The following is a 56,457-nucleotide window of genomic DNA, read 5'->3' as shown; positions in this document are numbered from 1 at the left end:
GATGACGTTCGACGACTTCGAGTCGCACGAGGATCCCTACGTCCGCTGGGACGCCGCATACGTGCTCGGCGCGATGTCCCCGAGCGATCGGCGCGAATACGAGGCCCACCTCGCCCACTGCGCACAGTGCTCGCAGGCCGTGTCCGAACTGGCGGGCATGCCCGGGTTGCTGGCCCTGATCACACCGGACGAGGCGTTCGGCACGTTGCCCGGGAACGCTGCGCCCGAGGACGAGGAGTCGCCCGCACCGCGTGTGCTGACCCAGTTGGTGGGCACGGTGCAGCGGAGCAGACGCTACCGGCGAGCGGCGACGGCCCTCGCAGCGGCGGCCGCCGTGGTCGCCGTCGCCGTCCCCGTCGGGGTGCTGGTGACGCAGGACCACCCACCGGCCGCCCCGGTGACGGCCATGCCCGTCCCGGACCGCGCGAACACCACCGAGACGGTGTTCACGCCCGTGGTCCCGACGACGATCACCGCGAGCGCATCCGTCGCGTCGACGTCCTGGGGCACGGTCATCTTCGTCGAGTGCTCCTACGAGGACACGTGGCCCGGCGACGGTCGCTACGGCGCCGACACCGAGGGGTACGCGCTGACCGTCACCGACCGCTCCGGAGTGGTCACCACACTGGCCACCTGGACCGGTGAGGCCGGCAGGACGGTGCGGCCCACAGCCACCACCAGCCTGCCCGTCGACGCGATCGCGAGCATCGACGTCCGATCCGACGACGACCATCAGGTATTGCTGACCACGGCGTTGTGAGCGGGCCGCCAGGGAGCCGGGTCGGTTTTCATACCTCCTGCTCGCTCCACCGCCGTGTTTCGTTCATCACGAACGTTTTCCGGAAAAATGTTCTGCCACCGGTGAACCCGACCGGTTCGTGGTTCGTGTGTACATCCAGTGGGTGACCGCAGGTCGCCCCGTCCGATCCACGACACGGGGGTCTGCCGATGAATCTCACGGATCACGAGCCACGGAAAACCGGTCGCACCATGCGCGTCGCCGACTACATCGTCGCGGTGCTGGCCGCGGAGGGGGTCGAGCACGTCTTCGGTGTGGGAGGCGCGAACATCGAGGACCTGTACGACGCGCTGCATCGCTCCCGCGACGTCGAGGGCGTCGTCGCCAAACACGAGTTCTCGGCGACGACGATGGCCGACGGGTATGCCCGGACCTCGAACCGGATCGGGGTGGTCGCGGCGACGTCGGGCGGGGGCGCGCTCAATGTGATCGCCGGGCTCGGTGAAGCATTCGCGTCCCGTATACCGCTTCTGGCGTTGGTCGGGCAACCGCCGACGACGCTCGAAGGGATGGGCGCATTCCAGGACACGAGTGGACTGGCGGGGTCGATCGATGCGACCCGGTTGTTCGGCGAGGTGTCCGTGTACTGTGCGCGTGTCGAGTCGCCGCTCGACCTCGAACGCCAGCTCGCCGAGGCGCTGGCCGCCGCGCGCCGCGGCGGACCGGCGGTTCTCCTGCTGCCGAAGGACATTCAGCAAGCGATCGGCGAGTTCCCGGAACCGCCTCGAACGGTCTCGACGGCACCCCGCACCACCACGACGGACGTCGCGCGGCTCGCCGAAGCCCTGCGCGACGACTACGGACGGATCACCGTCATCGCCGGCGACGAGGTCGCGCGAGCCGGCGCGCGAACGGAACTCGCGGAACTCGCGCACGTGCTCGGTGCCCGGGTCGCCGTCACGCCCGACGCGAGGGACGTGCTCGATCCCGGGGCGCCCGGGCGGCTCGGGGTCACCGGCGCGATGGGGAATCCGGATGTGGTCGACGCACTACAGGCTTCCGATGTCTGCCTCCTCGTCGGCACACGACTGCCGGTGATGGCACGGGGAGGTCTGGATGCCGTGCTCGAGAAGACGCTGGTGTACAGCGTCGGCTCGGCGAAGCCGTATCTGCAGGCCTGTCACGTGCCGACGCGGGATCTGCGGGCGACACTGCGTGGGCTCGTCACCGAAATCGGACCGGCGGCCTCGCGCGCGCCTGTCGCCCAGTGCGATCCGACCCCGATCGACGTGCCGTCGTCCGGCACGTCGGGCCTGCGCTACACGGACGCGGTGAAGGCGCTCTCCGCGGTGATGCCTGCCGGTGCCGACGTGTTCGCGGACGCCGGAAACACGGGTGCCGCTGTGGTGCATCACCTTCCGGTTACTGCCGGAGGCCGGTTCGTGGTGGCGCTGGGAATGGGCGGGATGGGCTACACGTTCGGCGCCGCGATCGGTTCGGCGTTCTCGCGCGGCCGACGCACGTTCGTGATCGCCGGCGACGGTGCGTTCTACGCGCACGGGCTCGAGATCCACACGGCGGTCGAGTACGACGTGCCGGTGACGTTCGTCGTGTTCAACAACAACGCCCACGCGATGTGCCTGACCCGCGAGCAGGTGTACTTCGAGGGCGCATACACCTACAGCCGGTTTCGTCCCGCCCGCATTGCGGCGGGAGTCGGCGCACTGTTCCCCGGCTTGCCGTCCCACACGGTCGACACGCCCGTCGGCCTGGCCGACTCTCTCCGCGCCACGACCGACTCGGCGGGGCCCGCTGTCATCGAAGTCGCCTGCGACGCCGACGAGTTGCCGCCGTTCCTGCCGTTCCTGCCCGCCCGACAGCCGACCGAGAGATCCGAATCCCGAGAAGGAGTACGCCGATGACCGCCCGAGAGATTGCCCCGCTGCCCGACCTTCCCGCCGACCTGCCCGGCCTCGTCCGCATCGAGACCTCCGACCGTCAGGCGACGACACCGCTCATCATGGACATGCTGAGGTCGGTGTATCCGCACGACCAGGTGTTCGGAAAGTACTGCACTGTCAACGAATACATCGACTGCCCGCCGGACGAGGTGTTCCGCTACCTCTCCCACACCCGCAGCCTCGAGGAATGGACGTACAGCCTCCGGGGATTCACCCCGGCCGGGGAACCCGGGCTGTGGCTCGCGTACGACCGCCTGGGCGACACCACCGAGATCTACACGCGCACCGTGGCACACCCGGCCGCGATGACCGTCGACTATCACTGCGCCTGGGACCAGGGCAAACACCTGTGGATGGTGTATCTGATGCGGGTGGTGGACGCGCGCACGGTCCTGGACGTCGACGGATCCGTCGTGTTGTGGACCAACTGCCACCATCCGTTCTACGACGACAATCCCTACCCCGAGACCGCCCCCGCGGACCGGGTTCCGTGGGTGGGCGACTTCTGGGACATGTTCGCCGCCGGACACCAACTGGAGATGAGCAATCTCAAGGCGATCTGCGAATACCGGTGGGCGAACGACCTGCCCGTGACCCCGACCTGGATGAGTGAGTGAGACATGGACACCGTCAGCCTGATCGACATTGCCGGCTACCTACCCGAGAACCGGGTGGGAGCAGACTATTTCGCCCAGTTCGCCGCCTCCGACCGGCTCGCCGAGAACATCATGTTCCGGGCGCCGAAATTCCGCCACCACATCGCGAGCGACGAGAACGCCGTCGACATGGCGGAACGTGCGATCGCCCCGCTGGTCGAGCGGAACGGCTCCGAACTCGTCGCCAACGTGGACATTCTCATCACCCACACCCAGCTGCCCGACGTCCCGATCCTGGGCACCGGCGGAGAACTCGCGCGCCGGATGGGAATCACCCCGGACTGGGTGGTGGACCTGCACAACGGCGGCTGCGCGTCGTTCGTGTACATGATCAAACTGGCCCGTCAGATCATGCAGACCGGCGACGCGTCGACCGCCCTGATCGTGTCGGTGCAGAACAGCGCCGGCCAGATCTTCACGCAATCGGACGTGCGCGCGCTGGCACAGTCGGCGGTGCCCGGTGACGGCGCGGGCGCATGCCTGCTGGTGAAGTCGGAGGCCGCGCCGGTGCTCGGGCTCGAGTGCCGGACCTACCCCGAGTTCGCCGGGGACATGACGGCCGCCGTCGATCCGCCCCGCAGGTACTGGGAGGCGGGCACCGGCCAACTGCACATCGGGTTCACCGAATCGAGGATCGCAAAGGTTTTCGCCCGCGGGAACCGGCTCGTCCCCGAGGTGGCGCTCGCGGTGTGCAAGCAGATCGGCATCACCCCGGACGCGATCGACACCCTGGTCACCAACCAGCCCAACCGGCTGTTCCTCCGCAACTGGCGGGACGCACTCGAGCTACCGGCGGAACGACACCCCGACACGTTCGACGAATGCGGGAACCTGTTCGGCGCCGCGATCCCCGTCACCCTCGACATCGAGAACCGGGCAGGCCGCATCCCCAACGGTTCGCTGGTGATGATGTCCGCGTTCGCGCACGCGGGCGACTTCGCCGGGGCCGGGGCGATTCGATGGGGCGCCGCCCCGGCGGGGGTGTGAGATGACGACGCCGACCGTCGCGGGACCCGGTGTGAAATTCGATCTCGCGCTGAGCGAGAACCCGTTCGCCCCGTTGCCCTCCGTGCTCGACGCGCTCGACGGTGTGATGCGCCGGGCGCATCGGTATCCGGAGTTCCTGCCCGACCGGCTGATCGAGATCATCGCGGATCACGAAGGGCTCGACGCCGATCAGGTGGTGGTGGGCGCCGGTGCCACCGGCGTCGCACTGCAGATCATGCGCTCGGTCGCCGGGCCGGGGGAGCGGATCGTGTTCACCGCCCCGACGTTCGACGGGTACCCGATCATGGCGCGCATCGCGGCACTCGACGCGGTGCCGGTACCGATTCTCCCGGACGGCGGGCAGGATCTGGCCGCGATGGCGGCCGCGATCGACGACCGCACCCGGCTCGTCGTCGTCTGCCGCCCGCACAACCCCACCGGGACGCTCGTCGACACCGCCGAGCTGGCGCAATTCCTCCGTCGTGTGCCGGACCGGGTGATAGTCGTCCTCGACGAGGCCTACGTGGAGTTCGTCGACCGCCGACTGGTCCTGGACGTGCATCGCATCATCGCCGAACACCAGAACGTCGTGTTCCTGCGAACGTTCTCCAAGGCGTACGGTCTGGCCGGGTTGCGTATCGGATTCGGCTTCGCGAATGCGGCTCTGGCGCGGACGATTCGAACGCTGCAATTGCCGTTCGGGATGGGCAGCGCCGCCGTTCCCGCGGTCACGGCGTCGTACGCCGCCGAGCACGAGCTCCGTGCCCGGGTGGCTGCCATCGTCGCCGAACGGGAGGAACTGTGGCGCACGGTGCGGGCGATGGGAATTCCCGTCCCGCGCAGTCGGGCCAACTTCCTGTACATCCCCGGAGAGGAAGTCGGTGACGCACTCGCCCGTGCCGGCATCCACGCGCGCACCTACCCCAATGGCGACGCGCGGATAGCGGTCGGGAGCCGGGACGCCGGGCGTGCGGTGATCGACGCGCTCAGGCCGACAGTGCCCGGTACCGCTGCAGCTCCGTGTGTGTCTGCGAGTACCGGTCGAGCATGACGTCGAGCAGTAGGGGGTGCGGTCCGATGGTGGCCGCGTAGGTGATGCCGGATCCGCAGGATTCCGCCGCACGGCTCAACCGGTCCGTGAGCAGTCCCGGAGCCAGGAACCACGGAGCGATCACGATGCGCGCGGCACCGGCCTGCCGCAGCGTCGAGATCGCCTGCTGCACCGTCGGTTCCGCCGACGTCGCGAAACACGTCACCGCCCCCGACCATCGGGTGCCCGCGGCGACCGATTCGGCCAGCTCGCGGGTTCGGTCGTTCGCGGCCGGGTCGGACGAACCGACCGCGGCGAGGACGATCCCGAGACCGGACTCGTCGACGGAACCGCCGGCCTCGCCGATGCGATGACGGACCGCCTCGACCAGCCGCGCATCGTGCCCGAGAACGTCCGCCTGCCGGACGTGCAGGTGGCGGTGACGGAGGCGGGCGGCGTCCAGGAGCGCCGGAAGGTCGACGCGTGCGTGGAACGCGCTACCCAGAAGCATCGGCACGACCACGGCGGAGGAATGCCCCTCGGCGGCGACCGCGTCGAGCACCTGGTCCACGGACGGCGCGTTGAGGTCGAGGAAGCACAACCGCACGTCGAGGTCCGGTCGCACCGCCCGGAGCGCCGACACGGCAGCCGCCACCACCCGCGCACTGCGGGGGTCGCGACTGCCGTGGGCGACAGCGATCAGCGGGGTCATCGCACTAGACGCGCTCGCCGAGCTCCACCGCTGCGATGGCATCTCCGACGAGGCCGGCCGCGAGCGTGTTGCCGCCGGCCGGGTCGATCAGCAGGAAGCTGCCGGTGTGGCGGTTCACGGTGTAGTCGTCCGCCACGATCGGCTCGGCGACCCGCACCGAGATCTTGCCGATCTCGTTGAGTTCCAACGACTCCGGGCTGGGCTCCGAGGTGAGCTCCTGCTCGTTGAAACGCTCGACGAGTGTGCCGACGATGGCCTGCGTGGTGCGGGTGCCGTGCTTGAGCAGCAGGCGCGCGCCGGGACGCAGTGGCTTCTCGGCCAGCCAGCAGACGGTCGCGTCGAACTCGCCGAGCGGTTCCGGGGCGTCGGCGGGGGAGGCAATGACGTCGCCGCGGGAGACGTCGACGTCGTCGGCCAGCACGAGAGTGACGCTGCGGCCGGCGTGGGCGCTGTCGAGTTCGCCGTCCGCGGTGTCGATGCGGGTGACCGTGGTGCGGACACCGGACGGCAGGATCACCACCTCGTCGCCCGGGGTCACCTCACCCGCGGCGACCTGCCCGGCGTACCCGCGGTAGTCCGGGAACTCCGCCGTTCGCGGACGGATCACGTACTGGACGGGGAAACGGAGACCGACCCGGTGGGGTTCGGCGTCGACGGGCACCGACTCGAGGTGCTCGATGAGCGTGGGGCCGTCGTAGTACGGGGTGTTCTCCGAACGCACCGCGACGTTGTCGCCGTGCAGAGCAGACACCGGGATCTCGACGACGTCCTCGGACGCCCAGCCGAGCGAACTGGTCAGCGAGTTGAACTCCGCCGAGATGTTCGCGAACACGGTGGCCGGATCCTCGACGAGGTCGATCTTGTTGACGGCCAGCACCAGCTTGGGGACGCCGAGCAGCGCGAGAACGGCGGCGTGCTTGCGGGTCTGCGAAATGACACCCTTTCGGGCGTCGACCAGCAGGATGACCATCTGCGCGGTGGACGCGCCCGACACCGTGTTCCGGGTGTACTGCACGTGCCCGGGAGTGTCGGCGAGGACGAACGACCGGCGGGGTGTCGCGAAGTACCGGTACGCCACGTCGATCGTGATGCCCTGTTCACGCTCCGCGCGCAGGCCGTCGACCAGCAGGGACAGGTCGGGAGTGGACAGCCCCTTGTCGACCGACGCCCGGGTGACGGCGTCGATCTGGTCTGCGAGAACCGATTTCGTGTCGTACAGCAGACGGCCGACGAGGGTCGACTTGCCGTCGTCCACGCTGCCGGCGGTGGCAAGCCTCAGAAGGTCGCTCATGATCAGAAATAGCCCTCTCGCTTGCGGTCTTCCATAGCCGCTTCGGAAACTCGGTCGTCGCCGCGGGTTGCGCCGCGCTCGGTCAGCCGGGACGCTGCGACCTCGGCGAGGATCGCCTCGTTGTCGCCGGCCTCGGAAAGAACTGCGCCGGTGGTGGACCCGTCGCCGACGGTGCGGTACCGCACCGACAGCGTCTGCAGGTCCTCACCCTCGGACGGTCCGCCCCACACACCGGGCGTCATCCACATGCCGTCGCGCTGGTACACCTCGCGCTGGTGCGCGTAGTAGATGCTGGCCAGTTCGACGTTGTCACGGGCGATGTACCGCCAGATGTCGAGTTCGGTGAAGTTGCTGAGCGGGAAGACGCGGACCTGCTCACCGGGGGAGTGCTTGCCGTTGTACAGGTTCCACAGTTCGGGGCGCTGCTTCTTCGGGTCCCACTGGCCGAAACTGTTGCGCAGCGAGAAGATGCGCTCCTTGGCCCGGGCACGCTCCTCGTCGCGCCGGGCGCCACCGAAGACCGCGTCGAAACGGTTCTCGGCGATGGCGTCGAGCAGGGGAACGGTCTGGAGGGGGTTGCGAATCCCGTCGGGGCGTTCGGTGAGCCGGCCGTCGGCCAGGTAGTCCTCGACCTTCGCCACGTGCAGGCGCAGGTTGTACTTGGACACGACGTGATCGCGGAAGTCGAGGACCTCCTGCAGGTTGTGTCCGGTGTCGACGTGCAGCAGCGCGAACGGCAGCGGTGCAGGCCAGAACGCCTTGATCGCCAGGTGCAGCAGCACCGTGGAGTCCTTGCCGCCCGAGAACAGGATCACCGGGCGTTCGAACTCGCCCGCGACCTCACGGAAGATGTGGATGGCTTCCGACTCGAGCGCGTCGAGCGTGTCGAACTGCGACCCGTCCAACTGCGGCCGGACGGCGGATTCGGCGAGGGAAGTGGAGATGTCGATGGTCATGAGGCGTGCAACCCGCATTCTGTCTTGGCCTGACCGGCCCAGCGGCCGCTGCGCGGATCGCTGCCGGGGGCTGGCTTGCTGGTGCACGGAGCGCACCCGATGGACGGATATCCCTCGTCGACGAGCGGATTCACCAGAATCGAGTGCTCGTCGATGTAGGACTGCATGTCTTCGTCGGACCACGCGGCGATCGGGTTGATCTTCACCAGACCGAACGCGTCGTCGAACGAGATCAGGGGGGCGTTCGCGCGGGTGGGCGCCTCGACGCGCCGGATGCCGGTCACCCACGCCTTGTAGCCGGAGAGGGTCTTTTTCAACGGGGCGACCTTCCGCAGTGCGCAGCACCGGTTGGGTTCGCGGGCGAACAGGTCTTTGCCCTCCGCCGCATCCTGTTCGGCGACACTCGCCTCGGCCCGCGCGTTGATCACGTTGACGCCGTACACCTGCTCGACGGCGTCGCGGGTGCCGATGGTCTCCGCGAAGTGGTAACCGGTGTCGAGGAACAGCACGTCCACACCGGGATGGACCTGGGCGGCGAGGTGGACCAGAACGCCGTCCTGCATGTTCGACGCGACGATGTAGCTGTTCCGATACCCCGTCGCTTCGCTCGCCCCGGCCCCGAACGTCTCTTCGGTCCACCGCAGCAGTTCGTGCGCGGAGGCACCCTCGAGACTTGCCGCCCCCTGCGCGGCAAGGAGCCGAAGGTCGTCCTGTGTGGCTGTGGCGAGATTCAACGCAAGTCTCCTTCGTCTGCGCGCACGACCCATTCCGCGAAGCGTTCACCCTCGTTGCGGTGCTTCACGAACTGGCGGACGACGCGATCGATGTAGTCACCGAGTTCGGTGCTGGTGACCTTGTGCTGGCGAAGCTTCCGGCCGAAGGCCGAATCGAATCCGAGGCTGCCGCCGAGGTGGACCTGGAAGCCCTCCACCTGGTTGCCCTCGCCGTCGTCGACGAGCATCCCCTTGAACCCGATGTCGGCGACCTGTGAGCGGGCGCAGGAGTTCGGGCAGCCGTTGATGTTGATCGTGATCGGCACGTCGAGCTGCGCGTTGATGTCGGCGAGCCGCTGCTCGAGTTCGGGGACGAGCACCTGCGAGCGCTTCCGCGTCTCCGCGAACGACAGCTTGCAGAACTCGATGCCCGAGCACGCCATCAGGTTCTTGCGCCAGTGCGACGGACGCGCGGGCAGGCCCACCTCGTCCAGGTCGGCGATCAGCTGCTCGAGCTTGTCGTCGGCGACGTCGAGAATGATCAGCTTCTGGTACGGCGTGAAGCGGATCTTGTCGCTGCCCGCCCGCTCCGCGGCGTCCGCGACCTTGGCCAGGATCGTGCCCGACACGCGACCCGCGATGGGGGCGACGCCGACGGCATTGAGACCGTTGCGGGTCTTCTGCACACCGACGTGGTCGATCGGCCGGGTGGGCTTCTCCGGCGCGGGGCCGTCGATGAGCTTGCGCTTCAGGTACTCGGTTTCGAGGACCTCGCGGAACCGCTCGATGCCCCAGTCCTTGACCAGGAACTTCAGGCGGGCCTTGTTCCGCAGCCGGCGGTAGCCGTAGTCGCGGAAGATCGACACGACGGCCTCCCACACGTCGGGAACCTCGTCGAGCGGCACCCAGACTCCGACCCGCTGCGCCAGCATCGGGTTGGTGGACAGCCCGCCGCCGACCCACAGGTCGAGGCCGGGACCGTGCTCGGGATGGTTGACCCCGACGAACGCGACGTCGTTGATCTCGTGCACCACGTCCTGCTGACCGGAGATCGCGGTCTTGAACTTGCGCGGCAGGTTCGAGTACTCGGGCTTGCCGATGTAGCGGCGGACGATCTCGTCGATCGCGGGAGTGGGGTCGAGGACCTCGGTCAGCGACTCGCCTGCCAGCGGTGAACCCAGGACGACGCGGGGGCAGTCACCGCACGCCTCGGTGGTCTTGAGGCCGACGCCTTCGAGGCGCTTCCAGATCTCGGGGACGTTCTCGACCTCGATCCAGTGGTACTGGACGTTTTCGCGGTCCGACAGGTCGGCGGTGTCACGCGCGAACTCGGTGGAGATGCCGGCGATGGTGCGCAGCTGCTCGACGTTGAGGGCGCCGGCGTCGCAGCGGACCCGCATCATGAAGTACCTGGCCTCGAGCAGGTCGATGTTCTCGTCACCGGTGAAGGTGCCGTCGTAACCCTGCTCGCGCTGGGTGTAGAGACCCCACCAGCGCATGCGGCCACGCAGGTCGCCCTTGTCGATGCTGTCGAAGCCCTGCTTCGAGTAGATGTTCTCGATGCGGGCCCGGACGTTGAGCGGGTTGTCGTCCTTCTTGGCCTGCTCGTTGGCGTTGAGGGGCTCGCGGTAGCCGAGGGCCCACTGGCCTTCGGCGCGTCGCCGGGCCGGCTTCGCCGTGCGCGTACGCGCGGGTGCTGCATCGACGGCAGCGGGGGAGGCGTCGGTGGTCGACGTCATGGAGCACTCCTGAATCTCAAGATGCACCGGCTGAGGCCGAGGAGGAGGGCTGGTCCTCGCTCGGGGCATTCGAATCCGGCCGGAAGTCGAGAAGAATGATGAACGGGCTGACAGGCTGAATTACTGCGCGATACAGGGCAGACAACAACAGCTGCAGACACGCTTGAGATCGACGTGACGACGCGCCACAAGTCGCACTCCGGGTCCGGTCATGCCGACCATTGTGCCACGTCAGATCGTTCACGCAGAGCCGGGCACCGATTTCCACCATTCTTGCGGGAAATATCACGAGGAGGGGCCCGCGACGGTCGGGTGGACACCGGAGGTGAGCCGACCATGGACACTGTAAGGGTGAACGGAACGAGCACTCCCACGGTCGGACGCGACGAGGCGGCGGCATTCGCGCTGCCCGGGAGTGCGCTGGCGGGGGTGGGGAGCCGCCCGTTCGGGATCTACGTGCACGTGCCTTTCTGCGCCACACGCTGCGGATACTGCGATTTCAACACCTACACGGCAGGCGAGCTGGGGACGTCGGCGTCGCCGCAGTCGTGGATGGAGGGGTTGCGCCGCGAACTCGACCTCGCCGCGCAGATGACGGGCGCCCCGGCCGTCGACACGGTGTTCGTCGGCGGTGGCACACCGTCACTCCTCGGCGGCGACGGACTGGCGGACGTTCTCGGTGCGGTCCGCTCGAGCTTCGGCCTCGCGAAGGGCGCCGAAGTGACCACCGAGTCGAACCCGGAGTCCACGTCGCCGGAGTTCTTCGAGCGGTTGCTCGCCGGCGGATTCACGCGGATCTCGCTGGGCATGCAGTCGGCGGCCCAGCACGTGCTGAAGGTGCTCGACCGCACCCACACACCCGGACGTGCGGTGGCGGCGGCGCAGGAGGCCCGGGCCGCCGGATTCGAGCACGTCAATCTCGACCTCATCTACGGAACGCCGGGGGAGCGCGACGAGGACCTCGACCTCTCGCTGGACGCCGTGCTGTCCGCCGGGGTGGACCACGTATCCGCCTACGCGCTGATCGTCGAGGACGGCACCGCGCTGGCGAGGAAGGTGCGCCGCGGGGAACTGCCCGCGCCCGACGACGACGTCCTGGCGTCGCGGTACGAGCGCATCGACGCGCGGCTCGCCGACGCGGGCCTGACCTGGTACGAGGTGTCGAACTGGGCATCGGCGGACGCCGCGACGGGGGAATCACGCTGCCGGCACAACCTGGGGTACTGGGACGGCGGGGACTGGTGGGGCGCCGGGCCGGGCGCGCACAGCCACGTCGGCGGTGTTCGCTGGTGGAACGTCAAGCACCCGGCGCGCTACGCGGACCAGCTGGCGGCGGGAAGTCTGCCCGTCGGTGGGAGCGAAAAGCTGACCACGGAGGACGTCCACGTCGAGCGGGTGATGCTCACCGCGCGGCTGCGGACGGGACTCCCGGTGGCGGAGCTGGATGCCGCGGAGCAGCGCGCGGCCGAGACCGTGGTGGCCGACGGACTGCTGGTGCGCGAGGGCGAGCACCTGGTGCTGACCGACCGTGGGCGGCTCCTCGCCGACGCCGTGGTCCGGACGGTGCTGCGCTGACGCTCAGCCCTCGACCGCTCAGCCCTCGACCGCTCAGCCCTCGAATCCTCAGGCCGTGACGATGCCGGGCATCTCGTCGTAGTCGAAGACGCGGGCGTGCAGCACGACGCGGTTTCGCAGTGCCGAGCGCACGGCCCGATGCAGTCCGTCCTCGAGGTAGAGCACCCCGTGCCACTGGACCGCGTGCGGGAACAGGTCGCCGTAGAACGTCGAGTCCTCCGACAGCAGCCGGTCGAGCTCGAGAACCTTCGTCGTGGTGACGATCTCGTCCAGCCGCACCTGCCGGGGTGGGATCTTGGACCAGTCGCGCAGCGACAACCCGTGGTCCGGGTACGGCTTGCCGTCCATGACACCTTTGAAAATCATCGCCTCGTCATCCGCCCGTGGTCGTTGCCTCTGCTCGTCTCCGGTCACCACAGTAAGGCCTGAACCGGTATCGGCGGCGCGGCGATTAGACTGGACCGAGCCGAGATGCACGTGCATCTGCACGTAGCTCAGGGGATGTGGCGGCCGATCCGAACGAAGGTTCGGTGACGCCGCTGCTCGTGATGATCGAGAACTGGAGGTGGACGGCGATGTCGAGTACGGACGACAGACGGTTCGAGGTTCTCCGCGCCATCGTCGCCGACTACGTCTCGACCCAGGAGCCGGTGGGATCGAAGGCGCTGGTCGAGCGGCACAACCTGGGTGTGTCCAGTGCGACGGTCCGCAACGACATGGCGTTCCTCGAGAGCGAGGGCTACATCGCCCAGCCGCACACGAGTTCCGGCCGTGTTCCCACGGACAAGGGCTACCGGCAGTTCGTCGACCGCATCGCCGACGTGAAGCCGCTGTCGACGGCGGAGCGGCGCGCGATCCTCGGTTTCCTCGAGTCCGGGGTCGACCTGGACGACGTTCTCCGGCGCGGTGTGCGCCTGCTCGCGCAACTCACACGCCAGGTCGCGGTTGTGCAATATCCCACACTCTCGGCGTCGTCGGTCCGGCACCTCGAGGTGGTCGCGCTGACGCCTGCCCGCCTGCTGCTGGTGCTCATCACCGATTCGGGTCGAGTGGATCAGCGCATCGTCGAACTCGGCGACGTGCTCGACGACCAGGACCTGGCGCGGCTGCGCGGACTGCTCGGGGGCGCCCTCGACGGCAAGCGGCTGGCGGCGGCGTCCATCGCGGTCTCGGAACTCGCCGACGAGGCCCCGGAGGATCTGCGCGACGCCGTGATCCGTTCGGCCACCGTGCTGGTGGAAACGCTCGTCGAGCATCCCGAGGAGCGGTTGGTCCTCGGCGGCACCGCGAACCTGACCCGCAACGCTGCCGACTTCTCGGGAATCAGCGGGTTCCCCGGTTCGCTGCGCGCGGTCCTCGAGGCACTGGAGGAGCAGGTGGTGGTGCTCAAGCTGCTGGCCGCCACGCAGGACGCGGGCACCGTGACGGTGCGGATCGGTGAGGAAACCCAGGTGGAGCAGATGCGCGGCACCTCCGTCATCTCGACCGGCTACGGTGCGGCAGGCACCGTGCTCGGCGGAATGGGCGTGCTCGGACCCACCCGAATGGACTATCCGGGAACAATCGCGTCGGTGGCAGCCGTTGCGAGATACATCGGCCAGGTGCTCGCGGAGCGCTGACGGCCGGCCCCGGCGACAGCGCCGCCGTGGGGCGAGCACAGGTACCGGTAGCGAGATAACGAAGTAGAGAAGGACGAGAGACTCAACGTGGCACGGGATTACTACGCAACGCTCGGCGTCGATCAGAAGGCGACCGATCAGGAGCTCAAGCGCGCGTACCGCAAGCTTGCGAGGGAACTGCATCCCGACGTGAACCCCGACGAGGCGGCGCAGGCCCGGTTCCGGGACATCTCGACGGCCTACGAGGTGCTGTCCGATCCGGAGAAGCGTCGCATCGTCGACCTCGGCGGCGACCCCCTCTCCTCGGGTGGTGGCGGCGGCGGTGCCGGCTTCGGCGGCGGTTTCGGTGGCGGCCTCGGCGACGTGTTCGAAGCGTTCTTCGGCGGCGGAGGCGGTGCAGGCCGCGGGCCGCGCGGCCGCGTCCAGCCGGGCGCCGATTCACTCCTGCGCACCAGGCTGACGTTGGCGGAATGCGCGACCGGCGTGAGCAAGCAGGTCACCGTCGAGACGGCGATCCTGTGCGACAGCTGCACCGGTGCGGGCACCAACGGCGATTCCAAGCCGGTGCGCTGTGAGACCTGTGGCGGCGCGGGCGAGGTCCAGTCGGTGCAGCGTTCGTTCCTCGGCCAGGTCATGACGTCGCGGCCGTGCCCCACCTGCCGCGGCGCCGGCGAGACGATCCCCGACCCCTGCCACAAGTGTGGCGGCGACGGCCGGGTGCGGGCCCGCCGCGACATCACGGTGAAGGTGCCCGCGGGCGTCGCAGGCGGAATGCGGATCCGGCTCGCCGCGCAGGGCGAGGTCGGCCCCGGTGGCGGACCCGCAGGCGACCTGTATGTCGAGGTGGTCGAGCAGGCGCACGAGGTGTTCGTGCGCGACGGCGAAGACCTGCACTGCACGATCCGGGTACCGATGATCGACGCCGCCCTCGGCACGACCGTGACGATCGACACGATCATCGACGGACCCAAGGAGATCACCATCGAGCCGGGAACTCAGCCGGGATCGGTGACGGTCCTGCGCGGGCACGGCATGCCGAAGCTGCGTTCCGGCATCCGCGGCGACGTGCACGCCCACCTCGAGGTCGTGGTTCCGTCGCGCCTCGACCACAAGGAGACGAAGCTTCTCCGCGAACTCAAGGACCTGCGCGACCGCGACGTCGCCGAGGTCGTCTCCACCCAGTCGCAGCACAGCGGCGGATTGTTCTCACGCCTGCGTGAAGCGTTCAGCGGTCGCTGACCGTGGCGGCGACGGTCTTCTTCCTCGACCCGCTGCCCGAGGTGGGGAGCACCGCGGTCCTGGACGGCCCGGAGGGCAGGCATGCCGCGACGGTGCGCCGGATCGGTGTCGGGGAGCGGATCGTGCTCGCCGACGGCCGGGGTGGTCTCGCCGACACCGAGGTGACGGGGGCCGGTAAGGACCGGCTCGAACTCACCGTTCACGAGCGTCGTCAGGTGTCGGCGCCGTCGCCGAGTGTGACTGTGGTGCAAGCGCTTCCGAAGGCGGAGCGGTCCGAGCTGGCGGTCGAGCTGGCCACCGAGGCCGGAGTCGACACGATCGTGCCGTGGCAGTCGTCGCGTTGCGTGGCCCGGTGGGAAGGCCCCAAGGTCGCGAAGGGTGTCGCTCGCTGGCGTAGCGCGGCTCTCGCCGCCGCCAAGCAGTCCCGGCGGGCGATCGTCCCCGAGGTGTCGGAACTGCACCGCACCGCCGGGATGCTCGCCGTCGTCCGTGAGGTGGTCGGCCGGGGCGGCGTCGTCGCCGTGCTGCACGAGGCGGCCACCCAGGGCCTCGCCGAGCTTCCACTGCGCTCGGCGGCCGAGATCGTGCTCGTCGTCGGCCCGGAGGGCGGTATCTCCGAGGAGGAGATCGCCGCGCTGACGGACGCCGGCGCCGTCCCGGTGCTGCTCGGTCCGCACGTTCTGCGGACCTCGACCGCCGCGGCCGTCGCGCTGGGCGCCATCGGTGTCCTCACGGACCGCTGGGGCGCGGCCCCGCTAGCCTGACTGTCCGTGGACCGCATTCGCATCGCCTACGGAAACGAACCGCAGCAGTTCGGGCACTTCTACCCGCCCGAGGAGCCCGTGGCCGCCGCGGTCCCGGTGGTGATGGTCGTCCACGGCGGTTTCTGGAGCGGGAAGTACCACCTGAACCTGGGCACGAGCTTCGCGGTCGACCTCGCCCGCCACGGCGTCGCCGTCTGGAACATCGAATACCGCAGGCTCGGTGCGGGCGGCCGGTGGGACGAGATGTCCGCCGACGTTCTCGCCGCGCTCGACGCGATCGCCGGTCCGGTCGCCGAGCAGTCGCCCGTCCCGTTCGACCTGTCGAAGGTCCGGGTCGTCGGCCACTCCGCCGGTGGACAGCTCGCGGTGTGGCTCGCCGGGGAGAGGCAGACCACGGTCCGGCCGGAGCGGGTCGTGTCCCAGGCGGGCGCCCTCGACCTCGCGTCCGCGGGGGAGCGGGGCCGGCGGATCGGCTACATCGAGGATCTCCTCGGCGTCCCCTTCGACGAAGACCCCGATCGGTACCGCGCCGCGTCCCCACGGCACCGCATCCCCACCGGGGTGCCGGTGGTGTGCGTGCACGGCACGGAGGACGCGCAGGTTCCGGCGAAGGTGAGTGTGCGGTACAGCGAGGTCGCGCGGGCGGCCGGGGACCCGGTCGCGCTGCACGTCGTCGAGGGCGAAGACCACTACGCGTTCCTCAATCCCGAGACCGACTGCTGGAAGATCTCGCGGGACGCCCTGCTGTCCGACGCCGGTGAGTGCTCGGGCTGACGCCCGACGACGGGGCCCGCGTCGGCGGGCGAGGCGCGGCAGTGACCGGGCGGGCATCCGAATGTCCCGAAGTCGTGACGGCGTCGCGTAATCGGGTGGGCGCTGTGACCTGCGAGCGATAGACTTCCCTCAGCACGACGACCGTCGTGACCAACCAGGAACCGGGAAGAAGGCCATATTCCTCACGTGAGCGAACAAGACCAGAACGGCGAGACGTTCGGCGCCACGCGTCCGGCGGAACGCACCGTGCGTTCGAGTATCGATCTCCCACCCGAAACGGTCCCGCCTCTCCTCGGTTCTTCCGACGAGAATCTGCGCGCTCTCGAACGGGTCCTGGACGCAGACATCCATGTACGCGGCAACGCCGTCACGCTGACGGGACGGCCCGGCGACGTCGCGCTCGCCGAACGGGTCATCGCCGAATTGGGCTCCATCGTCGGTCGCGGGCAACCGCTGACCCCCGACGCGGTACGTCGCACGGTCGGCATGCTCACGCAGGGGCTGAGCGAATCACCCGCCGAGGTCCTGACCCTCGACATCCTGTCGCGGCGCGGCAAGACGATCCGGCCGAAGACGCTGAACCAGAAGCGCTACGTCGACGCGATCGACGCCAACACCATCGTGTTCGGCATCGGGCCCGCCGGTACCGGCAAGACCTACCTCGCCATGGCGAAGGCGGTGCAGGCCCTGCAGACCAAGCAGGTGTCGCGGATCATCCTCACCCGCCCCGCGGTCGAGGCGGGCGAGCGGCTCGGGTTCCTGCCCGGCACGCTGCACGAGAAGATCGATCCGTACCTGCGCCCGCTGCACGACGCGCTCCACGACATGATGGACCCCGAGGCCATCCCGAAGCTGATGCAGTCGGGTGTCATCGAGGTGGCGCCGCTGGCGTACATGCGTGGCCGCACGCTCAACGACGCGTTCATCATCCTCGACGAGGCGCAGAACACCACCGCCGAGCAGATGAAGATGTTCCTCACCCGGCTGGGCTTCGGGTCCAAGGTCGTGGTCACCGGCGACGTCACGCAGGTGGACCTGCCGGGCGGTGCCCGGTCCGGGCTCCGCGCGGCCACCGAGATCCTCGGTGACATCGACGACATCTACTTCGCCGAACTCAACAGCAGCGACGTGGTCCGGCACCGGCTGGTGTCCGACATCGTCGACGCGTACGAGCGTTTCGAGGCGGACCGGGACGGCAAGGTCGAGCTCGGGAACCGCGCACAGCGGAGAGCGGCGCACTCGCGTTCTCCACGACGGTAGGGTGAGTGTCGCCGGAACCAGGAGGAAGCGACACACATGAGCATCGAAGTCTCGAACGAATCGGGCATGGACGTCTCCGAAGAGGAGCTGATCAGCGTTGCCCGCTTCGTGATCGCGAGGATGGACGTGCACCCCGCGGCCGAGTTGTCGATGGTCCTCGTGGACTCGGCCACCATGGCCGACCTCCACATGCGGTGGATGGACCTGCCCGGTCCCACCGACGTGATGTCGTTCCCGATGGACGAGCTCGAGCCCGGCGGTCGCCCGGACTCGCCCGAGCCCGGCCCGTCGATGCTCGGTGACATCGTGCTGTGCCCGTCCTTCGCCGCGGACCAGGCCGACAAGGCCGGTCACCCGCTCGCCCACGAACTCGCTCTGCTCACCGTGCACGGTGTGCTCCACCTCCTCGGCTACGACCACGCCGAACCGGAGGAGGAGAAGGAGATGTTCGGGCTGCAGAACCAGTTGCTCGAGGACTGGTACGAGGATCTGCGCAGGGCCGAACGCGACGCCGCACTCGCTGCCCGGGATCAGAAGCTGCTCGGCAAGGCCGGCTTCTTCGACTCACCCGACCAGTAACCGCCACGTGAAGGGTCTTCTGTGAGTAGCGCCATCGCGCTGATCGTCCTCGCGATCGTCCTCGTCCCGCTCGGTGGTGTCTTCGCCGCCGTCGATTCCGCACTCAACACGATCTCGTCCGCGCGCATCGAGGAGATGGCGAAGGAGGATCGCCCCGGCGCCACCCGCGTGCTCCGCATCCTGTCGGATCGCCCCCGCTACGTGAATCTCATGGTGCTGCTGCGCATCCTGTGCGAGATCACGGCGACGGTGGTGCTCGTCGGTGGCCTGTCCGATCTCCTCGAGCCGGTGTGGGCGCTCACGTTCACGGCGATCATCATGGTGCTCGTCGACTACGTGGTGATCGGGGTCGGCCCCCGGACACTGGGCCGCCAGCACGCCTACTCGATCGCGTTGATCACGTCGTTTCCCCTGCAGGTCATCGGAACTCTGCTCGGCCCGATCAGCCGCCTCCTGATCCTGATCGGTAACGCGATCACCCCGGGTAAGGGATTCCGCAACGGCCCCTTCGCCTCCGAGATCGAACTGCGCGAACTCGTCGACATGGCGCAGGAACGCGGCGTGGTGGCCGACGAGGAACGCCGGATGATCCAGTCGGTGTTCGAACTCGGCGACACGTCCGCCCGCGAGGTGATGGTGCCGCGCACCGAGATGGTGTGGATCGAAAACGACAAGAGCGCCGGACAGGCGACGTCGCTGGCTGTCCGCAGCGGACATTCGCGGATCCCCGTGATCGGGGAGAACGTCGACGACGTGCTCGGGGTGGTGTACCTCAAGGATCTGGTGCAGGAGACGTACCACTCGCGCGACGGCGGACGCAGCGTCCGCGTCGCCGACGTGATGCGGCCCGCCGTGTTCGTGCCCGATTCCAAGCCCCTCGACAGCCTGCTCGCCGAGATGCAGCGCGACCGCAACCACATGGCCATCCTGGTGGACGAATACGGCGGGATCGCCGGGCTCGTCACCATCGAGGACGTCATCGAAGAGATCGTCGGTGAGATCGCCGACGAATACGACCAGGACGAGACACCGCCCGTCGAGGATCTCGGCGACGGCATGTACCGGGTCTCCGCGCGCCTGCCGATCGAGGATCTCGGTGAACTGTTCGGCATCGAGGTGGAGAACGACGAGGTCGAAACAGTCGGTGGGCTCATCGGTTACGAACTCGGCAGGGTGCCGCTCCCGGGGTCGGAGGTCGTGTCGCACGGTCTCGTCCTGCGCGGCGAGGGCTCACCCGACGTGCGCGGACGGGTGCGCATCAGCACGGTCTTCGTGCAACGCGCCCCCATCGACGAGGACGACGACAGTGGCGACGGCGACCGGGAGGACGACGATGACTGAACTGGGCGACGAAGACGCCACACTGGTCGTGCTCGCGCGAGGAGCGTTCGGCCGCACCGGAAGTGGTCAGGGCGCCGCCGTCCGCGATCTCGACGGCCGCACCTACGCGGCGGGCGCGGTCGCGCTGGCGGCGTTGTCGCTGACCGCGCTGCAGGCCGCCGTCGCGGCGGCGGTGTCGAGTGGCGCCGAGGGATTCGAGGCCGCAGTCGTGATCGGCGGCAGCCCGGAAGACCCGGGCATCGCCGCCCTACACGAAGTCAGTGCGCAGGCGGCCGTCGTCTTCGCGCGAACCGATGGATCCGTGATCGAGGAGCAACATGAGTAAAACCGAATTCCGTTCCGGATTCGTCTGTTTCGTCGGACGGCCCAACACGGGCAAGTCCACGCTGACCAACGCGCTGGTGGGCAGCAAGATCGCGATCACGTCTTCGCGTCCGCAGACCACCCGCCACACCATCCGCGGCATCGTGCACCGCGACCACGCGCAGCTGATCCTCGTCGACACCCCCGGGCTGCACCGCCCCCGGACGCTCCTCGGCCAGCGCCTCAACGACCTCGTGCGCGACACCTACTCCGAGGTCGACGTGATCTGCCTGTGCATCCCGGCAGACGAGAAGATCGGCCCCGGCGACCGGTGGATCGTGCAGCAGGTCCGTCAGATCGCGCCGAAGACCACGCTCGTCGGCATCGTCACGAAGATCGACAAGGTCAGCAAGGACATGGTCGGGCAGCAGTTGCTGGCCGTGTCCAAGCTCCTCGGTCCCGAGACGGATGTCGTGCCCGTGTCCGCCGCCTCCGGTGAGCAGGTGGAGGTGCTGGTCGACGTCCTCGCGTCGAAGATGGAGGAGGGCCCGGCGTTCTACCCGGACGGCGAGCTCACCGACGAACCCGAAGAGACGCTGATGGCGGAACTCATCCGCGAGGCCGCGCTCGAGGGGCTCGGCGACGAACTGCCGCACTCCCTGGCCGTGGTCATCGAGGAGATCATCCCCCGCGAGGGACGCACCGAGAAGCAGGGCGAACTGCTCGACGTCCACGCCCTGCTCTACGTCGAACGCCCGTCCCAGAAGGGCATCGTGATCGGCAAGGGCGGCGCCCGCCTCCGCGAGGTGGGGACCAAGGCGCGGCTGCAGATCGAGAAGCTCCTCGGCACCAAGATCTTCCTCGAACTGCACGTCAAGGTGGCCAAGGACTGGCAGCGCGACCCGAAACAGCTGGGCCGCCTGGGGTTCTAGGTGGCTGCGCCGCCCGTGCGCGGTTGACGAGCCCTGAGACTCGTCAACCACTCACGGGGCCGGCGGCCCTCAGAAGGAGGAGCACCGACGTCGCGAAGTCCTGATCGCCGTCGCTTCCGGTCGCGAGTCTCCTGAGCTGCAGGCCGGCGATGGTGGCGACGATGGTCGGCGCGACGGACGCCGCGTCCGGGACGCCGAGGGCGGTGAGGATCGTCACCGTCAAATCGTCGTACGCGGCGAAACATTCGGCGGCAGCCTGACGCAGCTCGTGGTCACGTCCCGCCTGGATGTACAGCTCGAACGGGGCGATCCGCTCGGCGGAGAACGCCAGATCCTTCGCGACCTTCCCGGTGAGTGCCGCGGCGTCCTCGAGGCTCAGCCCCTTGTCCCGGTATCCCTCCGCCAGATCGGACAGCCGCTGCGTCTCCTCCGTCACGAACCCGGACAACGCGGCGCGCAACAGGTCGGTCTGCGTGGGGAAGTGGTACGTGATGGAGCCGAGCGACACCCCGGCCTGCGCGGCGATCCGCCGATTGGTCACGCCCGGAATGCCTTCCGTGCCGACGATGTGCAGCGCCGCCGCGAGGATGCGGTCACGGACGTCCGTCGAAGCCATCGGTCACCACCACCTCTCGGGACGTTCCAGGTCCCACCGCAGCACCGACTCGAGCTGGGCCGCGACCGACACCAGCAGCGGCTCGGCACCGTCGTGTCCCATCAGCTGGGCTCCGGTCGGCAGGTTGCCGGACGTGAACCCGGCCGGGACGTTCACGCTGGGCCAGCCCAGCACGTTCCACGGCCACGCGTACGGGCAGACCGCGGTGATCACCTTGTCCGTGGCCCAGGAGCTGATGCCGTCGATCCCCTCGACCCTCGGTGGGGGAGTCGCGGTGGTCGGGGCGAGGACGAGGTCGTACTTGTCGAAGATCGCCCCGACCCGTCGCTGCATCCTCGGCTCGGCGGCGCGGGCGGCGCGTAATGGCGCCCCGCGCAACAGTCGTCCGGTCCGGGCGTTGCCCTTCGTGCGGGGGTCGACGAGTGACGGGTCCGGGACCTTCCGCACCCAGTCGTCGATGCCGACCATCGACCGCGGGAGGAAGCCGAGCCCGAACATGATCCCGTAGTCGGGGTCGTCCACCACGACGCGATGCCCGAGCCTGCGCAGCGCCTCGGCGATCCGTGCGACGCCCTGGCGGACTTCGGGATGCAGTGACGTGGGGGTTGCGGTGAACGGGATCCGCAGCGACAGCGCGATGCGTAGCGGTCCGGGGTCGCGGCCGACGGCGTCGCTGACGGTGACCGGTGCGGGCGTGTGCAGGTCGCCCTCGTGCGGTCCCGATGCGACGTCGAGAAGCAGGGCCGCGTCGGCGACCGTCCGGGCCAGCGGGCCGTTGACGGTGAGGCCGTAGAACGCCTCGGCAGCAGGCCAGGTGGAGATTCGGCCGCGTTGCGGCTTGATCCCGACGAGGTTGGTCCAGGCGGCGGGGATGCGGATGGACCCGGCGCCGTCCGAACCGATCGCCGCGGACACCACACCGGCGGACACGGCCGCCGCGGCGCCGCCGGACGACCCTCCGGGGGTGTGGTCACCGTTCCAGGGATTGCGGGTGTACCCGAAGGCCGATCCGCCGGTGAGCGGCCACTGTCCCAGCTCGGGACTGTTGGTCTTGCCCACGACGACGGCGCCGGCGGCGCGCAGCCTTCGCACCAGCTCGGAGTCGCGCGCCGCGGGCGGGAAGTCGCCCGGGCACCCGAACGCGGTCGGCTCGCTGGCCACGTCGACGTCGTCTTTCACGGCGATCGGGACCCCGAGCAGCGGCAGGCGCTCACCGGCGGCGATCCGGTGGTCGGCCTCGGCGGCTTCGGCCAGTGCCGTGGTCCGGCGGATCACCTTGAACGCGTTGAGTGTCGGCTGGCTCGCGTCGATGCGGTCGAGGGCGGCGCGGGTGGCCGCGACCGACGTCGTGGCGCCGGAGGTCAGCGCCGTCACCTGCTCGACGAGTCCCGGGGCCCGATCCCCGTCGTCGTCGCGCTGCCGTCGATCGTCCAAGTGTTCCGCGCTCATGTCGCCCCCTCCCCGTGACTGTTCGTTCGAACGAACAGTATCAGCCGAGATGTCGCCGGACTACCCCGCCGATCGCCTCGGCTGCCCCGCGGGCCCGCGATTCGGGCAGCCGGGCATACCCGCACACCAAGCCCCGCGGTCCGTCCGGGGTGGTGCGGTAGTCGGCGAGGCTCGGGACCGTCACACCGTGGTCCCGCAGCTCAGCCGACAGGGCGACGTCGTCGACGGAACCGGGCAGCGTGAGGACGACGTGGAGACCGGCCTCGATGCCGGCGAGCCCGACACCGCCCGTGTGGACCGCGGACAGTTGGTGCTGCAGTGCCGTGACGAAGGCGGCCCGGCGGGCCGAGTAGGTGCGGGAGGCGCGGGCGAGGTGCCGTGACAGCGCACCCGAGTCGATGAAATGCGCCAGCGCGAGGGCGGTGATCGAGCAGCACGCCTCACCGCTCGCGTCGAGGGCCCGGACGAGTCCCGGCCGCAGCGCCGGAGGGGCGATCACCCACGCCACCCGGATCGAGGGCGTGAGGATCTTCGACGCGGTGCCCACGTACGCCACGCATTCGGACCCGCGGTCGATGCTGCGCAGGGCGGGCAGCGCCGACACGTCGTAGCGGAACTCGCCGTCGTAGTCGTCCTCGATGATCACCGTTCCGGACGCTGCGGCGTCGGCCACGAGCCGGGCCCTGCGGCCCACCGGCATCCGGGCACCCATCGGATACTGATGGGCAGGCGTGCAGTAGGCCGCGGCGTCGGACGCACGCAGCAGCGCGGGGTCGAGGCCGTCGCCGTCCACGGACACGCAGCGCGTCCGCACCCCCGAACCGTCGAGGACGGTGCGGGCCCGGCTGTAGCCGGGCTCCTCGAACACCACGTCCCGGCCGTCGAGTCCTGCGGCGGCAACGAGAGTGCGGAGCGCAGCGCCCACTCCGGGGACGATCACCAGTTCGTCGGGGCGCGCGGCGATCCCCCGGGTGCGGCGTAGATGCGCCGCGAGAGACCGTCGCAACTCCGGGTGTGCGCCGGGGCCCGGGAGGTCCGACGTCACGGCCGCGGCGGCGGCCGACCGCCACGCCCGGCGCCAGTCGACGGTGGAGATCAGGGCGGGATCGGGGTGACCCGGAGTGAGATCCCAGAGCGCCGCCGACTTCTCGGGGGCGGCGGAGGACGCCCGCTCCGAGGTTCGGGTGATCGTGTGCGAGGCGACGTGGGCGCGGGCCGCCACGTCGGCGCCCGGTGCGATCCGCGTGCCGGAACCGGCGCGGGCGTTCGCGTATCCGGACGAGCAGAGTTCGTCGTAGGCGTCGACCACCGACGCCCGCGCGACCGTCAGGTGTTCGGCCAGCGCCCGCGTGGAGGGCAGTGGGTCGCCGGGCCGCAGGCGACCCACGCGGATCTCGTCGAGGATCGACTCCGCGATGCGGTGCCGAAGCGGCGCGTCGGTGTCGGGGAGCCGCAACGTCAGGTGCAGTTCGGGGCTGATCCGGGGCATGGTCCTGACAATACTGGTCTGCCGATAATGGTGATTGTGGATCTGGATGGGTAATCCACATGGGGTGAGGATGGTCTCGTGGACAAGATCATGAGATACCCGGACCGTGCCCGCACCGAACGAGCGCAACTCGACGCCGTCCTCGACGCCGCCCCGATGGGCACCCTCGCCACCGTCGTCGACGGGCTGCCGTGGGCCGTGCCGATGCTCTACGCCCGCGACGGCGACAGGATCCTGCTGCACGGCTCCACCGGGGCCGGCGCGTTGCGGCAGGTGGCGGCGGGCGCACCGGCGGCGCTGTGCGTCGCGATGCTCGACGGAATCGTCGTCGCGGACACCCTGTTCGACTCGTCCGCCAACTACCGTTCGGCGGTGGTGCGGGGCAACCTCGTCACCCTCGGCGAAGACGAATCCGCCGACGCACTGAACGCGCTGTCGGACGTGCTGATCCCCGGCCGCAGCACGGAGGTCCGGGGGCACCGGCGCAAGGAACTCGCCGCGACACTCGCCCTCGCCCTCCCGATCACGGCGGGCCAGTGGACCGTCAAGGTGCGGGACGCACCACCGGGTGAACCCACCGAAACCAGCAGCGCCTGGGCCGGCGTGGTCCCCGTGCGGTCGGTCGCCGGTGCGCCCGTCCCGGCACCGTGGGTGGCGAGCGGCACACCCGTGCCCGCGTCCGTGTCGCGGCTGACCCGGACCGCGTAAGGAAAGCGTCAAGAGCCGTAGGAGCCCCGTAAGCGCTTCGTCAGCGCCGCCTCTTTCGCCGAGATCGCGCGTGATGCTGGCATGACACCCCACAACCGTGGGGTGTCATGCCTGCGCTGAACCGCAGGATCAGTACGAAGAGGGATCCTCACATGGCCGATGTGGCCTACGTCGCGCTCGTCCTCGGCGGATTCGCCTGTTGCGCGCTCGTTCTCCGTGCCCTGCAGACCGGACGCGTGAAATGACGGGCGCCGGAATACTCGCGGTCGCGCTCGTCGCGATCGCCGCCGCGCTCGTCGTGTACCTCCTGATCGCGCTCATCGACCCGGAGCGGTTCTGATGACGCCTGCCCTGGCGGCCGGACTGCAGGTCGCTTTCGTCCTCGCGGTACTCGCGGTCGCGTACGTGCCGGTGGGCGACTACATGGCGCGCGTGTACGAATCACGCCGTCACCTTCGCGTCGAATCCGTGCTGTACCGCCTGTGCCGCATCAACCCCCACACCGAGCAGACCTGGTACGGCTACGCGGGCAGCGTGCTGGGATTCTCGGCGGCGAGTGTGCTGTTCCTCTACGCCCTGCAGCGCATCCAGGGAGTGCTGCCGCTGTCCGGGGACCTCTCCGGGGTCAGTCCCGCGGTGGCGTTCAACACCGCCGTGTCGTTCGTGACGAACACCAACTGGCAGTCGTATGCGCCCGAAACCACGATGAGCAACCTGACCCAGCCGGTCGGGCTCGCCGTGCAGAACTTCGTGTCCGCAGCGGTGGGCATGGCCGTCGCAGCGGCGCTGATCCGCGGGTTCGTCCGGGTGTCGCGCGGCGGTGAGATCGGCAACTTCTGGGTGGACCTCACCCGCGGCAGCCTGCGCATTCTGCTGCCGCTCTCCTTCGTGATCGCACTGATCCTGCTGAGCCAGGGCGTGATCCAGTCCTTCCACCCGGGCTTCGCGTCCACCGGTCTGGACGGCAACTCCGTCACCAACGCGCTCGCACCCGTCGCCTCACAGGAAGCGATCAAGGAACTCGGCACCAACGGCGGCGGGATCCTCGCCGCCAACTCGGCGCATCCGTTCGAGAACCCGACGCCGGTCAGCAACATCGTCGAGATCCTCGCGATCCTGCTGATCCCGGTCTCCCTCACCCGCACGTTCGGCACTATGGTCGGCGATCGCAAGCAGGGGCTGACCCTGCTCGCCGTGATGGGCATCCTGTGGGGATCGCTCCTCGCGGTCACGCTCGCGGCGGAGTCGGGTCGGCGCGGCATCGCCGCCACCGCCGCGGGCGCGATGATGGAGGGCAAGGAGGTTCGTTTCGGAATTCCCGGTACGGCACTGTTCGCCGTGAGCACCACCGGAACATCCACGGGCGCGGTGAATTCGGCGCACGACAGCCTGTCGCCGCTCGGGGGCGGAGCCGTTCTGCTCAACATGCTGCTCGGTGAGATCGCGCCCGGCGGTGTCGGCACCGGGCTCTACGGAATCCTCGTCCTCGCCCTGATCGCCGTCTTCGTCGGCGGACTCCTCGTCGGCCGCACACCCGAATACCTGGGCAAGAAGCTGCGGCAGCGGGAGATCACGCTCGCCGCCCTGTCCGTGCTGGTGATGCCGGCGCTGGTCCTGATCGGCACCGGGATCACCGTGATCCTGTCCTCGACCACCGGCTACCAGGGCAACAGCGGCGACCCCGGAAGTCCCGGATCCATCCACGGGTTCTCGGAAGTGCTGTACGCGTTCGCGTCGGCCTCGAACAACAACGGCAGTGCGTTCGGCGGGCTGACGGTGACGAGCGACTGGTTCCAGACCGCCCTCGGCCTGTGCATGCTGTTCGGCCGGTTCCTGCCGATCATCTTCGTCCTCGCGCTCGCCGGATCCCTGGCGTCGCAGAAGAAGACCGCCGCGGGCGCCGGAACCCTGCCGACGGCGGGCCCGATGTTCACCGGGCTCCTCACCGGCACCGTCGTGCTCGTCGCGGCGTTGACATTCTTCCCGGCCCTCGCGCTGGGACCGATCGCGGAGGCTCTGCAATGAGTGTGAACGTGACCAGTCGTCCGGAAACCGGGGCGGCGACCATGACGCCCGAGGCCGGCCACGACCCGGCGCCCGTGAAGGCGGGAATCTTCAGCCCCGCTCAGCTGGTGACGGCGCTACCGGGCGCCCTGCGCAAACTCGACCCCCGGCACCTCGCCCGCAACCCGGTGATGTTCGTGGTGTTCGTCGGTTCCGTCGTCACCACCGTCATGGCCGTCGCCGACCCGTCGGTGTTCTCCTGGGCTGTCGTCGCCTGGTTGTGGTTCACCGTGTTGTTCGCGAATCTGGCCGAGTCGGTCGCGGAGGGGCGGGGCAAGGCGCAGGCGGCGAGCCTGCGGAAGGTGAAGCAGGACACGGTCGCCCACCGGATCACGGTGAGCGGCCGGGTGGAGTCGGTGGCGGGTACCGAACTCACCGTCGGCGACCGGGTCGTCGTCGAGGCGGGTGAGGTGATACCCGGCGACGGCGACGTCGTCGACGGCATCGCGACCGTGGACGAGTCGGCCGTCACCGGCGAATCGGCGCCCGTCGTCCGCGAATCCGGCGGCGATCGGTGTGCCGTCACCGGTGGCACGACCGTGCTCTCCGACCGGATCGTCGTCCGCATCACCGCGGCCCCCGGACAGTCGTTCGTGGACCGGATGATCGCCCTCGTGGAGGGGGCGGCGCGGCAGAAGACGCCGAACGAGATCGCGCTGAACATCCTGCTGGCGTCGCTGACGATCATCTTCCTGCTGGCCGTCGTCGCGATCGGTCCGATGGGCCTGTACGCGGGCCAGGAGCAGGATCCGATCAAGCTGATCGCGCTGCTGGTGTGCCTGATCCCCACCACGATTGGGGCCCTGCTGTCGGCCATCGGCATCGCCGGGATGGACCGGCTGGTGCAGCGGAACGTCCTGGCGATGTCGGGGCGGGCGGTGGAGGCCGCCGGCGACATCGACACACTGCTGATGGACAAGACCGGCACCATCACGTTCGGTAACCGGCAGGCCACGGCCTTGCATCCCGCACCGGGGGTTTCCGCGATCGAGTTGGCCACGGCCGCACGGTTGTCCAGCCTCGCGGACGGCACCCCCGAGGGTCGCAGCATCGTGGACCTGTGCGCCCGCGACTTCGGGCTGGACCCGGCACCGTCCGAGGTGGAGAGAGCAGCGGAGTTCGTGCCGTTCACGGCGCAGACCCGGATGAGCGGACTCGACATCGACGGCGCCCGGATCCGCAAGGGCGCGAGCGACGCCGTGCTGACCTGGGTGCAGGCGCACGGCGGGCGCGCGGCGCCCGCGGTCACCGACAGCGTGAACCAGATCGCGCAGTCCGGGGGAACGCCGTTGGTGGTCGCCACCGTCCGCGGAGACGCGGCGACCGTCCTCGGCGTGATCGCGCTGTCGGACGTGGTGAAACCGGGCATCGCCGAGAGGTTCGCGGAACTGCGGGCCATGGGGATTCGCACGGTGATGATCACCGGCGACAACCCGTTGACGGCGAAGGCCATCGCGGCCGAGGCCGGAGTCGACGACTTCATGGCCGAGGCGACACCCGAGGACAAGCTCGCGCTGATCCGGAGGGAACAGGAGGGCGGCCGGCTCGTCGCGATGACCGGGGACGGCACCAACGACGCTCCGGCGCTGGCCCAGGCGGATGTCGGGGTGGCGATGAACACCGGCACGTCGGCGGCGAAGGAAGCCGGGAACATGGTGGATCTCGATTCGGATCCCACCAAGCTCATCGAGGTGGTCGAGATCGGCAAGCAACTGCTCATCACGCGCGGTGCGCTCACCACGTTCTCGCTCGCCAACGACCTGGCCAAATACTTCGCGATTCTCCCCGCCCTGTTCAGCGGCATCTATCCGCAGCTGGACACGCTGAACATCATGCGGCTGGCCACCCCGGAATCGGCCATCCTGTCGGCGGTGATCTTCAACGCCGTGGTGATCGTCGCGCTGATCCCGTTGTCGCTGAAAGGCGTTCGCTACCGTCCGTCGTCCGCGTCGACGCTGCTGGGCCGCAACCTGCTGATCTACGGCCTCGGCGGTGTGATCACACCCTTCGCCGGTATCTGGCTCATCGACCTCGTCGTCCGTCTCATTCCCGGAATTGGGTGATCCCGCATGCGATTTCTCATCGGCCTGCTCCGGCAGACCTGGGCCGGACTACTCGTCCTGCTCGCACTCACAGCAGTCCTCGGTGTGCTCTATCCCGCCGCAGTGTGGGGGGTGAGCAGGATCGGCGCCGGAGCGGCCGAGGGGTCTGCGGTGCGCGACAGCACCGGCTGCGTCGTCGGGAGCCGGTGGGTCGGTGTCGACCCGCAGGTGCCGGCGGGGGAGCCGGATCCGTTCTTCCACAACCGGGTCACCGGGTCGGTGGCCGATCAGGATCCGTTCGCGCCGGGAGACCCCGCTACCGCCCTGCCCACCAATCAGGGGCCGAGCAGCGAGATCCTGGCGACGTTCATCGCCGACCGGCGGGCGGCGATCGCCACCCGGGAAGGGGTGGACCCCGCCGAGGTACCGGCGGACGCGGTCACCGGTTCCGGCTCGGGCATCGACCCGCACATCAGCCCCGCGTATGCGGCGTTGCAGGTGCCGAGGGTGGCGGCGGAGAACGGCCTCAGCGAGACCCGGGTCCGGCAACTCGTCGACGAGAACACCGAGGGAAGGCAACTCGGCTTCCTCGGTGAGGAACGGGTGAACGTCCTCGGACTGAACCTGGCCCTCGGACTGACCGCTCCTGAGTGCACGGCCCCGACCGCTGGTGGATGATGGCGAGGTGAGTGGTACCGGAACCGACGGCGAGCGCCGGGACATCGAACGCCGACGCGGTGAACTGCGCATCTATCTCGGTGCCGCACCGGGCGTCGGCAAGACGTTCGCGATGCTCGGTGAGGCGCACCGCCGCCGGGAGCGGGGGTGCGACGTGGTCGCGGCCGTGGTGGAGACCCACGGCCGCGACCGCACGGCGGCGCAGCTCGGCGACCTCGAACTGATTCCGCCCAAGCTGATCGCCTACCGGGGCACGCTCGGCCGGGAACTCGATGTCGAGGCCGTACTGGCCCGCAGGCCGGCGCTGGTCCTCGTCGACGAGCTCGCGCACACGAACACGCCGGGCAGTGTCCACGAAAAGCGCTGGCAGGACGTGGAGATACTCCTCGCCGCGGGGATCGACGTCCTCTCGACGCTCAACGTCCAGCACCTCGAAAGCCTCAACGACGTGGTCCAGCGGATCACCGGCGTGGTGCAGCAGGAAACGGTTCCCGACGAGGTGGTGCGCGCCGCCACCCAGGTCGAATTGGTCGACATCACGCCGGAGGCTTTGCGCCGCAGGCTGTCCCACGGAAACATCTATGCCGCGGACAAAGTCGACGCGGCCCTGAGCAACTACTTCCGGAAAGGGAATCTCACCGCACTCCGCGAACTCGCGCTGCTGTGGGTGGCCGACCAGGTGGATGCCGCACTCGCGAAATATCGTGCGGAGAACAAGATCACCGACACGTGGGAGGCCCGGGAACGGGTGGTGGTCGCGGTGACGGGCGGACCGGAATCGGAGACGCTGGTTCGCCGCGCCGGCCGGATCGCGTCGAGATCCAGCGCCGAACTGATCGTCGTGCACGTGGTGCGCGGCGACGGCCTCGCAGGTGTCTCGGCCCCGGAGATGGGCAAGGTACGGACCCTCGCCGCGAATATCGGCGCGAGTCTGCACAGCGTCGTCGGCGACGACGTCCCGACCACGTTGCTCGACTTCGCCCGGACCGCGAACGCCACACAACTGGTGCTGGGCACGTCGAGACGCTCACGGTGGGCGCGGATCTTCGACGAGGGCATCGGCGCAAGCGTGGTGCAACAGTCCGGGTCGATCGACGTGCACATGGTGACGCACGGCGAATCCCACCGCCCGAGGCGCTTGTCGCCGGTGGGATCCCGTTCGCGCACGGCGATCGCCTGGATCGCCGCGGTCCTCGTACCGACCGTGGCCACGCTGGTGATGAGTGCCGTCGACCGTCGGCTCGGATTGGTCGGCGAGGGGGCCCTGTTCTTCATCGTGGTGCTGCTCGTCTCGCTGCTCGGCGGTGTCGCCCCCGCCGCGTTCTCCGCGCTGATCTCGGGTCTGTTCCTCAACTACTTCTTCACGCCGCCGGTGCGGAGCTTCACCATCGCCGAACCGGACAACTTCATCACCACGGTCGTGCTGCTCGTGGTGGCCGTCGCCGTCGCGGTCCTGGTCGACGCGGCCGCCAAGCGGTCGCGGGAAGCCCGCCGGGCGTCGCAGGAAGCCGAGTTGCTGGCACTGTTCGCCGGATCGGTGCTGCGCGGCGCCGACCTCGACACCCTGCTCGAGAAGGTGCGCGAGACCTACAGCCAGGATTCGGTCAGCGTGCTGCACCGGGACCGCGGTCCGGTGGGGTCCGTCGGGCCGCACCCACCGGTGAGCGTCGACGACGCCGACACCGTCTGCGAGGTGGGGGAAGGGGAATACGCGCTCGCCCTGCGCGGCAGCGAACTGCACGCCCGGGACCGTCGCGTGCTGCTCGCTGTCGCCAACCAGGCGGTGGGCATGATCCGCCAGACCGAACTCGCGCAGGAGGCGGGTCAGGCGCAGGCGCTGGCCGAGGCCGACCGGTTGCGGCGGTCGCTGCTGTCCGCCGTCAGCCACGACCTCCGGACCCCGCTGGCCGCGGTCAAGGCCGCCGCGTCCAGTCTGCGCAGCGACGACGTCGACTTCTCCCCGGAGGACACCGCCGAACTGCTCGCGACCATCGAGGAATCGGCCGACGTGCTGACCTCTCTCGTCGGCAACCTGCTCGACTCCTCCCGTCTCGCGGCGGGAGTGGTGACCCCGGCGCTGCGGCCGGTGTACCTCGACGAGGTGGTGCACCGGGCGCTGGTGGGTCTGGGAATCGGCGGCCGGACCGGGACCAGGGCCCGGGAAAGGGTGGAAGTCGACGTCGGAACGGTCACGGCGATGGCGGATTCGGGCCTGCTCGAGCGGGTGCTCGCCAATCTGATCGACAACGCACTCCGCTACGGTGAGGATTCCGTGATCCGGGTCGGTGCCGCGGCGGTGGGAGACCGCGCCGTCATCACCGTCGCCGACACGGGGCCGGGAATTCCGCGTGGGCGGGCAGACGAGTTGTTCGCCCCGTTCCAGCGGCTGGGGGACCGCGACACGACCACGGGAGTCGGGCTCGGGCTCTCCGTCGTCCGCGGATTCGTCGACGCGATGGGCGGGACCATCAGCGCCACCGACACCCCCGGCGGTGGTCTGACGATGGTGGTGGAGCTGGCCGGGGCGGGAGGGGAGCATTCATGACGAGAGTTCTCGTCGTCGACGACGAACCGCAGATTCTCCGCGCCCTGCGGATCAATCTGAGCGTGCGCGGGTACGACGTGGTGACGGCCGCGTCCGGTGCGGCCGCCCTGCGCGCCGCGGCCGAGCGGCCGCCGGACGTGATCGTGCTCGACCTCGGGCTACCCGACATGGACGGCACCGAGGTGCTGGCCGGCCTCCGCGGATGGTGCCCCGCACCGGTGATCGTCCTGTCGGCGCGGACGGATTCCGCCGACAAGGTCGAAGCCCTCGACGCCGGCGCCGACGACTACGTGACCAAGCCGTTCGGGATGGACGAGTTCCTGGCCCGGGTGCGTGCGGCCGCCCGCCGGGCGACGACGGTCGTCGACACGAGTGAACCTGTGGTGGAGACGGATTCGTTCACGGTCGATCTGGCGGCGAAGACGGTGCGGCGGGCGGGGGCCGAGGTGCACCTGACACCGACCGAGTGGGGAATGCTCGAGATGCTGGTGCGCAACAAGGGCAAGCTGGTGGGACAGAAGGAACTGCTGCGGGAGGTGTGGGGGCCGGCGTACGCCACCGAGACCCACTATCTGCGGGTGTATCTGGCGCAGCTGAGGCGCAAACTCGAGGACGACCCGTCCCATCCGCGTCACCTCATCACCGAGGCCGGGATGGGGTACCGGTTCCAGATGTGACTGGGCGACGTGATCCTGCTCACGACCGATGATTCCGGCCGGCTCCGGGAGTCCTACCTTCGACCGCAGCATCACACTCGACCGGAGGAGCCACGAATGCCCGCACCGAAGACCCCGCAACCACTCGCGCACACCTTCACGGCGCCGATCCAGAAGGACGGGGCGTTCGCAACGTACGTGACCGTGCCGGACTCCGCTGAACTTCTCGGAACGCGGCGGCCGGTGAAGGTCGGCGGGACCATCGACGGCCACCCGTTCAATGCGACCCTGATGCCCTCGGGTGAAGGTCCGCACTGGCTTCCCCTGAAGATCGCACTGTGCACGCTGATCGGTAAGGACGGTGCCGGGGAGGAGGTGACGGTGCACCTCGAGCAGCGTTTCAGGTGACGCCGGGCGGCGTCCGGGTTTGATCCGGGGAGAGTGGGGTACGGATCACCCGGAAGCGGTCTGCGTTTCCGAACGGGTTTCGAGGTGTGTCGTGCCGATGTGGCCGCGGTTGTCGGGGTGGCTCCCCACTCTGGGGGTCGTGGTGCTCGTCGCCGCGTGCGGAGCGAGCGACGACGGCGGCACGAGCGAAAATTTCGCCGGCACCGTCGACATCGGCGGGGGTAGGCACATCCATCTCGAGTGTGCGGGCACAGGCGCACCGACCGTCGTGTTCGTGTCCGGTCTCCGGTTCGGTGCCGATCAGTGGACGACGACGGCCGATCCGGCGAGCACCTCGGCCTTCGACGGGGTCGCCGAGTTCACCCGAGTCTGCTCGTACGACCGGCCGGGAGTCGTGCTGGGCGACGACGCATTGAGCCGCAGCGACCCGGTTCCGCAGCCGATCACCACCACGGACGCGGTCGCCGACCTCCAGTCGCTGCTGGGCGCCACCGGCGAGGCCGGCCCCGGCCCCTACGTGCTGGCCGCCCACTCCTACGGCGGTCAGATCGCGAGACTCTTCGCCGGCACCCATCCCGACGAGGTGGCGGGCATGGTGCTGATCGACGCGCAGTCGGAGGAGTTGCAGACACTCCTGCCGCCGGAGCAGTTCGAGGAGTTCCTGCGGCTCAACACCCCGCAGCAGGACAGTCTCGACGAGTACCCGGACCTCGAGCGTGTCGACTTCGTCCGCAGCTTCGACGAGATCCGCGCCGCCGAACCGATCCGGCCCCAGCCGCTCGTCGTCCTCTCCGCCGACCGTTCGGTGGCGCCGCAGATCGCGGAGGGCATTGCGAACGGAAGCCTCCCCGCCGACATCGATCCCGGCTACGGCCCGGCCCTCGACGCCGTGCAGCCGAAGGCGCAGGCGGATCTGGCACAACTCGTCCCGGGTGCCACGCATGTCACGAACACGAACAGCGGCCACAACATCAACATCGAGCAGCCGCAACTCGTCATCGACGGAGTCCGCGACGTCGTCGACGCCGTGCGCGACGGGCGCACCGAGCCCTGACCGTCGCACGCGGGTCGGCCTGCGGAATGCGGTCGCCTCGACGTGGGAGACTGGACCGGTGAGGTTGTATCGAGACAATGCGGTGGTCCTGCGCCAGCACAAGCTGGGCGAGGCCGACCGTATCGTCACACTCCTCACCCGGCAGCACGGTCTGGTGCGCGCGGTCGCCAAGGGGGTGCGCCGCACGAAGTCCAAGTTCGGTGCCCGGCTCGAGCCGTTCGCGCACATCGACGTGCAGCTCTACCCCGGCCGCAACCTCGACATCGTCACCCAGGTCCAGACGGTCGACGCATTCGCGACCGACATCGTCGACGACTACTCCCGGTACACCACGGCGTGCGCGATCCTCGAGACCGCCGAGCGTCTCGCCGGTGAGGAACGGGCTCCGGCGCCGCAACTGCATCGCCTGACGGTCGGGGCGCTGCGGGCCGTCGCCGAGCACAACCGCCCGTGCGAGCTGATCCTCGACGCCTTCCTGTTGCGGGCCATGGGTTTTGCGGGATGGGCTCCCGCCCTCGACGACTGCGCGCGGTGCAGCGCCCCCGGACCGCACCGGGCATTCCACGTGGCCGCCGGGGGAGCGGTGTGCGTCCATTGCCGGCCGCCGGGCGCCGCCACGCCGTCACCGGGTGTCCTCGACCTGATGGATGCGCTGATCCGCGGCGCCTGGGCGAGCACGGAGGACGTGCCCGAGTCGTTGCGGGGGCAGGCCAGCGGTCTGGTCGCGGCGCACCTGCAGTGGCACCTCGAACGGCAACTCCGCACTCTCCCGCTGATCGAACGCGCACGACCGCATGCGGCGGTAGGGGTGGAGAATTCGGTCAGGCAGGATGGGGACCGTGATTCGACGACGCGAACCTCGAGCCCCGCATAATTCCGGGGCCGAGCGCCAGATCCGGCTGCCGGACCCGCACCCCTCGGGTGCTCGCCCGCCGGGCCTGCAATCCGAACTCGTGCCCCGGCACATCGCGCTGGTGATGGACGGCAACGGCCGCTGGGCGCAGGAGCGGGGACTGCCCCGGACCGCGGGCCACGAACGCGGCGAGGCCGTGTTGATGGACGCCGTCTGCGGGTGCATCGAGATGGGCGTCGAATGGTTGTCGGCCTACGCGTTCTCCACCGAGAACTGGAAGCGCAGCCCCGAGGAGGTCCGCTTCCTGATGGGCTTCAACCGCGACGTGATCCGCCGTCGCCGCGACGAGATGCACGAGATGGGAGTGCGTGTGCGGTGGGCGGGCCGCCGGCCCAAGCTGTGGCGCAGCGTCATCAAGGAACTCGAGATCGCCGAGGAGCTCACGAAGCACAACACGGTCATGAACCTCACCATGTGCGTCAACTACGGCGGGCGCGCGGAAATCGCGGACGCGGCGAAGGAGATCGGCAGGCGGGTCGCGGCGGGGCAACTCGACCCGGAGAAGATCACCGAGGCGACCGTGGCCCGGTACCTCGACGAGCCGGACATGCCGGACGTCGACCTGTTCCTCCGGCCGTCCGGCGAGCAGCGCACGTCCAACTTCCTGATCTGGCAGTCGGCCTACGCCGAGATGGTGTATCAGGAGAAGCTGTTTCCCGATTTCGACCGCCGGGACCTGTGGGCGGCGTGTGTCGAGTACGCGTCGCGTGACCGTCGGTTCGGTGGGGTGAAATGACCGTCGACGGGGCGCCCGCGCTGCTGGCGCGCGCGGCGGACGCGCTCGAGCACTTCGCCACCGTCACCCGGGCGGAGGACGGTTCGCTGAGTTTCGAGTACGCCGGGGCGCTGTGCTCGATCAGTGCGATGACCCTCACCGAGGGCCTCGACGTGCTGTCGATGACGTGCGTGCTGGCCTGGGATCGTCCGGTCAGCGCGTCGCTGCACAAGAAGGTCGCGGAACGGAACAGCGCACTGCAGTTCGGTTCGATCGCGGTGTTCGGTCACGGCCGGCTCGCGGACGTCATCCTGCGCTACACGTTCCCCGCCGCCGGGCTCGAGGACGAGGCACTGACCACGATGCTGCTTCTCGTGCTCAGCGGCGCGGACACCGCCCGGCAGGGGCTGATCCCCTGACGCTCACTGCGTCGCGGTGCAGTCCTTGCAGAGGCCGAAGATCTCGATGGTGTGGCTGACGTCGGAGAAGCCGTGGGCGTCGGCGATCGACTGCGACCACTGCTCGACGGTCGGTCCCTCGACCTCGACGGTGTAGCCGCAGGCACGGCAGACCAGGTGATGGTGATGTCCGGACGAGCAGCGCCGGTACACGGATTCACCGGTGTCGGTGCGCAGGACGTCGACCGTTCCGGCGTCGGCGAGCGTCTGCAGGGTGCGGTAGACGGTGGTCAGCCCGATGCCCTCGCCGCGCTTGCGGAGTTCGTCGTGCAGTTCCTGCGCCGACCGGAACTCCTCGATGTCGTCGAGGAGCGCGGAGATGGCGCTGCGCTGCTTGGTAGCGCGTACTCCCACGACGACGGGCTTGCGCTGGCCGGTGTTCTGGGTCAAGGCTTCTGTCCTTCCTCGGCGTGCGCGACGGCGTCCACGACGATGTGGGCGAGGTGGTCGTCCACCAGGCGGTAGAGGACCTCACGTCCCGTGCGTTCGCCGCGGACGACGCCCGCGGCCTTGAGCACGCGAAGATGCTGGCTGATCAGTGGCTGGGTGACTCCGAGTGCCCCGACGAGTTCGTGCACGCACCGTTCCGATTCGCGGAGCTGGAGGACGATCGCGATCCGGACGGGGGCCGCGAGGGCGCGCAGGATGTCGCCGGCCGCCGCAAGGGTCTCCTTCGACGGCACGGGAGCGGGCGCCGCCGCCTCGAACGGATGCAGATCCCCGGGATCGATGACGCTCACCAGTGATCTCCTTCGGTGTGCCGGACAATGGACGGGACCGTGGCCGCGAGGCCGTCGGCCCGGGAGGATCACCCTCACCTTATTGCAAATCGATTCCATTTTGATATGCACGAATACGCATGTCAACCGGGTGGGTGAACCGACCGCGGTCGGGCAGATAGGCTGGGCTCCGAAAAGCGCACGTGAACCATGCATCTATTACCCAGATGGAGAGCACCCGAGTGGCACCGAAGTCCAAAGTCGAAACCGTCGTCAATCTCGCCAAGCGTCGTGGCCTGGTCTACCCGTGCGGTGAGATCTACGGAGGCACGAAGTCGGCCTGGGACTACGGCCCCTTGGGCGTCGAGCTCAAGGAGAACATCAAGAAGCAGTGGTGGCGCAACATGGTCACCAGCCGCGAGGACGTCGTCGGCCTCGACTCCTCGGTCATCCTGCCCCGCGAGGTGTGGGTGGCGTCCGGTCACGTCGGCGTGTTCAACGACCCGCTGGTCGAGTGCCTCAACTGTCACAAGCGCCACCGTCAGGACCACCTGCAGGAGGCCTACGCGGAGAAGAAGGGCCTCGACAACCCGGACGACGTCCCGATGGACGTCGTGGCCTGTCCCGACTGCGGCACGGTCGGTCAGTGGACCGAGCCCCGCGACTTCAACATGATGCTCAAGACGTACCTCGGCCCGGTCGAGAGCGAAGAGGGCATGCACTACCTCCGCCCGGAGACCGCGCAGGGCATCTTCGTGAACTTCGCGAACGTGCTCACCACGTCGCGCAAGAAGCCGCCGTTCGGTATCGGCCAGATCGGCAAGAGCTTCCGCAACGAGATCACGCCTGGAAACTTCATCTTCCGCACCCGCGAGTTCGAGCAGATGGAGATGGAATTCTTCGTCAAGCCCGGCGAGGACGAAGAGTGGCACCAGTACTGGATCGACTACCGCATGGACTGGTACACCGGGCTCGGCATCAACAAGGACAACCTGCGCCTGTACGAGCACGCCCAGGACAAGCTGTCGCACTACTCCAAGCGCACCGTCGACATCGAGTACCGCTTCCACTTCCAGGGCAGCGAGTGGGGCGAGCTCGAAGGTGTGGCCAACCGCACCGACTTCGACCTGTCGACCCACTCGAAGCACTCCGGCACCGATCTCAACTACTACGACCAGGCCACCGGTGAGCGCTACACGCCGTACGTCATCGAGCCGGCAGCCGGTCTCACGCGGTCGCTGATGGCGTTCCTCGTCGACGCGTACACCGAGGACGAGGCGCCGAACGCGAAGGGCGGCGTCGACAAGCGCACCGTGCTGCGTCTGGACCGTCGTCTCGCCCCGGTGAAGGCCGCGGTGCTGCCGCTGTCGCGTAACGCGGACCTGACGCCGAAGGCCAAGGATCTCGCCGCGACGCTCCGCCAGCACTGGAACGTCGAGTTCGACGACGCCGGCGCGATCGGCCGCCGCTACCGCCGTCAGGACGAGATCGGCACACCGTTCTGCATCACCGTGGACTTCGACACGCTCGAGGACCACGCCGTGACCGTGCGTGAGCGTGACTCCATGGCTCAGGAGCGGGTCGCGCTCGACCAGGTCGAGGGTTACCTGGCGCAGCGCCTCATCGGTTCCTGATCCGCCGTCACCTGCGCGCGCCGCAGGTGGCGGTCAGATAGTTCGTCAGGATTCGCCGGTTCTCCTCGGACACCGGGATGCGCGAGTATTCCGGTTCCGAGGAGCCGACGGCGATCCACAGCGGAAAGACGAAGGGCTTCTTCGCTTCCGCGAGGGCATGGGGATCGCAGCGCGCCGCGTCGATCGTGATGTCGACGCTCAGCCGGTCCTCGTCCGCCCGCATGGTGGCGGGCAGCGCGCCGTGCAGCGCATACAGGACGCTGCCGCCGATCTCGTCCACCCGGACGTCGCCCGATGCGGTTCCCCGGCTCACGACGAGCTGGGCGGGGAGGGGCGCGGTCGGCTCGGGCGGAGCCGCCGCCGGGATCAGTGTCACCGGCACGGCCCGCGCCAGATCCTGTGCGGCGCAGTCGTCGTCGTGAATACGGGAGAGGACGTCGTACGGGGCGGCGAGCGGCACCCGCACGGGCGAGCCGTCCCGATCGGCGACACCGATCAGGGCGTACGCCGGCTCCGGGGACGTGTCGCAGCGAACCGGGCCGTACTCGGTCTCGACATCGATCCGGTTGCCGGGGCCGAGTTCGACCTCGCGCCGCGTCGCGGGCGCCGCCTCGAAGCCGGGACTGTCCAACGCCACGGATGTCACGGCGACGGGCGCATCGCCGGTGTTCGCGATCCGCACGTGAATCCGCCCACCCGCCGCGTCGTCCTCCCGGCTGCGATAGGCCTCAGCGGACAGCGGGATCGCGTCGTCCTCGGCCGGGTTCCCGACCGCGCAGCCCGACAGGCCGCCGCAGGCGGTGGCCGCGACGCAGGCGAGTGCGACGAAGACTCGGGAGGACGTCAGAATCGGCCGCCCCCACTGATCCGGCCGGAGCTGCTCGGCCCGCCGAAGGACCGCGGGCCGCTGCTGCGGCCGCCGCCGGAGCCCCGGCTTCCCCAATTACCGCCGCCGCTGAATCCGCCGCGCAGGATGCTGTCGATCAGGATGCCGCCGAGGATCGCTCCGGTGGCATTCCCGCCACCGCTTCCGGGTCCGGGGCGCTGGCGGGACTCCCAGCGGCTCACGTCGTTCTGCGCCAGGCGCAGTGCGTCGGCCGCCAGGCCGGCCGCGGCCTGGGCGTGCTGAAGCGCGCGGGAGGCGTCGGTGGCGCGGAGTTGTTGCGCGCCCGCCAGGTGCCGCTGCGCCTCGGTGAGGCGGGTCCGGGCGTCCGCTCCCACCGCGCCGCGTCGGGTGCCGATGAAGTCCGACGCCGCCGTGACCTGCGACTGCGCGGCCACGATGTCCTGCTCGAGACGCTGCTGCGCACGTTCGGCCTGCTGCCGGGATTCCTGCGCCTCGGCGAGGACGGCGTCGAGTTCCGCGTCTGCCGTGACGATCTGGGTGAAGCTGCCGAGCGGGTCGGTGTCCGCGGCGGTGCGGGCCGCCGCCAGTGCTGCCTCGGCCGCGGCGCGGGCCGAGGCGAGCCGGTCCCCACCCTGCTCGGTGAACTGGGCCGCGGCCGCGATCCCGGCCTCCACGTCGGCGATCGCGGCCGGCAGCGTGGCGATGGCGTGCCGGATGTTCTCCGCGGCGTGGTCGACGGCGTCGAGTAGCGTCCGGGCCTGTTCGAGGGCGCCCTCGGCTCCGCGGATCGCCGACACCGCCGGTCCCTGCTTCCCGGGCGGCAGGGCGATCGCGTCCCGGCCGTCGGCCACGGCCCGTTCCGCGAACGCGAGCCGCTCCTCCGCCATCGTCACGTTGTGGGCGACGGAAGCGAGTGCAGCGGCCGGGAATTCGGTCTGCAGGGTGGCGAGAGTCTGCGTGGAGTCGGGGATCCGCACGGTCAGCGCGACCATGTCGCGGGTGAGCGCGTCGAGCCGGTCGGGGGCGTTGATCAGCAGGTCCCGGAGTCCGTCGAACTCCTGGACCCGCTCGTTGAGTTCGCGGTCGGCGCGCCCGCACGAGGTGATGATGTCGATGAGCATTTCCCGCTGCTGCTGCGGGGTCTCGGGGATCGCGTCGTCGAGTCGCTGACGGACGGTGAACGCGGCCGCGAGTGTCGCCTTCGCCGTATCGAACGCCGCCGTGAACGACGCCGTGGCCTGCTCGCCGAATTCGCCGCGGGCCAGTTCGAGTTCCTCCTGGCTCGTGCGCAGCGCGTCGTCGGTCTCGACGAGCACCTCCTTGGCGCGCTCGTCCAGGGTCGGCAGCGGGAGCGCCGTCAACGCGGCGGTGTCCTCGGGGCTGATGCTGCGCGCCGCCTCGACACCGGCCCGGGTGTGGTCGTGCTTCTTCTTCCGCGAATACAGCACGACACCCCCCGCACCCACGACGACGACACCGCCGCCGATCAGCAGTGTGCGCACCGACATTCCTTCGCCCGGAGTCATCGCGTCGCCCAGGCCGCCCGCCGCTGCGATGGCGCCTCCGGCCCAATCCTCCTCGCGCAGAGCGGGTTCCACCGCATCCACCCGGATCGACTCGGCCTCGTCACTGGTGATCTCCGACAGTCCGTCCGGCGCGATGAGGGCGTACTCGCGGTCGACCGTCGCGACCGCGAGCAGGGCGTCGCGGTCGCCGAGCGAGGAGGCCTGCGCAGTCTGATCCGCCCACGGACCGGCGCCGAGACCATTGAAGTCGGGCACGTACACCACCCACAACCGCACCTTGTGCTCGTCGTACAGCTGGTCGATCGCGGCCTGGACGTCGCTCTGCTGGTCGGCGTCGAGCACTCCGACGGTGTCCGTGATCTGACCGGGAAGACGGAACGGTGCGTCCGCCGCGGCGATCGCGGGAGAGAACAGGATCGCCACGAGAGTCAGGAGCGCGGAGACGGCGCCGAGGGCGGCGAACCGCCGAGCACGGGGCTGTCGGGGGCGGGACGACGGCGTCTGCTCGAGGCGCGGTGCGAGTGGCATGGCAGCAAATCTATCGGGTGTGGCGAGTCGTCATCGGGACAGTTCGGCGACAGCTGGCAGAATCAGGGAGTGAATTCTGCACCGAGCCGTGAACGCCACGACCTCCCGCGCCGTCCTGCGCGCCTGGGGTTCGCCGGCACGCTGGCCCGGTGGACCCGCCGGATCATCGCCGGCGTGGTCCTCCTCGCCGCCGCGCTGGTGCTGGGCACCGCGGTCCGGGTGTGGCAGGTCGCGCGGATCGACGACACGTCGGCCGCCGACGCGATCGTCGTGCTCGGCGCCGCCCAGTACTCGGGAACACCGTCGTCGGTGTTCGAGGCCCGGCTCGAGCAGGCGTACAAGCTGTACGAGCGAGGGGTGGCCCCCGAGGTCATCACGGTCGGCGGCAAGCAGGAGGGCGACGAGTACACCGAGGCGGCGTCCGGCAAGAACTATCTGATCTCGCGCGGCGTCCCCGCCGACAGCATCACCGCGGTCGAGGAGGGGTCCGACACCCTGCTCAGCATCGAGGCGGTGAGTGAGGCGATGGGGGAGCAGGGCATCGACTCGGCGGTCCTGGTCAGCGACCCCTGGCATTCGCTGCGGACGCGGACGATGGCACGCGACGCCGGACTCGACGCCTGGACGGCGCCCACCCGGCAGGGGCCCGCCGTGTTCACCCGCGAATCTCAGTTGCACGGAATTGCCCGGGAGACAGGGGCGTTGATCTGGTACCAGCTCACCCACTTCTCGGCCGACTTCCCCTACACGGCGGGACAGTAGACATTCGATGACAGCACACACGACACCCCTCGGCGACGTGTACTCCGCGCACGACGTCGCCCGCCGGGTCCGCGAGGCACCGAAACGGGCGGGAATCCCGGGCAGCCAGATCGCGGCCGCGCAACACCGATCCGTCTTCTCCCGGGACCGCGCCCGCGTCCAGCACTCCGCTGCGCTCCGCCGACTCGCGGACAAGACCCAGGTGGTGGGCCCCCGGGACGGTGACACTCCGCGGACGCGGTTGACGCACTCGATCGAGGTGGCGCAGATCGGCCGCGGAATCGCCGACGGTCTCGGCTGCGATCCCGATCTGGTGGACCTCGCGGGCCTCGCGCACGACATCGGTCACCCACCGTACGGTCACAACGGGGAGAAGGCCCTCGACGAGGTTGCGGAAAGCTGCGGCGGGTTCGAGGGCAACGCCCAGAATCTGCGCATCCTCACGAGCCTCGAACCGAAGGTGCTGTACCCCGACGGAAGCAGTGCCGGGCTCAACCTGACCCGCGCGTCGCTGGACGCGGCGATCAAGTATCCGTGGACCCGGCCGCGCCCCGGCGCGAAGTTCGGGGCCTACGACGACGACGCCGACGTGCTCGCGTGGATCCGCGAGGGCGCCCCCGACGGCCACCAGTGCCTCGAGGCTCAGGTCATGGATTGGGCCGACGACGTCGCCTACTCCGTGCACGACGTCGAGGACGGCGTGATCGACGGGCGCATCGATCTGCGTTCACTGGCCGATCCGGTGGACCAGCGGGCACTCGCCGAGTTCGGTGCGTCGGAGTTCCCGGGACTCGACGTCGAGGAACTGGTCGAGGCCGCGACGCGGTTGAGTCTTCTGCCCGTCGTCGTCGAGGTGGGCAGCTACGACGGCACGCTCACCAGTTCGGTTGCCCTGAAGAACCTCACCAGCGAACTGGTCGGCCGGTTCGCGACCGCCGCGATCATCGGGACCCGCGACGTCCACGGCGACAAGCCGGTCGCCCGGTACGACGCCGACCTGGTGGTCCCGCCGGTGGTCGCGGCGGAGGTGGCACTGCTCAAGACGTTCGCACTGAACTACGTGATGTCGGATGCCGGCCACCGGGCGCGGCAGGCACGCCAGCGTGACCGCGTGCACCGCGTCGCGGAATGGCTGCTCGCGACCGCACCCGCCGGTCTCGACCCCATCCTGGTTCCCGCCTGGAACGCGGCGGCCGACGATCCCGCACGGGTCCGGGTCGTCGTCGACCAGATCGCCTCCTACACCGAGAGCCGGCTCGAACGCGTCGACAAGTCCAGTCTCGGAGCCCAGGCGAGCTGGGGCTGACAAAGTCGGAAGTCGGACCCGTCCGGCCGCCGCGGTGCTACGAATAGGTCTACAGACAGCTTGCACCCAATGGTCAGGGAGCCCGGATGAAGTCTGCAGTGCGCAAGATCATCGGTTCGACGTCCGCAGCGCTGGCGGTGGCGGTCGGTGCCGCCCTGCTGGCCCCACCCGCGGCACAGGCCGCGCCCGTGTACCCGTTCGCGGACCCCGATCCGTTCTACGGTGCGCCCGCCGACGTCGGGACACGCGCCGACGGTGACGTGCTGGCGAGCCGACCGGTCGCGGCCACCGGTTTCCCCACCGCCGACGCCTGGCAGGTGAAGTACAAGTCGACCAACTCCGCGGGGGCGCCCATCGCCGCAGTCACCACGGTGCTGGTACCTCGCGGCACTCCCGCGAACCGGCCGCTCGTGTCCTATCAGCCGTTCGTCAACGCTCTCGGGCTCGAGTGCGCGCCGTCGCACCAGCTGTTCAACGGCGGAATCCAGGAGGGGCCCGCCCTCAACGCCCTGCTCGCGCGGGGCTGGGCCGTCGCCGTGCCCGATCACCTCGGACCGACCAGCGCGTACGGGGCCGCGAAACTCGGCGGCCGGCTCGTCCTCGACGGCGTCCGCGCCGCGCAGCGGCTCCCGGAGGCCGGACTCGGTGGCAGTCCGGTCGGGCTGGCCGGCTACTCGGGCGGCGCCATGGCGACCAACTGGGCCGCGGCGCTCGCACCCACCTACGCCCCGGAACTGAACATCGTGGGCGCCGCCCAGGGCGGCACACCGGTCAACATCGGTGAACTGGCCGACCGCCTGGGCACCACCCGCTCGCAGGCGTTCGGCCTGGGTTTCGCGGCCGCCATCGGGCTCGAGCGGGAATACCCGACGCGTTCACCGCTGGGGGACGGCCTCAACGGCGCCGGACTCGACCTGCGGACGCAGATGAGCAACATGTGCACCGATTCGATCCTCGGCGCCGGTGCGGGGAAGTCGCTGCCCGACCTCACCAATGGTCCCGGGATCCTCGCCGATCCGTCCGGCCGCTCGGTGATGGACGAGAACAGCGTCGAACTGTATCCGGGAGTCCCGAGGACGCCGATGTTCGTCTGGCACGGCAGCGCGGACCCCCTCGTCGCCATCGGGCCGGTGCAGAACACCGTCGCCCGGTACTGCTCACAGGGTGCGCGCGTGCAGTTCGACGTGATCCCGGGCGCCGACCACGGCACCGCCACCATGCTCGGTGCCGGTCCCGCATTCGGCTATCTCGGCGACCGATTCGCCGGGATTCCCGCCCCGTCGAACTGCTGACACCGAGGCGGAAGTTCGGGCCGCGGAAGAGCGCCTAGACTGTCCTCCGTGGCTGGCAGAATCCCTGATCGTGACGTTGCGGCCATTCGCGAGCGCACACGGATCGAGGACATCGTAGGTGAGTACGTCTCCCTCAAGCGCGCGGGCGGCGACTCCATGAAGGGGCTGTGCCCGTTCCATGACGAGAAGTCGCCGTCGTTCCACGTGCGGCCCAACCACGGGCACTACCACTGCTTCGGGTGCGGCGAGGGCGGCGACGTATACTCGTTCCTCCAGAAGATCGACCACATCAGTTTCGTCGAGGCCGTCGAGCAGCTCGCCGACCGGTTGAACTACACCATCTCGTACGAGGGCGGCGGCACCTCGGTGCAACGCGACCGCGGCACCCGCTCCCGGCTGGTCGCGGCCAACGCGGCCGCGCAGGAGTTCTACTCGGCGCGCCTGCAGGAACCCGACGCGCAGGCGGCCCGCGACTACCTGACGGAACGGAACTTCGACGCGCAGGCCGCGCAGCAGTTCGGGTGCGGGTATGCACCCGACGGCTGGGACATCCTCACGAAACACCTGCTGGGCAAGGGTTTCGACGTCAAGGAACTCGAGGCCGCGGGCCTGTCGAAAGCCGGGCGGCGTGGTCACATCGACCGCTTCCACCGGCGCCTGCTCTGGCCGATCCGGAACCTGTCCGGCGACGTCATCGGTTTCGGCGCCCGCAAGTTGTTCGACGACGACACCATGCCCGGCAAGTACGTCAACACGCCGGAAACCATGCTGTACAAGAAGTCTCAGGTGCTGTTCGGGCTCGACCTCGCCAAGCGCGACATCGCCAAGGGGCATCAGGCCGTGGTGGTCGAGGGATATACCGACGTCATGGCGATGCACCTGGCCGGGGTCAAGACCGCCGTCGCCGCCTGCGGCACCGCCTTCGGTGAGGACCACCTCGCGATGCTGCGGCGACTGCTGATGGACGACAGCTACTTTCGCGGCGAGATCATCTACACCTTCGACGGCGACGCCGCCGGCCAGGCCGCGGCGATGAAGGCGTTCGAGGGTGACCAGAAGATGGCCGGGCAGACCTTCGTCGCCGTGGCACCCGAGGGCATGGACCCGTGCGAGCTGAGGCAGAAGTCCGGTGACGCCGCGGTCCGCGACCTGGTGGCGCGTCGCACACCGATGTTCGAGTTCGTGGTCAAGTCGATCCTCACCGAGCACGACCTCGAGACCGCCGAGGGCCGGGTCGAGGCGCTGCGGCGCACCGTGCCGGTGGTCGCCCAGATCAAGGAAGCGACGCTGCGTGACAGCTACGCCGTCCAGCTGTCCGGCTGGGTGGGCTGGGACGACATCGCCGCCGTCCGGCAGCGGGTGCGGGACGAGGCGCGCAAGCGGGCGTCCACCCGCGGGTCGCTGCCTGCGCCGCTGAAGAAGAAGGCCTCCCGGGACGAGGACCAGGACGCCCCGCAGTTGCCGGTCGGCCTCTCCCGGCCGCGGCCGAACGATCCGACGCTGTGGGCGCAGCGCGAGGCGCTGAAAGGCGCGTTGCAGTACCCGGCGATCGCGGGCACCGTGTTCGACTCGCTGCCGGTGGAGACGTTCACCCATCCGACGTACGTCGTGATCCGTGAGTCGATGATCGCGTCCGGCGGTACCAGCGCAGGACTCGGTGGCGGCGAGTGGGTCGACGCGGTCAGCCGCGGTGTCGACGACGTCACCGCGGCGTCCCTCGTGTCGGAACTCGCCGTCGAGCCGTTGCCCGCCGAAGAGGACACCGTGCCGCGATACATCTCCGGCGTGATCGCACGCCTGCAGGAGGTGTGGGTGGGAGAGCAGGTGGCGGAACTGAAGTCCAAGCTGCAGCGCATCTCACCGGCGACGGCGTCGGACGAGTTCCATTCACTGCTCGGCGACCTCGTCGCCCTGGAGCAGTACCGCCGCAGCCTGCTCGATCAAGCGATCGGCGACACCAAACGGGATGGGATGGCCGGCTGAACCGGCCGCTGCCCGGCTACTTCTTCTTGAGCTGATCCTGGGGAACCAGGATGGTCGTTTCCTCGTCGAGCGGTTTCATGGGCTCGAGCTTCGGCTGAGTGTTCAGGGAGTCGGACAGCTTCTGACGCGACATCTGCAGCACCTTCTTCGTGGCCGGGCTGGTGGCCACGGCCTTGGTGGCCCGGCTGATCTGTTCGTAGCGCGCACGTCCTGCTCGCGTACCCAGCACGTACCCCGCAGCGATACCGATCAACAACCGCATCATTCCCGCTTCCTCCCGACGCACAACGACCTGCACCCATCCTGCCTGATGCGTCGACAGGCAGGCGATTTGGTACTGGGGTGGGGCTATGCGCTACAGTTTCTCTCGCATCGCCGGGAACGGCGAAGCACAGCAGAATAATCCCCTGTAGCTCAATTGGCAGAGCTTCCGACTGTTAATCGGACGGTTGCTGGTTCGAGTCCAGCCGGGGGAGCACCGAAACCCCGTCCGGTTGATCCGGGCGGGGTTTTCTGCTGCGCCCGGCCAATTCGAACAGGTGCACCGTCTGGGGCGAGTACATTCCCGCTGTATCGGCAGCAATCGATCGCGGGGTGTGCGATGAGCGAGGACGGCCGCGAAACCGGGCGGACAGGGTCGATCGGGCGCTTCGGCACGAACGACGCCCCCCGGTGGCTGCTGCCCTCGATCCTCTACGTCCTGCTGGCCGTCGCCGCCTACCAGTTGTCGGGATGGCTGTTCGTCAACCTGCGGAGCTTTCTGGGTTTGCTGTTCCTCGCGTGGTTGTTCAGTATCACCATCGAACCGGTCGTCGACTGGCTCGAGCGCCGGGGGTTGCGGCGCGGCGCCGCCACCGGGCTCGTCCTGTTCGCGCTGTTCGTCTTCGCCATCGGCTTCCTGGCCCTGTTCGGGACCCTGCTCGCCCAGCAACTCGCCCAGCTCCTCAAGGCCCTGCCGGACGCGCTGTCCTCGGTGACCGACTGGTCCAATCGTGTGTTCGACACCGACTTCGCGACCGGTGAGGACCTCATCCACCTCACGCCCGAAACCATCCGAGACCTCGCCGAACGATTCACGCCGGGAGTGCTGGGCGTCTTGTCCTCGCTGCTCGGCGTCGTATTCCAGATGCTGACGCTGCTGCTGTTCGTCTTCTACATGTCCGCGCAGGGGCCGGCGCTTCGCCGCACGATCTCGAGTTGGTTTCCGGCTCGGCAACAGCGAGTCATCTCGGTGGTCTGGGAGATCTCGGTCGAGAAGGCCGGCGGATACGTGGTGTCGCGGCTGATCCTCGCTGCGGTGAGTTCGGTCGCCACGGGCATCTTCCTCGTGGCGATCGGCGTGCCCTACTGGCTGCCGCTGGCGCTGTGGACCGGCATCGTCTCGCAGTTCGTCCCCACCCTGGGCACCTACCTCGCGATCGCGCTCCCCGCGATCATCGCGGCGGCATCCCAGCCGATGGACGGTGTGTGGGTGATCGTGTTCGGGACCGTCTACCAGCAGATCGAGAACTATGTGCTGCACCCGCGCATCACGTCCGCGACAGTCTCGATCCACCCCGCGGTCGCGTTCGGATCGGTGATCGTGGGCGCCTCACTGTTCGGCCCGGTCGGCGCCCTGGTGTCGGTGCCGGTGGTCGCCGCGATCGAGGCCCTCGTCGAAACGTACGGGCGACGGTACGAACTCGTCGCAGACGCACCGGCGCCGGTCACCTCAGTCGAACAACGCAAACACGCGGGCGACGAAGAAAGCCGCGACCGCGAGGACGAGTAGCCCGACCACGATGAACGCGAGGATCGGCACCGTCCGGCCCGGCATCGGCTGCGGATGCGACAACCCCGAGGTCTGGCCGGCATCCGGTGGCGTGTCACCCGGCTGAACGCTGCCGCCCTCGTCGAGCGCCGGTGCATCTTCCGGTTCCGGTCCTGGTCGTTCGACGCTCATACTCTGCTCCCATCTCGTGGTCCTCCGCAGTGCGGATCACACCCGCGTACCCCGGGAGACGCGTTCGCACACACGGTGACGAGGCAGCGTCCACGTCGGGGCACCGATGTGGTCCGCCGACCACGAAAAGTCCTGTCACGGCGGGCTTCGTCCCGGCTACGCGCCCACGGCGGGCGCACGGTAACATCGGCACGCCGCGATCGCGAGAACTGCGGCGATGGGGCGGTAGCTCAGTCGGTTAGAGCCGTGGACTCATAATCCATTGGTCGCGGGTTCGAGCCCCGCCCGCCCCACCGTCTTCCGCGGATCCCCGATGGTCGAACGCCCGCTCCGTCGTTGTTCTCCGTGCCGGAGCGGGGCAGACTGAATGGCATCCGAGGAGGCCATCGTGGACCTGCAGATCGTGGCGATCGACAAGCCCGACGACATGAACGTGATCGTCGGACAGTCCCACTTCATCAAGACCGTCGAGGACGTGCACGAGGCGCTGGCGGGAGTGAGCCCCCACCTCCGGTTCGGTATCGCGTTCTGCGAAGCCTCGGGGCCTCGCCTCGTTCGCTGTTCCGGCAACGACGACCGTCTCGTCGAGTTGGCCACCCGCAACGCTGTTGCCGTCGGCGCGGGACACTCATTCTTCGTGTTCCTGGAGGACGGCTACCCGGTGAACGTCCTGAACACTCTGAAGCAGGTGCCGGAGGTGTGCGGCATCTTCTGCGCCACCGCCAACCCCGTCGAAATCATCGTGGCCGAGACGGAACTCGGCCGGGGCATCGCCGGCGTGATCGACGGGCGCTCACCCGCCGGTGTCGAGACCGACGCCGACGTCGCTGACCGCAAGGCGTTGCTCCGGACGATCGGTTACAAGCTCTGAGCGAGCGGAACTCGGACTACACCAGCGGATCGACGCGTTCCCAGGCAACGGGGAGTTGCACGTCGACACCCTCGGACCGGCCCTTCTCGGTGAGGAACCGCAGGGACCGCCGGAAGTTGTCGGCGAAGCGGGGGAGCGGCGTCAGCGGCCTGTCGAGTGGCTTCCAGAAGTTGTCCCAATGGATCGGGATCACGCGGCGTGCGCCGGTCCGGGTCACGAGTGCGTCCCAGTAGTCGCGGCGGAACTGGTCGGATTGCTTGCCGAGTGTGCCGATGCCGAGATAGACGGTGTCGGCGTCGTATCCGTCGAGCGCACCGGGCACGAAGTTCGCGCTGGCGTGGACGAGGACGCGGCCGTCGGGGTGCGCGAAGTGGAACGAGAAGCAGTCGCCCTGCGCGTATTCGCCGATCGATGCCGGCGGGTGCACCGCGTGTTCGATCGTGCCCGGGAACTTCGCCCGGGGGCTGTGCTCGGCGGGCAGCGCCGTCACCTCGTATGCGCCGTATCTCAGGGGAGTTCGCACCTGGATCGTTCGGAACCGGTCCATCGCGAACCCATAACCTTCGGCGATGTGACGCGTCGACGGCGAACCGACGAGCTCCGCACCGGTGCGCTGCGCCACCGTCGGGGAGTCCATCGCGTGGTCGTAGTGCGAGTGCGCGACGAGGACGGCGGCGAGGCGGTCGGTTCGGGTTCGCGTGAGGGCGCGGTCGACGGCGGCACCGTCGGGGCGCAGCGGACGGAGTACCGATCGCAGGAGCGGCGGTCTGGAGAAGAACCCGTCGGTCATCAGCGATGTCTCGCCGTCGGACAACAGGATCGTGGAAACACCGAGGAAGGTGGCGTGCATGCTCGCGACCGTACCGGTGGGCGGCACTCGCACGTCGGGATCTGTGGTCGCTCTACGATGACGGCCATGGCGATCACTCCCGACACGAAGAACTGGACCTGGGTCCTCGACCGGGCGTGTCCCGACTGCGGGTTCGACTCGGCGGCAACCCGGTACGAGGACATTCCGGCGCTGGTCCGGGTGAACGTGGAGGCATGGTCGCCGGTCCTCACCCGCCCCGACGTGACAGTCCGGCCGGACGAGCAGACGTGGTCGGCGCTCGAGTACGCCGCACACGTTCGCGACGTGTTCCGGATCTTCGACGTCCGGCTCCGGCTCATGCTCGACGAGACGGATCCACTGTTCCCGAACTGGGATCAGGACGAGACCGCGGTCGCCGAGCGCTACAACGAGCAGGATCCGGCCGTCGTGGACGCCGAGCTGCGTGCGGCCGGTGCGGCGGCGGCGGACGACTTCGAAGCCGTCGCGCCGGAATTCCGGGTGCGGACCGGGCGGCGGAGTGACGGCGCGTCGTTCACGGTGGAGTCGCTGGCCAAGTATTTCGTCCACGATCCGATCCATCACCTCCACGACGTGTCGGGGTAACAGTTTCGGATTCCCGGACCCGATTCGGTAGAACGTGTTCCAATTCAGCCCGTTTGTGTCTATCGTCACATCAGCAGATGCGCAGACATGAATGAAGGGTTGGGAGTCACATGAAGACCAAGGGTGCGATCCTGTGGGGCCTGAACGAGCCGTGGTCGGTCGAGGAGATCGAGATCGGCGATCCGGTCGCGGGCGAGGTGCAGATTCGCATGGAAGCCGCCGGAATGTGCCACTCCGACCACCACATCGTCACCGGTTCGATGCCGATGGCCTCCTTCCCGGTGATGGGCGGGCACGAAGGGTCCGGCGTCATCACCAAGCTGGGGCCGGAGGTGAAGGACCTCGAAGTCGGCGACCACGTCGTGCTGTCGTTCGTGCCTGCCTGCGGGCGCTGTCCGGCGTGCTCGGCGGGACACCAGAATCTCTGTGACCTCGGGATGGGACTTCTGAGCGGGCTGGCGATCAGCGACGGCACCTTCCGCATCCACGCGCGCGGCGAAAACGTCATCCCCATGTGTCTCCTCGGGACGTTCTCGCCGTACATGGTCGTGCACGAGACGTCGGTCGTGAAGATCGACAAGGACATTCCGTTCGACGTCGCCGCCCTCGTCGGCTGCGGCGTTCCCACCGGGTGGGGTTCGGCCACGCGGATGGCAGAGGTGAAGCCCGGCGAATCCGTCGTCATCATGGGCGTCGGCGGCGTCGGCATGAGCGCACTGCAGGGCGCAGTCGCGTCCGGGGCGCGTCAGATCTTCGCCATCGACCCGGTGCCGTGGAAGCGGGAACAGGCGCTGAAGTTCGGGGCCACCCACGCGTTCGAGAGTGCCGCGGCCGCAATCGAGCCGATCATCGCGCTCACCAACGGGTTGATGGCACAGAAGACGATCATCACGGTCGGGGAGATGCACGGCGAATACGTCGAGGAAGCACTGTTGCTCACCAGCAAGTTCGGCACGTGCGTCGTCACGGCCATGGGCGCGATGACCGACATGGACGTCAAGCTGAACCTGTTCCTCTTCTCGATGCTGCAGAAGGACCTGAAGGGCACCATCTTCGGCGGCGGAAACGCCCGGGTCGAGATCCCCAACCTGCTGGCCATGTACAAGTCGGGGCAGCTGAACCTCGACGACATGATCACCCGCACCTACACCCTCGAAGGTGTCAACGACGGGTATCAGGACATGCTCGACGGCAAGAACATTCGCGGCGTCATCCGGTACACCGAAGCCGACTGGTGACGGCTCGCCGCAGCCGACCGCGGGCCGCTCTCGTAGGCTGACCGGGTGCAGAGTCTCGATCAGATTGCCCGATGGCCCGTGGACAACGCTGCGGCGGTGGTCCTGTCGCGCGACGAAGGGGTGCTCGGCGAGTACGGCGACCAGCAGCGCGTCTTCCCCCTGGCCTCGGTGACCAAACTGCTCTGCGCGTACGCAGTCCTGGTGGCCACCGAGGAGGGGGCCGTCGAACTCGACCAGCCCGCAGGTCCGGAGGGCTCGACCGTGCGTCACCTGCTGGCGCACGCGTCGGGTCTCGCGTTCGACGCGAATCGTGTGCAGACGGCACCGGAGCGTAAGCGGATCTACTCGAGCGCCGGCTACGAGGTGCTCGCCGACTTCCTCACCGCCGAGACGTCGATCGATTTCGCCGACTACGTCGCGGAATCCGTCTTCGCCCCGCTCTCGATGGGCGGGTCCGCTCTCGTCGGGCCCGCCGGCCACGGCGCGCAGGCGTCGGCGGGCGATCTCGGCCGGTTCGCTGCGGAACTGTTCCGCCCGGCCCTCATTTCGCCTCAGACGTTCACGGACGCCACATCCGTGCAGTTTCCCGGCCTGGACGGAATCCTGCCCGGATACGGCTCACAGCGGCCCAACGACTGGGGTCTGGGGTTCGAGATCCGTTCGGGCAAGAGCCCGCATTGGACGGGCACCGCGAACTCGCCGCAGACCTTCGGCCACTTCGGGCAGTCCGGCACCTTCCTGTGGGTCGATCCCGCCGCCGGACTGGCGTGCGTCGCGTTGACGGACCGGGATTTCGGCGACTGGGCCAAGCCCCTGTGGACCGAGCTGAGCGACGGTATCCTCGCGGAACGCAGAGGACGATGACACACCGATTGCTCGAATCACTGGCGCAACACAGGCATCACAAGGCACACTGGTCAACCGAGCGTGCTGCACACACCGACTGAGGCCGTTGGGGAAGACGTCCCTCGTCGAAGCAGGAGGCTCGAGTGCGCGCATTGAATCAGTTCGCGGACGCGACGGCTGGTGTTGTCTACATCCACTCGTCGCCCGCCGCGTTGTGCCCCCATATCGAATGGGCGTTGACCGCGACCCTCGACTGCCGAGCCAACCTGAAATGGACCTCGCAGCCGGCCTCCAACGGCGTTCTGCGCGCGACCACCAGCTGGGTAGGGCCTGTGGGCACCGCCTCGCGCCTGGTCAACGCACTCCGCGCCTGGCCGATGCTGCGGTTCGAGGTCACCGAGGACGCCAGTGAGGGCGTGGACGGTGAACGGTACAGTCACGTGCCCGGCATGGGTCTGTGGCACGGGTCCACCAGCGCGAACGGCGATGTCGTCGTGGGGGAGATGCGCCTGCGGGCACTGATGCAAGCGGGGGGCGACATCGCCGCCGAACTGGAGTACGCACTCGGAACCGCCTGGGACGAGGCTCTCGAGCCGTTCCGCAGCGGCGGAGAAGGCGCCGAGGTCACCTGGCTGCGCCGGGACGTCGGCTGACACCCCGCTCACGAACGCGAAAAGGCCCCCGCCACAACACCGGCGGGGGCCTTCTCTCGACCAGAGCTCAGATCACAGCGGGATGTTCTTGTGGTCGCCGCGGCAGGCGGGAGCGGCGGCGAGGGCTGCGGTGATGACACTGCGCGTCTTGGCGGGATCGATCTCCTCGTCCACCACCCCGATCGCGACGGCACGGTCGACGCCCCCGGCGATGCTCTCGTGTTCGACGGCCAGACGCTCGTGCAGGGCCTCGCGCTCTTCTTCCGGCGCTGCGGCCAGGGCGCGCTTGTGCAGGATGCCGACGGCGGCCTTGGCGCCCATGACAGCGACCTCGGCATCGGGCCATGCGTAGACGGCGGTGGCGCCGAGCGCGCGGGAGTTCATGGCGATGTAGGCGCCGCCGTAGATCTTGCGGGTCACGACGGTCACGCGGGGGACGGTGGCTTCGGCGAACGCGTGGAGGAGCTTGGCCCCGCGGCGTACGACGCCTTCCCATTCCATGCTCACACCGGGGAGGTATCCGGGAACGTCCACGATCACCACGAGCGGGATGCCGAATGCGTTGCACAGCCGGACGAAACGAGCCGACTTCTCGGCGCTCTCCGAGTTCAGGCAGCCACCCAGGCGGAGCGGGTTGTTGGCGATGACTCCGACGGTGCGGCCACCGAGGCGTCCGAGACCGGTGACGATGCTGCGGGCGTAATTGCCCTGCAGTTCCTCGAAACTCGACTCCCCCTCGACGTTGTCGAGAAGTTCGTGAACGATCGGACGGACGTCGTAGGCGCGCTTCGCCGACTCGGGCATGAGCGCGCGGAGATCGGTGTCGCCGTGCGCGGCCGCGGCCTGATCGAACTCGCCCTGTTCGCAGAACATCGACACCAGGCGGCGTGCCCGGTGCAGGGCGTCGCCCTCGTCGTGGGCGGCGATGTGCGCTACACCCGACTTCTTCGTGTGCGTGTCGGGACCGCCGAGGGACACCATGTCGACCTGCTCACCGGTGACACTGCGGACCACGTCCGGTCCGGTGACGAAGACGCGGGCCTCCGGCGCCATGATCACGATGTCGGTCAGCGCGGGACCGTACGCCGCACCGCCGGCTGCGAAGCCGAGGACGACGGAAATCTGTGGGACGCGGCCGGACGCGCGGACCATGGCCTCGAAGACCAGTCCGACCGCGTGCAGGGCCTCGACGCCCTCGGCGAGACGCGCGCCACCCGAGTGCCAGAGACCCACGATCGGGGCGTCTTCCTCGAGGGCGGTATCGATCGCCGTCACGATGTGCTTGCAGCCTTCGACGCCCATGGCGCCGCCCATGACGGTGGCATCGGAGCAGTAGGCGATGGTGCGGACACCGTCGATGTTGCCGGACGCGGCCAGAACACCGGACTTGTCCCGCGGATGGAGTGGGACGACTGTCCCGGCGTCGAACAGCTTCTCCAGGCGCGCAAGGGGATCGCGCGGATCGATCGACGCATCGGACTTAGTCGCGGGTGCCAAGATTGTCATCGCGTCCTCCTTGTGGCGGGCCCGGGTGGGCTGTCGATGGGTGGAGACCCCTTCAGAGAAGGGGTCTCCACCCGCGATCTAGCAGGACCGGCTGTCAGGCCCGGCCGAAGGCGAGCGCGACATTGTGCCCACCGAAACCAAACGAGTTGTTGATCGCGAAATCGATCTCGCCGTAACGGGCTTCGCCCTTGACGACATCCAGGTCGATCTCTGGATCCTGATTCTCGAGATTCAGCGTGGGCGGAATGACTCCGTCACGCAGACTCAGGACCGTGAGCACCGCCTCGAGCGCACCGACGGCGCCGATCGAGTGCCCCAACGCGGACTTCGGTGCGTACACCGCAGCATGGTTGCCGACGGCAGCCTTGATGGCGTTCGCCTCTGCCGTGTCACCGATCGGCGTG

58 protein-coding genes and 2 tRNA genes (2 of these 60 cut by a window edge) are annotated in these 56,457 nt (G+C 68.9%); 41 read left to right on the top strand and 19 right to left on the bottom strand.

Annotated elements, in window-relative coordinates; all coding sequences use genetic code 11:
* The 6 genes from QM806_RS04985 to QM806_RS04960 form a co-directional block, all read left to right on the top strand.
* On the top strand, positions 1-5 hold the 3' end of the coding sequence (locus QM806_RS04985) for a sigma-70 family RNA polymerase sigma factor (RefSeq protein ID WP_005247969.1). The gene continues 502 nt to the left of window position 1, outside the view; 5 of the gene's 507 nt are visible here — the last part of the coding sequence; its start codon lies beyond the left edge, outside the window; its stop codon occupies positions 3-5.
* Positions 2-760 (top strand): anti-sigma factor family protein, encoded by a 759-nt coding sequence (locus QM806_RS04980; protein WP_005574640.1) that lies wholly within the window; start codon positions 2-4, stop codon positions 758-760. The genes QM806_RS04985 and QM806_RS04980 overlap by 4 nt, the downstream gene beginning before the upstream one ends.
* A gap of 188 nt (positions 761-948) precedes the next feature.
* Positions 949-2,661: a thiamine pyrophosphate-binding protein gene (locus QM806_RS04975; RefSeq protein ID WP_283290605.1), complete on the top strand. Its 1,713-nt coding sequence runs from the start codon at positions 949-951 to the stop codon at positions 2,659-2,661.
* Positions 2,658-3,317: an SRPBCC family protein gene (locus tag QM806_RS04970; RefSeq protein ID WP_167117243.1), complete on the top strand. Its 660-nt coding sequence runs from the start codon at positions 2,658-2,660 to the stop codon at positions 3,315-3,317. The genes QM806_RS04975 and QM806_RS04970 overlap by 4 nt, the downstream gene beginning before the upstream one ends.
* Before the next feature lie 3 nt (positions 3,318-3,320).
* Complete coding sequence (locus QM806_RS04965; protein WP_005574642.1) at positions 3,321-4,343, top strand: 3-oxoacyl-ACP synthase III family protein; 1,023 nt, start codon at positions 3,321-3,323, stop codon at positions 4,341-4,343.
* A 1-nt stretch (position 4,344) separates the two neighbouring features.
* A complete protein-coding gene (locus QM806_RS04960) occupies positions 4,345-5,394 on the top strand; it encodes an aminotransferase class I/II-fold pyridoxal phosphate-dependent enzyme (RefSeq protein WP_005574643.1) in 1,050 nt (349 codons plus the stop codon).
* Here QM806_RS04960 and QM806_RS04955 read toward each other — a convergent pair.
* The 6 genes from QM806_RS04955 to QM806_RS41605 form a co-directional block, all read right to left on the bottom strand.
* On the bottom strand, positions 5,330-6,085 hold the full coding sequence (locus tag QM806_RS04955; protein ID WP_043793988.1) for a sirohydrochlorin chelatase: 756 nt from the start codon (positions 6,083-6,085) through the stop codon (positions 5,330-5,332). The genes QM806_RS04960 and QM806_RS04955 overlap by 65 nt on opposite strands.
* A gap of 4 nt (positions 6,086-6,089) precedes the next feature.
* Positions 6,090-7,376 carry a sulfate adenylyltransferase subunit 1 gene (locus tag QM806_RS04950; RefSeq protein ID WP_054246751.1) on the bottom strand — a complete coding sequence of 429 codons (1,287 nt, stop codon included), beginning with the start codon at positions 7,374-7,376 and terminating at the stop codon, positions 6,090-6,092.
* A gap of 2 nt (positions 7,377-7,378) precedes the next feature.
* Entirely contained in the window at positions 7,379-8,332 is a 954-nt protein-coding gene (cysD, locus tag QM806_RS04945) for a sulfate adenylyltransferase subunit CysD (protein WP_005261244.1), read from the bottom strand.
* Entirely contained in the window at positions 8,329-9,099 is a 771-nt protein-coding gene (locus QM806_RS04940) for a phosphoadenylyl-sulfate reductase (RefSeq protein ID WP_051055396.1), read from the bottom strand. The genes cysD and QM806_RS04940 overlap by 4 nt, the downstream gene beginning before the upstream one ends.
* Positions 9,063-10,784 carry a nitrite/sulfite reductase gene (locus QM806_RS04935; protein WP_005574645.1) on the bottom strand — a complete coding sequence of 574 codons (1,722 nt, stop codon included), beginning with the start codon at positions 10,782-10,784 and terminating at the stop codon, positions 9,063-9,065. Before QM806_RS04935 ends, QM806_RS04940 begins: the two co-directional genes overlap by 37 nt.
* A gap of 120 nt (positions 10,785-10,904) precedes the next feature.
* Positions 10,905-10,997: an Ms4527A family Cys-rich leader peptide gene (locus QM806_RS41605; RefSeq protein WP_368681498.1), complete on the bottom strand. Its 93-nt coding sequence runs from the start codon at positions 10,995-10,997 to the stop codon at positions 10,905-10,907.
* A gap of 123 nt (positions 10,998-11,120) precedes the next feature.
* Here QM806_RS41605 and hemW point away from each other — a divergent pair, with 123 nt between their 5' ends.
* Positions 11,121-12,359: a radical SAM family heme chaperone HemW gene (gene hemW, locus QM806_RS04930; RefSeq protein ID WP_218960884.1), complete on the top strand. Its 1,239-nt coding sequence runs from the start codon at positions 11,121-11,123 to the stop codon at positions 12,357-12,359.
* Between the two features lie 48 nt (positions 12,360-12,407).
* Here the strand turns inward: hemW and QM806_RS04925 are convergent, their stop codons facing one another.
* Complete coding sequence (locus QM806_RS04925; RefSeq protein WP_005261240.1) at positions 12,408-12,725, bottom strand: type II toxin-antitoxin system VapB family antitoxin; 318 nt, start codon at positions 12,723-12,725, stop codon at positions 12,408-12,410.
* 209 nt (positions 12,726-12,934) lie between these two features.
* Between QM806_RS04925 and hrcA the strand changes: the two genes are divergently transcribed.
* The 9 genes from hrcA (at position 12,935) to era (ending at position 21,170) form a co-directional block, all read left to right on the top strand.
* Positions 12,935-13,978: a heat-inducible transcriptional repressor HrcA gene (hrcA, locus tag QM806_RS04920; protein WP_005574647.1), complete on the top strand. Its 1,044-nt coding sequence runs from the start codon at positions 12,935-12,937 to the stop codon at positions 13,976-13,978.
* An 87-nt stretch (positions 13,979-14,065) separates the two neighbouring features.
* Entirely contained in the window at positions 14,066-15,217 is a 1,152-nt protein-coding gene (gene dnaJ, locus QM806_RS04915) for a molecular chaperone DnaJ (RefSeq protein ID WP_005247937.1), read from the top strand.
* A gap of 2 nt (positions 15,218-15,219) precedes the next feature.
* Entirely contained in the window at positions 15,220-15,981 is a 762-nt protein-coding gene (locus QM806_RS04910; protein WP_167117240.1) for a 16S rRNA (uracil(1498)-N(3))-methyltransferase, read from the top strand.
* A gap of 6 nt (positions 15,982-15,987) precedes the next feature.
* Positions 15,988-16,755, top strand: coding sequence for an alpha/beta hydrolase family protein (locus tag QM806_RS04905; RefSeq protein WP_054248716.1), 768 nt, complete (start codon positions 15,988-15,990; stop codon positions 16,753-16,755).
* Positions 16,756-16,941: 186 nt separating this feature from the next.
* Positions 16,942-18,015, top strand: a complete 1,074-nt coding sequence (locus QM806_RS04900; RefSeq protein WP_005247930.1) for a PhoH family protein — start codon at positions 16,942-16,944, stop codon at positions 18,013-18,015.
* A 36-nt stretch (positions 18,016-18,051) separates the two neighbouring features.
* Positions 18,052-18,594: an rRNA maturation RNase YbeY gene (gene ybeY, locus QM806_RS04895; protein ID WP_054248715.1), complete on the top strand. Its 543-nt coding sequence runs from the start codon at positions 18,052-18,054 to the stop codon at positions 18,592-18,594.
* A gap of 21 nt (positions 18,595-18,615) precedes the next feature.
* Positions 18,616-19,935, top strand: coding sequence for a hemolysin family protein (locus tag QM806_RS04890; protein ID WP_054248714.1), 1,320 nt, complete (start codon positions 18,616-18,618; stop codon positions 19,933-19,935).
* Positions 19,928-20,260 carry a cytidine deaminase-like protein gene (locus QM806_RS04885; protein WP_043791452.1) on the top strand — a complete coding sequence of 111 codons (333 nt, stop codon included), beginning with the start codon at positions 19,928-19,930 and terminating at the stop codon, positions 20,258-20,260. The genes QM806_RS04890 and QM806_RS04885 overlap by 8 nt, the downstream gene beginning before the upstream one ends.
* Complete coding sequence (gene era, locus QM806_RS04880; protein WP_005247923.1) at positions 20,253-21,170, top strand: GTPase Era; 918 nt, start codon at positions 20,253-20,255, stop codon at positions 21,168-21,170. Before QM806_RS04885 ends, era begins: the two co-directional genes overlap by 8 nt.
* A 43-nt stretch (positions 21,171-21,213) precedes the next feature.
* Here the strand turns inward: era and QM806_RS04875 are convergent, their stop codons facing one another.
* From QM806_RS04875 to pdxR, 3 genes are read right to left on the bottom strand one after another with little or no spacing between them, the layout of a single operon-like run.
* Complete coding sequence (locus QM806_RS04875) at positions 21,214-21,786, bottom strand: TetR/AcrR family transcriptional regulator (RefSeq protein ID WP_005261232.1); 573 nt, start codon at positions 21,784-21,786, stop codon at positions 21,214-21,216.
* 3 nt (positions 21,787-21,789) lie between these two features.
* Complete coding sequence (locus QM806_RS04870) at positions 21,790-23,235, bottom strand: amidase (protein WP_283290595.1); 1,446 nt, start codon at positions 23,233-23,235, stop codon at positions 21,790-21,792.
* A gap of 40 nt (positions 23,236-23,275) precedes the next feature.
* Entirely contained in the window at positions 23,276-24,724 is a 1,449-nt protein-coding gene (gene pdxR, locus QM806_RS04865) for a MocR-like pyridoxine biosynthesis transcription factor PdxR (RefSeq protein ID WP_283290593.1), read from the bottom strand.
* Between the two features lie 78 nt (positions 24,725-24,802).
* Between pdxR and QM806_RS04860 the strand changes: the two genes are divergently transcribed.
* From QM806_RS04860 to QM806_RS04805, 12 genes are all read left to right on the top strand, one after another.
* Positions 24,803-25,432, top strand: coding sequence for a pyridoxamine 5'-phosphate oxidase family protein (locus tag QM806_RS04860; RefSeq protein ID WP_054248437.1), 630 nt, complete (start codon positions 24,803-24,805; stop codon positions 25,430-25,432).
* A gap of 241 nt (positions 25,433-25,673) precedes the next feature.
* Complete coding sequence (locus QM806_RS04855) at positions 25,674-25,772, top strand: potassium-transporting ATPase subunit F (protein WP_005561976.1); 99 nt, start codon at positions 25,674-25,676, stop codon at positions 25,770-25,772.
* Entirely contained in the window at positions 25,772-27,457 is a 1,686-nt protein-coding gene (gene kdpA, locus QM806_RS04850; protein ID WP_283290591.1) for a potassium-transporting ATPase subunit KdpA, read from the top strand. The genes QM806_RS04855 and kdpA overlap by 1 nt, the downstream gene beginning before the upstream one ends.
* Positions 27,454-29,559 (top strand): potassium-transporting ATPase subunit KdpB, encoded by a 2,106-nt coding sequence (gene kdpB / locus QM806_RS04845; protein WP_167117226.1) that lies wholly within the window; start codon positions 27,454-27,456, stop codon positions 29,557-29,559. The genes kdpA and kdpB overlap by 4 nt, the downstream gene beginning before the upstream one ends.
* A gap of 6 nt (positions 29,560-29,565) precedes the next feature.
* Positions 29,566-30,216: a potassium-transporting ATPase subunit C gene (locus QM806_RS04840; protein WP_054248440.1), complete on the top strand. Its 651-nt coding sequence runs from the start codon at positions 29,566-29,568 to the stop codon at positions 30,214-30,216.
* A 7-nt stretch (positions 30,217-30,223) separates the two neighbouring features.
* Positions 30,224-32,761: a DUF4118 domain-containing protein gene (locus QM806_RS04835; RefSeq protein WP_005561983.1), complete on the top strand. Its 2,538-nt coding sequence runs from the start codon at positions 30,224-30,226 to the stop codon at positions 32,759-32,761.
* Complete coding sequence (locus tag QM806_RS04830; protein ID WP_054248442.1) at positions 32,758-33,438, top strand: response regulator; 681 nt, start codon at positions 32,758-32,760, stop codon at positions 33,436-33,438. The genes QM806_RS04835 and QM806_RS04830 overlap by 4 nt, the downstream gene beginning before the upstream one ends.
* Positions 33,439-33,534: 96 nt before the next feature.
* Positions 33,535-33,825, top strand: coding sequence for a DUF1905 domain-containing protein (locus QM806_RS04825; RefSeq protein ID WP_043790025.1), 291 nt, complete (start codon positions 33,535-33,537; stop codon positions 33,823-33,825).
* Positions 33,826-33,922: 97 nt separating this feature from the next.
* Positions 33,923-34,879, top strand: coding sequence for an alpha/beta fold hydrolase (locus QM806_RS04820; protein ID WP_005567068.1), 957 nt, complete (start codon positions 33,923-33,925; stop codon positions 34,877-34,879).
* A 58-nt stretch (positions 34,880-34,937) separates the two neighbouring features.
* Positions 34,938-35,753 carry a DNA repair protein RecO gene (gene recO / locus QM806_RS04815; RefSeq protein WP_283290587.1) on the top strand — a complete coding sequence of 272 codons (816 nt, stop codon included), beginning with the start codon at positions 34,938-34,940 and terminating at the stop codon, positions 35,751-35,753.
* Entirely contained in the window at positions 35,719-36,528 is an 810-nt protein-coding gene (locus tag QM806_RS04810; protein ID WP_054248445.1) for an isoprenyl transferase, read from the top strand. Before recO ends, QM806_RS04810 begins: the two co-directional genes overlap by 35 nt.
* Positions 36,525-36,926: a hypothetical protein gene (locus QM806_RS04805; protein WP_005247889.1), complete on the top strand. Its 402-nt coding sequence runs from the start codon at positions 36,525-36,527 to the stop codon at positions 36,924-36,926. The genes QM806_RS04810 and QM806_RS04805 overlap by 4 nt, the downstream gene beginning before the upstream one ends.
* A gap of 3 nt (positions 36,927-36,929) precedes the next feature.
* On the opposite strand, the gene QM806_RS04800 is transcribed toward QM806_RS04805, so the two are convergent.
* Complete coding sequence (locus QM806_RS04800; RefSeq protein ID WP_005247888.1) at positions 36,930-37,355, bottom strand: Fur family transcriptional regulator; 426 nt, start codon at positions 37,353-37,355, stop codon at positions 36,930-36,932.
* Positions 37,352-37,705: an ArsR/SmtB family transcription factor gene (locus QM806_RS04795; protein ID WP_005574847.1), complete on the bottom strand. Its 354-nt coding sequence runs from the start codon at positions 37,703-37,705 to the stop codon at positions 37,352-37,354. The genes QM806_RS04800 and QM806_RS04795 overlap by 4 nt, the downstream gene beginning before the upstream one ends.
* Before the next feature lie 221 nt (positions 37,706-37,926).
* Here QM806_RS04795 and QM806_RS04790 point away from each other — a divergent pair, with 221 nt between their 5' ends.
* Positions 37,927-39,318, top strand: a complete 1,392-nt coding sequence (locus tag QM806_RS04790; protein WP_005571613.1) for a glycine--tRNA ligase — start codon at positions 37,927-37,929, stop codon at positions 39,316-39,318.
* 7 nt (positions 39,319-39,325) lie between these two features.
* Here the strand turns inward: QM806_RS04790 and QM806_RS04785 are convergent, their stop codons facing one another.
* Complete coding sequence (locus tag QM806_RS04785) at positions 39,326-40,261, bottom strand: hypothetical protein (RefSeq protein ID WP_240960714.1); 936 nt, start codon at positions 40,259-40,261, stop codon at positions 39,326-39,328.
* Positions 40,162-42,219, bottom strand: a complete 2,058-nt coding sequence (locus QM806_RS04780) for a TPM domain-containing protein (RefSeq protein ID WP_283290583.1) — start codon at positions 42,217-42,219, stop codon at positions 40,162-40,164. The genes QM806_RS04785 and QM806_RS04780 overlap by 100 nt, the downstream gene beginning before the upstream one ends.
* Positions 42,220-42,288: 69 nt before the next feature.
* On the opposite strand from QM806_RS04780, the gene QM806_RS04775 reads away from it, so the two are divergent.
* The 4 genes from QM806_RS04775 to dnaG all read left to right on the top strand — a co-directional run bounded on the left by QM806_RS04775 (position 42,289) and on the right by dnaG (position 47,562).
* Positions 42,289-42,981 carry a YdcF family protein gene (locus QM806_RS04775; RefSeq protein ID WP_005247872.1) on the top strand — a complete coding sequence of 231 codons (693 nt, stop codon included), beginning with the start codon at positions 42,289-42,291 and terminating at the stop codon, positions 42,979-42,981.
* Positions 42,982-42,988: 7 nt separating this feature from the next.
* Positions 42,989-44,287, top strand: coding sequence for a deoxyguanosinetriphosphate triphosphohydrolase (locus tag QM806_RS04770; protein ID WP_005261214.1), 1,299 nt, complete (start codon positions 42,989-42,991; stop codon positions 44,285-44,287).
* A gap of 86 nt (positions 44,288-44,373) precedes the next feature.
* A complete protein-coding gene (locus QM806_RS04765; protein ID WP_064080895.1) occupies positions 44,374-45,579 on the top strand; it encodes a lipase family protein in 1,206 nt (401 codons plus the stop codon).
* A 48-nt stretch (positions 45,580-45,627) separates the two neighbouring features.
* Positions 45,628-47,562, top strand: a complete 1,935-nt coding sequence (gene dnaG, locus QM806_RS04760; RefSeq protein WP_283290580.1) for a DNA primase — start codon at positions 45,628-45,630, stop codon at positions 47,560-47,562.
* Between the two features lie 16 nt (positions 47,563-47,578).
* Here the strand turns inward: dnaG and QM806_RS04755 are convergent, their stop codons facing one another.
* Positions 47,579-47,827, bottom strand: coding sequence for a hypothetical protein (locus QM806_RS04755; RefSeq protein ID WP_005570860.1), 249 nt, complete (start codon positions 47,825-47,827; stop codon positions 47,579-47,581).
* A gap of 138 nt (positions 47,828-47,965) precedes the next feature.
* Between QM806_RS04755 and QM806_RS04750 the strand changes: the two genes are divergently transcribed.
* Both QM806_RS04750 and QM806_RS04745 read left to right on the top strand, forming a co-directional pair.
* A tRNA-Asn gene (locus tag QM806_RS04750) sits at positions 47,966-48,038 on the top strand.
* Between the two features lie 125 nt (positions 48,039-48,163).
* The gene (locus tag QM806_RS04745; protein ID WP_283290578.1) at positions 48,164-49,333 is read left to right on the top strand and encodes an AI-2E family transporter; all 1,170 of its coding nucleotides are present in this window, start codon (positions 48,164-48,166) and stop codon (positions 49,331-49,333) included.
* Here QM806_RS04745 and QM806_RS04740 read toward each other — a convergent pair.
* Complete coding sequence (locus QM806_RS04740; RefSeq protein WP_064080893.1) at positions 49,274-49,504, bottom strand: DUF6480 family protein; 231 nt, start codon at positions 49,502-49,504, stop codon at positions 49,274-49,276. The genes QM806_RS04745 and QM806_RS04740 overlap by 60 nt on opposite strands.
* Positions 49,505-49,723: 219 nt before the next feature.
* Here QM806_RS04740 and QM806_RS04735 point away from each other — a divergent pair.
* Positions 49,724-49,797: transfer RNA gene (locus tag QM806_RS04735), tRNA-Ile, on the top strand.
* Between the two features lie 95 nt (positions 49,798-49,892).
* The gene (locus QM806_RS04730; RefSeq protein ID WP_005570862.1) at positions 49,893-50,375 is read left to right on the top strand and encodes an adenosine-specific kinase; all 483 of its coding nucleotides are present in this window, start codon (positions 49,893-49,895) and stop codon (positions 50,373-50,375) included.
* Positions 50,376-50,391: 16 nt separating this feature from the next.
* Here the strand turns inward: QM806_RS04730 and QM806_RS04725 are convergent, their stop codons facing one another.
* On the bottom strand, positions 50,392-51,225 hold the full coding sequence (locus QM806_RS04725) for an MBL fold metallo-hydrolase (RefSeq protein ID WP_206032577.1): 834 nt from the start codon (positions 51,223-51,225) through the stop codon (positions 50,392-50,394).
* A gap of 66 nt (positions 51,226-51,291) precedes the next feature.
* Here QM806_RS04725 and QM806_RS04720 point away from each other — a divergent pair, with 66 nt between their 5' ends.
* The 4 genes from QM806_RS04720 to QM806_RS04705 all read left to right on the top strand — a co-directional run bounded on the left by QM806_RS04720 (position 51,292) and on the right by QM806_RS04705 (position 54,547).
* Positions 51,292-51,810 carry a DinB family protein gene (locus tag QM806_RS04720; protein WP_005570866.1) on the top strand — a complete coding sequence of 173 codons (519 nt, stop codon included), beginning with the start codon at positions 51,292-51,294 and terminating at the stop codon, positions 51,808-51,810.
* Between the two features lie 110 nt (positions 51,811-51,920).
* Positions 51,921-53,048 carry an NDMA-dependent alcohol dehydrogenase gene (locus QM806_RS04715; protein WP_005247847.1) on the top strand — a complete coding sequence of 376 codons (1,128 nt, stop codon included), beginning with the start codon at positions 51,921-51,923 and terminating at the stop codon, positions 53,046-53,048.
* A 45-nt stretch (positions 53,049-53,093) separates the two neighbouring features.
* Positions 53,094-53,912, top strand: a complete 819-nt coding sequence (locus tag QM806_RS04710; RefSeq protein ID WP_005572425.1) for a serine hydrolase domain-containing protein — start codon at positions 53,094-53,096, stop codon at positions 53,910-53,912.
* 125 nt (positions 53,913-54,037) lie between these two features.
* Positions 54,038-54,547, top strand: coding sequence for a DUF3145 domain-containing protein (locus tag QM806_RS04705; protein ID WP_005261205.1), 510 nt, complete (start codon positions 54,038-54,040; stop codon positions 54,545-54,547).
* A gap of 72 nt (positions 54,548-54,619) precedes the next feature.
* On the opposite strand, the gene QM806_RS04700 is transcribed toward QM806_RS04705, so the two are convergent.
* Both QM806_RS04700 and QM806_RS04695 read right to left on the bottom strand, forming a co-directional pair.
* Positions 54,620-56,053, bottom strand: coding sequence for an acyl-CoA carboxylase subunit beta (locus QM806_RS04700; protein ID WP_005261204.1), 1,434 nt, complete (start codon positions 56,051-56,053; stop codon positions 54,620-54,622).
* Positions 56,054-56,147: 94 nt separating this feature from the next.
* A protein-coding gene (locus QM806_RS04695) for a KasA/KasB family beta-ketoacyl-ACP synthase (protein WP_005247840.1) crosses the window boundary here: on the bottom strand, positions 56,148-56,457 show its end. It continues 941 nt past the right edge of the window; the window shows 310 of its 1,251 coding nt (coding positions 942-1,251); the start codon falls outside the window, past its right edge; the stop codon is at positions 56,148-56,150.

Source organism: Rhodococcus sp. IEGM 1351 (assembly GCF_030056875.1).
GTDB classification, from domain to species: Bacteria; Actinomycetota; Actinomycetes; order Mycobacteriales; family Mycobacteriaceae; genus Rhodococcus_F; species Rhodococcus_F opacus.
This window is presented reverse-complemented; position numbering and strand designations above follow the sequence as displayed.

Bases quoted from the DNA above. Each gene is read 5' to 3' on its own strand.
- QM806_RS04980 (WP_005574640.1), top strand. From the start codon at position 2: ATGACGTTCGACGACTTCGAGTCGCACGAGGATCCCTACGTCCGCTGG.
- QM806_RS04975 (WP_283290605.1), top strand. From the start codon at position 949: ATGAATCTCACGGATCACGAGCCACGGAAAACCGGTCGCACCATGCGC.
- QM806_RS04970 (WP_167117243.1), top strand. From the start codon at position 2,658: ATGACCGCCCGAGAGATTGCCCCGCTGCCCGACCTTCCCGCCGACCTG.
- QM806_RS04965 (WP_005574642.1), top strand. From the start codon at position 3,321: ATGGACACCGTCAGCCTGATCGACATTGCCGGCTACCTACCCGAGAAC.
- QM806_RS04960 (WP_005574643.1), top strand. From the start codon at position 4,345: ATGACGACGCCGACCGTCGCGGGACCCGGTGTGAAATTCGATCTCGCG.
- QM806_RS04955 (WP_043793988.1), bottom strand. From the start codon at position 6,085: ATGACCCCGCTGATCGCTGTCGCCCACGGCAGTCGCGACCCCCGCAGT.
- QM806_RS04950 (WP_054246751.1), bottom strand. From the start codon at position 7,376: ATGAGCGACCTTCTGAGGCTTGCCACCGCCGGCAGCGTGGACGACGGC.
- cysD (WP_005261244.1), bottom strand. From the start codon at position 8,332: ATGACCATCGACATCTCCACTTCCCTCGCCGAATCCGCCGTCCGGCCG.
- QM806_RS04940 (WP_051055396.1), bottom strand. From the start codon at position 9,099: ATGGGTCGTGCGCGCAGACGAAGGAGACTTGCGTTGAATCTCGCCACA.
- QM806_RS04935 (WP_005574645.1), bottom strand. From the start codon at position 10,784: ATGACGTCGACCACCGACGCCTCCCCCGCTGCCGTCGATGCAGCACCC.
- QM806_RS41605 (WP_368681498.1), bottom strand. From the start codon at position 10,997: ATGACCGGACCCGGAGTGCGACTTGTGGCGCGTCGTCACGTCGATCTC.
- hemW (WP_218960884.1), top strand. From the start codon at position 11,121: ATGGACACTGTAAGGGTGAACGGAACGAGCACTCCCACGGTCGGACGC.
- QM806_RS04925 (WP_005261240.1), bottom strand. From the start codon at position 12,725: ATGATTTTCAAAGGTGTCATGGACGGCAAGCCGTACCCGGACCACGGG.
- hrcA (WP_005574647.1), top strand. From the start codon at position 12,935: ATGTCGAGTACGGACGACAGACGGTTCGAGGTTCTCCGCGCCATCGTC.
- ybeY (WP_054248715.1), top strand. From the start codon at position 18,052: ATGAGCATCGAAGTCTCGAACGAATCGGGCATGGACGTCTCCGAAGAG.
- QM806_RS04885 (WP_043791452.1), top strand. From the start codon at position 19,928: ATGACTGAACTGGGCGACGAAGACGCCACACTGGTCGTGCTCGCGCGA.
- era (WP_005247923.1), top strand. From the start codon at position 20,253: ATGAGTAAAACCGAATTCCGTTCCGGATTCGTCTGTTTCGTCGGACGG.
- QM806_RS04875 (WP_005261232.1), bottom strand. From the start codon at position 21,786: ATGGCTTCGACGGACGTCCGTGACCGCATCCTCGCGGCGGCGCTGCAC.
- QM806_RS04870 (WP_283290595.1), bottom strand. From the start codon at position 23,235: ATGAGCGCGGAACACTTGGACGATCGACGGCAGCGCGACGACGACGGG.
- pdxR (WP_283290593.1), bottom strand. From the start codon at position 24,724: ATGCCCCGGATCAGCCCCGAACTGCACCTGACGTTGCGGCTCCCCGAC.
- QM806_RS04855 (WP_005561976.1), top strand. From the start codon at position 25,674: ATGACGGGCGCCGGAATACTCGCGGTCGCGCTCGTCGCGATCGCCGCC.
- kdpA (WP_283290591.1), top strand. From the start codon at position 25,772: ATGACGCCTGCCCTGGCGGCCGGACTGCAGGTCGCTTTCGTCCTCGCG.
- kdpB (WP_167117226.1), top strand. From the start codon at position 27,454: ATGAGTGTGAACGTGACCAGTCGTCCGGAAACCGGGGCGGCGACCATG.
- QM806_RS04840 (WP_054248440.1), top strand. From the start codon at position 29,566: ATGCGATTTCTCATCGGCCTGCTCCGGCAGACCTGGGCCGGACTACTC.
- QM806_RS04830 (WP_054248442.1), top strand. From the start codon at position 32,758: ATGACGAGAGTTCTCGTCGTCGACGACGAACCGCAGATTCTCCGCGCC.
- QM806_RS04825 (WP_043790025.1), top strand. From the start codon at position 33,535: ATGCCCGCACCGAAGACCCCGCAACCACTCGCGCACACCTTCACGGCG.
- QM806_RS04820 (WP_005567068.1), top strand. From the start codon at position 33,923: ATGTGGCCGCGGTTGTCGGGGTGGCTCCCCACTCTGGGGGTCGTGGTG.
- QM806_RS04805 (WP_005247889.1), top strand. From the start codon at position 36,525: ATGACCGTCGACGGGGCGCCCGCGCTGCTGGCGCGCGCGGCGGACGCG.
- QM806_RS04780 (WP_283290583.1), bottom strand. From the start codon at position 42,219: ATGCCACTCGCACCGCGCCTCGAGCAGACGCCGTCGTCCCGCCCCCGA.
- QM806_RS04770 (WP_005261214.1), top strand. From the start codon at position 42,989: ATGACAGCACACACGACACCCCTCGGCGACGTGTACTCCGCGCACGAC.
- QM806_RS04765 (WP_064080895.1), top strand. From the start codon at position 44,374: ATGAAGTCTGCAGTGCGCAAGATCATCGGTTCGACGTCCGCAGCGCTG.
- QM806_RS04755 (WP_005570860.1), bottom strand. From the start codon at position 47,827: ATGATGCGGTTGTTGATCGGTATCGCTGCGGGGTACGTGCTGGGTACG.
- QM806_RS04745 (WP_283290578.1), top strand. From the start codon at position 48,164: ATGAGCGAGGACGGCCGCGAAACCGGGCGGACAGGGTCGATCGGGCGC.
- QM806_RS04740 (WP_064080893.1), bottom strand. From the start codon at position 49,504: ATGAGCGTCGAACGACCAGGACCGGAACCGGAAGATGCACCGGCGCTC.
- QM806_RS04725 (WP_206032577.1), bottom strand. From the start codon at position 51,225: ATGCACGCCACCTTCCTCGGTGTTTCCACGATCCTGTTGTCCGACGGC.
- QM806_RS04720 (WP_005570866.1), top strand. From the start codon at position 51,292: ATGGCGATCACTCCCGACACGAAGAACTGGACCTGGGTCCTCGACCGG.
- QM806_RS04715 (WP_005247847.1), top strand. From the start codon at position 51,921: ATGAAGACCAAGGGTGCGATCCTGTGGGGCCTGAACGAGCCGTGGTCG.
- QM806_RS04700 (WP_005261204.1), bottom strand. From the start codon at position 56,053: ATGACAATCTTGGCACCCGCGACTAAGTCCGATGCGTCGATCGATCCG.